The sequence below is a fragment of the Actinocrinis sp. genome, assembly GCF_035605935.1.
Taxonomy (GTDB): Bacteria; Actinomycetota; Actinomycetes; order Streptomycetales; family Catenulisporaceae; genus Actinocrinis.
Genome location: NZ_DATNGK010000277.1, coordinates 1 through 57671, shown reverse-complemented (window position 1 = coordinate 57671; position 57671 = coordinate 1). Strand labels below are relative to the sequence as shown.

The window sequence follows — 57671 nt, the reverse complement described above, 5'->3', positions numbered from 1 at the left end:
AGCGCCAGACCGACCGCTTGGGCACCGGCCTGGACACCCAAAGCGGCACGCAACCGCCCGCGCGGAGCGCTGGTCGCCACCAACGCGACGCTGTTGGCTTGCAGCGCAGCCGCGCCGATCGCCTGCACGAGCCGGAAGCCGATCAGGGCGCTGAGCGTCGGCGCCAGTCCGCAGGCCGCCGAAGCGAGCGTGAACACGAGAAAGCCGTACAGGTAGAACAGCTTGCGGCCGTGCGCGTCGGCAAGCCGCCCGGCCGGAACGAGCAGCGCTATCAGCGTCAGTAGATACCCGAGCGACACCCACTCGACGGCAGCGGCCGGAGCGTGGAACCGCTCCTCAAGCGCCGGATACGTCAGCACCGCGATCGACGCGTCGAGCTGCCCCATGAATGCGCCGAGGCACACGGCAGCGATCGCGAGCCACCACCCCCGGCGCGACTGCCGGATGCGCGCCGGGCGCGGCCGTTCGATGAGCAGCGCCATAACCTCAAGGCTACCAAGCTATTCGGTTACCGAAGTAATTTGAGGTGACGCTTCGGTGAACTGAACGGGACGCGGGAGACGGCGCAAGGGCAGGAACACGGGACGCGGGACACGACAGCGGCGGTAGAGCGGCCGACAGGACGCGGCCGCGGCCGCAGCCACAGCCACAGCCGTGGCAAATGTGACCAACCTCCGATGACCACCGTGTCCTTTTGGTGAACAACCTCTCGGCGGCTCCGCTACAATGCGATCTTCCCGCAGGTCAGCGCATAGACCGCCGCCCTGAACCGGCACCGTGGCGCATCCGCCCAAAAGTCCCGCACTGTATACCCGGCGTTCACCTTGCCCGGCTCATCGATTCACCTCACGTCCCTACGTTCGCAGACGTCAGCACGAAACAGGCTCATGACGACCGGATAGCCGCCCCCTCGGGGAGACGGATCCGGCTTCGAACGGAAGGGACTTCCCCGTGAAGCTCCAGCGGTACGTCGCCGTCGCGGGCGCCGGCCTCATCGCCACCGCCACGCTCGCCGCGTGCGGGTCCAACAACAATGGCCCGGCGGCGAGCGGCTCCTCGTCCAGCGCCGGCGCCAGCAGCTCGGCCTCGTCGGCCTCGGGCATCTCCTGCGGCAGCGGCACCCTGACGCTGGCCGGGTCGAGCGCGCAGAAGAACGCGATCGACAAGTTCACCAAGGATTACCAGGCCGCCTGCTCGGGCGCGACGATCAACTACAACCCGAGCGGTTCCGGCGCGGGCGTGACCTCCTTCGAGCAGAAGCAGGTCGACTTCGCCGGCTCCGACTTCCCGCTCTCCGGCGCCGACGTGGCCAAGGCCGACGCGCGCTGCACCGGCGGCAAGGCCGTGGACCTGCCGATGGTGCCCGGCGCCATCGCGGTCATGTACAACGTCTCCGGCGTGACCGCCCCGCTGAACCTGTCCGCGCAGACCCTGGCGAAGATCTTCACCGGCAAGATCACCACCTGGAGCGACCCGGCGATCGCCAAGGACAACTCCGGCGTGACCCTGCCGAGCACGAAGATCACCACCTTCCACCGCTCGGACAAGTCCGGCACCTCGTTCAACTTCTCCAACTACCTGAACCAGACCGACGCGGCCGACTTCCCGTCGAAGGCCAACAAGCAGTGGCCGGCCAGCAGCGGCCAGGGCCAGAACGGCTCCTCGGGCGTCGCCCAGGCGGTCAAGTCCACCTCCGGCGGCATCGGCTACGCCGAGCTGTCCTACGCCAGCGCGAACAACCTGCAGACCGCGAAGGTCGGCAACGCGCAGGGCCAGTTCGTCGAGGCCAGCACCGCCAACGCCTCCGCGTTCATCGCCAAGGCGAAGGTGAACCAGACCGGCAACGACATCCAGCTGGCCTTCGACTACACCTACTCGGACCCGAACTCGTACCCGGCCGTCCTGGTCACCTACGAGATCGCGTGCGACAAGGGCAACGACGCGACGCAGCTGCCGCTGATCAAGGGCTTCCTGAGCTACATGTCCAGCACCACCGCGCAGGCGGAGCTGCCGACGGCCGGCTACGTCAGCCTGCCGGCCAACATCCAGAGCCTGGTCGCCACCGCGGTCGGCAACCTGGGCTAGTGCCCGGCGCTGTGTCCCGCTCAGCGGGACACAGCACACTGATAAACCCGAAGGCTGCCGCCGCGACCTGCTTCCCGCGGCGGCAGCCAAGCCCCTTCCCGAGCAAGTTCCCTCTCCCGCATCGAACCGCACCGTCAGGAGAACGATGAGCGGCGAGCCGCCGGCCGTGACCGACTCCGGCCCCTCACATCTGAGCGATCAACGGCTCGGCGAGGCCGAGTACCTCTCGACCGCGCCTCCCGGCGAGCCGCGCCACTCCCGCCGCGGTCCCGGCGCCGGGCTCACCGGCCACTCCCGCCGCGGCGACGGCCTGTTCGCCGGCGGCGCACGCGGCAGCGCGTGGTTCCTGGTGGTGCTGATGGGCGCGATCGTGGCGTTCCTGATCACCCAGGCGGTTCACGCGATCAGCGCGGACTCGGTCAACTTCCTGACCGCCTTCGAGTGGAACCCGGATGACGACCCGTCGGTCTGGGGCGTGGCCCTGGTCGCCTGGGGCACCCTGATCACGTCGCTGTTCGCGCTGGCGATCGGCGGCCCGATCGCGGTCGGCACGGCGCTGTTCATCAGCCAGTACGCCCCGCGCAGGCTCTCGCAAGCACTCGGCTACGTCGTAGACCTGCTCGCCGCCGTGCCCTCGGTCGTCTATGGCCTGTGGGGCATCATCTTCCTGGTCCCGCACATGGGCGGCGTCTCGCAGATCGTCTCCGACGTGCTCGGCTGGATCCCGATCTTCCACTACGACGGGGCGCCCGCGCCGCGCTCGGTGTTCGCGGCCGGCGTGGTGCTGGCCATCATGATCCTGCCGATCGTGGCCGCGATCTCCCGCGAGGTGTTCCTGCAGACCCCGCGCGAGAACATCGAGGCCGCATACGCGCTCGGCGCGACCAAGTGGGAGATGATCCGGCTCGCCGTGCTGCCCTACGGCCGCTCCGGAGTGATCAGCGCGATCGTGCTCGGCTTCGGCCGGGCGCTGGGCGAGACCATCGCGGTGGCCATGGTGCTCTCCCAGACCAACGGCTTCTTCACCCGGTTCCTCGAGCCCGGCGGCAACACCATCGCGGCGAATATCGCGGTGCAGTTCAAGAACGCCTTCGATGTCGGCCGCGGCGCGCTGATCGCCTCCGGCCTCGTGCTGTTCGTGATGACCCTGGTGGTCAACTACCTGGCCAGGCGGATCGCGCAGCGGGGCGTCATCAAGGACGACGCCGGCGACACCGCGCCCACCGCCGCGCAGGCTCCCGAGGTCGCGGTGGCCGCGGCCGCGGCCGGGACGAACGCGAGCCCGGTGGACAACTTCCGCCGCAGCCCGTTCCACCGCACGATCGACCCGAACGACGCGCACCAGGACCCTGGATTCACGGACAGGCCGCTCAACTCCGTCGCCCCCCGCCGCCGCCTGGCTAACCTGTTCGCCAGCAGCGGGGTCACCGTCGCGTTCCTCCTCGCGGTACTGCCGCTGGCCTCGATCCTGGTGCTGGTGATCAGCAACGGCGCCAAGGACTTCGGCGGCAACTTCATCTACCACTCGATGCGCAACATCGCCGAGTCCGACTCCGGCGGCGGCGCGTACCACGCCATCCTCGGCACGCTGGAGCAGGCCGGCCTGGCCGCGCTCATCGCGGTACCGATCGGCGTGATGGTCGCGATCTACTTGGTGGAGTACGGCCGCGGGTGGCTTTCCCGGTCGGTGACCTTCATCGTGGACGTGATGATGGGCCTGCCGTCGATCGTCGCGGGCCTGTTCATCCTGTCCCTGTGGATCCTCGCCTTCGGCTTCAAGAGCTCCGGCTTCGCGGGTTCGCTGGCGCTGACGATCCTGATGCTGCCTCTGGTGATCCGCTCCAGCGAGGAAATGCTCAAGCTGGTGCCCCACTCGCTGCGTGAAGCCTCATACGCACTCGGCGTGCCCAAGTGGCGCACGGTGCTGCGAGTAGTGGTGCCGACCGCGCTACCCGGCATCGTCACCGGCATCATGCTCGGCATCGCCCGCATCATGGGCGAGACGGCGCCGGTGCTGCTGGTGGTCGGGTTCACCTCGTCGATCAACCAGAACCCGTTCAGCGGCGCGCAAGGCTCGCTGCCGGCGTTCATCTTCAACGAGGCGACTCAGCCGTACCAGCCCGCGGTCGACCGGGCCTGGGCCGGAGCGCTGACCCTGATCCTGATCATCATGATCCTCAACCTCGCCGCGCGACTGCTGGCCTGGTGGAAGAAGCCCGGGCGGGTCTGATTCCGATGACGACTCGCTCGCACACACAGACCGGCACAGCGCGCCATGACGCGCACGCGTACGCATACGTCGCGGTGAGCCCGCAGACCCTCGGGCGGCTACGGCTGCTCACGGTCGGGCCGGTCGAGCTGAACCTCGACGGCATGGCGGTGCGGGTCGCCGGGCGCAGCGTCCACATGGCGCCCAAAGAGTTCGAGCTGCTCGCCGTCCTCATGGAGAACGCCGGCCGGCTGCTGACCCGCAGGCAGCTGCTCGACACGGTCTGGGGCGAGGGCTACCCGGACCGCAACAAGACGCTCGACGTGCACATCCGGCGGCTGCGCCGGCACCTGGAGATCGACCCGGACGCCTACGCCAGGATGCGCACCGTGCGCGGCCTGGGTTACGTGTTCGACATCGCGGACTAGCGGACAGACACACCGGAACCGGAACGAGAAGGAAGAAACTCAGATGGCGAAGCGGATCGACGTCTCCGGGATGTCCGCGTACTACGGCGGGTTCAGGGCGATCGACGACATCAGCCTGACGGTCGAGCCGCGCACGGTGACCGCGTTCATCGGCCCGTCCGGCTGCGGCAAGTCGACGGTGCTGCGCACGCTGAACCGGATGCACGAGGTGATTCCGGGCGCGCGGGTCGAGGGCAAGGTGCTGCTCGACGACGTGGACCTGTACGGCCCGGCGATCGACCCGGTCGCGGTGCGCCGCACGGTCGGCATGGTGTTCCAGCGGCCGAACCCGTTCCCCACCATGTCGATCTACGACAACGTGGCGGCCGGGCTGCGTCTCAATGGCCTGAAGGCTGCGTCAAAAAAGCGGGGGGGCGACCTCGACGACCTGGTCGAGCACTCGCTGCGCGGCGCGAACCTCTGGGAAGAGGTCAAGGACCGGCTGAACAAGCCGGGTGCGGGCCTCTCCGGCGGTCAGCAGCAGCGTCTGTGCATCGCGCGGGCCATCGCGGTCTCGCCTGACGTCCTGCTGATGGACGAGCCGTGCTCCGCGCTCGACCCGATCTCAACGCTCGCGATCGAGGACCTGATCGCTCAGCTCAAGGCCGAGTTCACCATCGTGATCGTCACGCACAACATGCAGCAGGCGGCGCGGGTCTCCGACCGCACGGCCTTTTTCAACATCGCCGGGACCGGCCAGCCTGGCAAGCTGATCGAGATCGACGACACCGCGCGGATCTTCGCCAACCCGGCGCAGCGGGCCACCGAGGACTACATCACCGGCCGCTTCGGCTAAACACGACCGTCCCGAACCGGGCCCGCGCGTGCGGGCCCGCGCGGTCCGCGGTTCGGTCGGTCTACGCGGTTCGAACGACGGTACCGGTACAGTGGCTGCGTGACCGGGAGTGGCGCGGCGAAGGCCGACGAAGCAAACGCCACGGCACCCGTGTCCGAGTCGTCACCCGTCGCGTCGACATCGGTTCCTGCCGACGCCTACGCGCTCACCGACGTCGTCGCACGGCTGCGTCGGGTGCTGCGCGCCAGCATCCGCGCCGACTACCCGTGGGAGTCGCTGCCCATGGCGCAGGTCGAACTGCTCCAGTCGCTGGCCGAGTCGGCGCCGGCCCGAGTCGGTGACCTGGCCACGAGGCTGCGGCTCGCCCCCTCCACCGTCAGCGGCCTGATCAGCCAGATGATGACCGCCGGGCTGGTGGAACGCGGCACCGATCCGGCCGACCGGCGGGTCGCGGTAGTGGAGCTGAGCGAACACGGCCGCCGTCAACTGGCCGACTGGCACGCCGCGCACCGCGAGCGGATCGCGGTCGCGCTCGGCGAACTCGGCCCGCAGGAGCGCGCCGCGATCGACGCCGCACTGCCTGCCCTCTCGCAACTGGTGGACCGGCTTGCGCAGCAGCGTCGCGAGTCCCCCAGCAACGGCCGATAATCAAATCGGTTGCGGGCCTGCTTACGCTCCATCATGTGACTGATACCGCCGCGCTGCTCGCCGCATACGACGAGAACACCCGTGCCCGCATCCATGAGCCGCGCCCCGCGGGGCTCACCTTTGAGTGGGACGGCACGTTGCTGCGCACGATCGGTATGCATCGGGGCTTCGTCGAGACACCGCGGGATGCGGGTGTGCGCGGCGCCGAACTCGACGCGCTGATCGCCCGCCAGCGCGACTACTTCGCGGCGCGCGGCGAGGCCGTGGAGTGGAAGACGCGCGGGCACGACCTGCCGGAAGACCTGACCGAGCGACTGCGGGCGGCCGGCTTCGAGCCGGAAGACTCAGAGACGGTGGTGATCGGCGAGGCCGCGGCGCTCGCGACCGAGCCCGTGCTGCCCGAGGGAGTGATGCTGCGTCACGTCACCGAAGGTGAGGGCCTGGCTGACGATCTGCGCCGGATCGCGAAGACACACGGCACCGTGTGGGGCGAGGACCACGGCTACCTCATCGACGATCTGTCCCGCCGGATCACTACGGGCGGGGACGACTTCGCGGTGTTCGTCGCCGAGGCTGAGACCCCGTCTGGCCCCGAGGTGGTGTGCGCGGCGTGGCTGGCCCTACGGGAGGGCGAGGACTTCGCAGGGCTCTGGGGCGGTTCGACGCTCGCCGAGTGGCGCGGGCGCGGAATCTACCGGGCGATGGTCGCCCGCCGAGCGCAAATGGCGGCGCAGCGTGGCGTGAAGTATCTCCAAGTGGACGCGTCCGAAAACAGCCGGCCCATTCTGCAGCGACTGGGACTGCACGCAGTGACCACGACAACGCCCTACGTGTGGACGCCAGTGCGGTAAAGGGAACTGACGCCTCCTCAATTCCGGCGCGGCACCAACTACCCGCGGTGAATTCGCCGTCACATTCGTGGCCACGTGTCGTTTTTTGAGCCACATTCAGCCACCTGATCATGGCGTTCTGCGAGCAAATCGGTAGTAACGAGTCGGGAAACTCACAAAGTTGCCCGAAGGTAGTGACACGGCGCGGCGCGACCTCATATGGTCGAGCCCGTGCGCACGGCTAGCGCTGTCGAAGACGGCACCGGCGCACCCGCCGAGTCCACGCGTGACGCGGCGGACCACCTGCCCGCACGGCAGCCTTTGGACCTTTGAGGAACCGTGCCCGGGCGTATTCGTGGTCCGGCGCGTAGTGGAGCCGGGGACCCACCTGTCGTCTTAGGATGACGTCCCTGGGGTGAATCGGTGCACCGTGCTCGGTTGCCGTCGTGCGTAAGTCGCTGCGGCAATTCGTGCCCGCACCGTAGGGCGTACCACTCCCCCGCCCGAACCCGTCAGCTAACCCGGTAGGCGGCCGGAGGAGAGGCACGGCACGACTTATGGGTGCACATTTAATACCCTCGATCGCTGACCCACCTGGCGACAGCTTCCACTGACGAATATTCCAGCCGCCTTGTCGGCGGCTGTGGACGCATCGGGTTACGGCCGCGCAGGTCACCGAGCCGGTAAACGCCGCGAAACACATCCTGGCCGCTCGGTTCTCGCGCGCCCGAATTCAATCTGACGCCCTATCAAACGCTTCGGCGCACGGTCGCCGCGGCGAGTTTCCGCCTGGCCGTCGTGCGCCGCGTTGTCTACGGCGCGACTGCCAACCCTTGAAGGACAAGTTTGTGAAGAAAGCTGCCTTACTTTCGACTGTTCTCGCGTCGCTCGTCGCGGTTCTGGGATTCTTCTTAAGCTGGAACGCCTCCGCCGCGCCCAGCGCGCAGAGCCTGTGGCCAAGCAACGTCCCCGCGAACGCCGACGCGTCGGACTCCAACAGCGTCAATGTCGGCCTGAAGTTCCATTCCACGGTGCCGGGCCAGATCACCGGGGTCCGCTTCTACAAGGGCGCGACCAACACCGGCACGCACGTCGGGTCGCTGTGGTCGGCCTCGGGCAAACTGCTGGAGAGCGTGACCTTCACGAACGAGACGGCGACGGGCTGGCAGGACGCCAATTTCGCGACACCGATCAACATCAGCGCGTCCACCACCTACGACATCTCCTACCTGGCCCCGCACGGCCACTACGCCTACGACTACAACTACTTCGCAATGGCGCATCAGAACGGAGATCTGGTCGCTGAGCAGGCGCAGTCGCCGAACGGCAACGGCATTTACGCGTACTCCGCTGCGACGAGCTATCCGGCGACCGCGTCGAGCCGGTCGACCAACTACTGGGTCGATGTGCTGTTCCAGCCGTCGACCACCTCGGCTACGTCAACTCCGACGCCGGCCGTGACGTCGAGCAGCGCGGCGCCGTCGCCGAGCAACACCTCGTCGGCCGCGCCTTCCGCCAGTTCGACGACGCCCTCCGCCGTCACGAGCTCGACGCCCGCGACACGCACGACCACCTCAACCGGCGGCTACGTCCAACCTGGCAGTGTCGGCTACCTCGGGAGCACCTCCGCCCTGACGGTCTACCAGCCCGGCGGCGCGGCACCGAGCGGTTGTTCCTGGCTGTCCTACGGCCTGCGGTGCGACCAGACTGACCTGACTCTCGATCACGTGTGGATCAAGGGCAGCGTTTACTGGACCGGCACCGGCAACCTGACGATCTCTCAATCGATCGTTCAAGGCGGGACCGGCACCGCGTGGTACGCGATCCTCGGGCATCCCGCGAACTCGGGGACACTCAACTCGACGATCAAGGTGACCGACTCCACGGTGGGTTGGCTGCCCGGCAAGACAATGCCGTCCGGCGAGGATGTGGCCCCGATCTGGTCGGCCTACGGGAACCAGGCGCAGGTAGCCATCCGCGACGACCTGTCCGGCATGCCTCAGGGCATTGATCCCACCGCCAACTCGGTCATCCAGGACAACTGGATCCACGGCCTGGTGCAGACCGGAACCGCCAGCGCCCCCACGCACCTGGACGGCATCTTCAGCCAGGGTGGCGGCAACATCAAGATCGACGGCAACTACGTGGACGTCCCGGTGCGCAGCGACACCACGGCCGCGATCTTCATCCAGGACCGTGGATCCACGGACACCGGCATCTCGATCACCAACAACTACCTCAACGGCGGCGCCTTCACCTTGCGCAACCAGACCGGTATCAACGTTGACGTCGAGAACAACACGTTCGCGAGCAGCGTGTGGGGATCGGTCGGGGACCTCTCCGGCTACCCGGGTACGTACGGAACCTGGGTCGGCAATGTGGATCTCAACCGAACTCTCATCGCCAAGCCGTAGCCGGTCCGCCGGTTAGCGATATCCCTCGACGGTGATGTTCCTGGAGGCCGGTGCTTCGGTGCCGGCCTCCAGGTCATCAGCGGACGTGCAGCGCCGTCACCTGGGCCGAGGCGGCGTTCAGGAAACCGGCGACCGGCAGGGTCGCCGCGCCGCGGGCCACGGCGTCAGGACCCAGTTCGCACAGGCTCAGGTCCACGGTCGCGAACGCGTGCCGCAGCGCGTACTCACCGGCGATCTGCCGGACCCGCGGCAGCAGGCGTGCGCCGAGCAGCAGCCCAGCCCAGCCGCCAAGCGCGATTTGTTCCGGGTTGAACAGGTTGATCAAGTTCGCGACGCCCACGCCGAGGTAGACCGCGGTCTCCTCGAGGACGGCGCGGGCCGCTTCATCGCCGCGCTCGTCTGCCGCGAGGATCGCCGCGAGCGCGCTCTCCTCGCTTTCCGCGTGCTGCTGACCGTCTATCGCCGTAACCGCCGTCGCCTCTCCGGCGGCCGCTTCGCGATATCGCTCTATCACCGCCTCGGCGCCCACGTATGCCTCCAGGCAACCGCGCGCTCCGCACCGGCACGATCGGCCGCCGACCTGCACCGTCGTGTGGCCCCACTCCCCCGCGCTGCGTCCCGTCCCGCGATACGGAGATCCATCGGTGACGACGCAGGCGCCGACGCCGGACCCGATCAACGCGATGACCGCGTCTCGAGTGCCGCGCCCGGCTCCGAACCACATCTCGGCCTGCCCGAGTGTGGTCGCTCCGTTGTCGATGAACAGCGGCATGTCAGCGCGCATGGTTCCGGTTTCGCGCAGCAGCCGTTCGAGCGGAACCGCGTTCCAGCCGATCGTCTGACCGTGCACCACCACGCCATTCCGGCCGCCACTCTCCGCACCGCGGGCGACGACGCCCGGCACCCCCACCCCGACGCCGGCCACCGCCGCCTGATCGACACTGCTCTCCTTAAGCACGCCGCGCAGCCCGGCATCGATGCGTTCAACCACCGCCGTCACGTCGCCGCAGCCGTCAGGAAGCGGATATTCGGCGCGCGCGAGCACGGCGAGGTCCAGCGTGAACAGCTCGACCAGAACCCGCGTCTCCCCGACATCCACGCCGATCGCATGCCAGCGTGAGCCGTCGACGCGCAGCAGGATGCGTGGCCGACCCCCGTCCGACCCGACCGAGCCGACCTCGGCGACCAGGCCGTCGTTGATCAGATCGCCGATGACGTTGCTGACCGAGGCGGCGCTCAGCGTGGTGGTGTCGATCAGGTCCTGGCGGCTGAGCGGGCCGTCGAAGTAGAGGCGTCGCAGCAGCATTGACCGGTTCGACCGCCGTAGGTCACGCACGGTCCGCATGACGCGCTCGGCCATCCGTCGCTTCCCGCCTTTCTGCAGCCGCATCCGTTCACAGGATGCCGGGTCCCTTGACGAAATTATCGCCCACGAGTTAAATCACAGCGCGAATTAAGGGCGGCGGCTGCTCGTTCGGACGCCGTCCAGACACAACTTCACTCACCCACACCCGCACCTGCGGGCCGCCTGGCGCAGCGGCCGGAAGGCGAGAGCTCATGGCCCCACCGAACCTACCGCTCGGCCGCGCTGCCGGGCTGCGCACCCTGATCGTCGCCGGCTGCGGCGGCGCGCTCGCGGCCGGCGGACTGCTGCTGGCCACCCCGGCGCACGCCGCAGGCGAGACCGTCAACATCTGGCTGACCACGACGAACGACTCCGGCGGCCGCAACGTGGTGCGCGGCCTGCAGCAGCAGAGCCCGATCACGTTCGGCTCCGGAAACGGCGGCGGCGCGGTCACCGTCACAGTCAACGAGAACACCAAGTACCAGCAGTTCGTCGGCGCGGGCGCGTCGATGACCGACACCTCGGGCTACTTGCTCGGCAGCAGCGGCGCGCTCTCCTCCGCCACCCGCAACGCCGTGATGACCAACCTGTTCGACCCGAACAACGGCATCGGCCTGGACTTCCTGCGCAACCCGATGGGCGCTTCGGACCTGGCCCGCTATGGCTATTCGTACGATGACATGCCTGCCGGGCAGAGCGACCCCGGCCTCAGTCACTTCTCCATCTCGCACGATCTGACCGACATCCTGCCGCTGACCAAGCAGGCCGAGCAGCTGAACCCGAACCTCAAGCTCATGATGGTGCCCTGGAGCGCCCCGGCCTGGATGAAGTCGGACGACAACTTCACCAGCCACAGCTACCTGCAGTCGCAGTACTACCCCGCCTATGCGCAGTACTTCGTCAAGACTCTGCAGGCGTATCAAGCGCAGGGTGTGCACGTGGACTACGTGTCCGCGCAGAACGAACCAGGATGCTGCGACGGATCGACGTACCCGACGATGAACTGGAACGGCAACGGCCTGGACTACTTCACCTCCACCGACCTGCTGCCGGCCTTCCACGCGGCGGGCCTGACCGCCAAGGACCTCGCGCTGGACTGGAACTGGAGCAGCTACGGCGGCTACGCGCAGCAGGAAGTTGATGACGCGGCGGTGCGCAACGACCCGCTGTTCGGCGGCGTCGCCTGGCACGGCTACGACGAGGGCAGCGCCGGCGAGCAGACCACGGTGCACAATCAGTACCCGAATATCGGCCAGTTCGACACCGAGCACTCCGGCGGCACCTGGATCGCCAACCAGCAGAACGAGGACATGAACAACATCATCGACTACACCCGCAACTGGGGTCAGTCGGTGGTCAAGTGGAGCCTGGCGGTCGACCAGAACATGGGCCCGCACAACGGCGGCTGCGGCACCTGCACCGGACTGATCACGGTCCACAACGGCGACAGCCGCAGCGGGCAAGTCGACTACACGGTCGAGTACTACGACACGGGTCAGCTCACGAAGTTCGTGAAGCCTGGCGCGTACCGGATCGACTCGACGGCCAGCTCGACCGTGCCGAACGTGGCGTGGATCAACCCGGATGGCTCGAAGGCGCTGGTCGCGTACAACGGGAGCGGCAGCACCCAGCAGTTGGTGGTCAACTGGGGCAACGAGTCCTTCAGCTACTCGCTGCCGAATGCGACGTCTGCGACGTTCACCTGGAGCGGCACGCCGGGCAGCGGCACCGGCGGGGGCGGTAATGGGCCCGGCCCGGTGACCGGCTACCAGGGGCTCTGCCTGGATGTGCGCGGGGCGAACAGCGCGGACGGCACCCCAGTTCAGGTCTACACCTGCAACGGGACAGGTGCGCAGTCCTGGACGCTCACTTCCGGCAACCAGCTGCAGTCACTGGGTAAGTGCCTTGACGTGTCTAGTGGCGGGACCGCGAACGGAACGCTCGTACAGCTCTACGGCTGTAATGGGACCGGCGCGCAGGTTTGGCAGCACCAGTCCAATGGTGAGTATCTGAACCCGCAATCCGGCAAATGTCTCGACGACACCGGCTGGGGCGGGTCCGGGACACAGGCGCAGATCTGGGCCTGCGCAGGCGGCGCCAACCAGCAGTGGAGCCTGCCCTAGCGACGTGATCCCGAACGATTTATAGCGCTGCCCGGTGCGTCGTCGGGCCGAGCCCATCCGCTTGGCCCGGCGGCGCTCCGACCGGCGGCATATCAGGGCCCGATAGTAACCCTGCGTGCTCGCGACGCCACCCGGATAGCCTATTGTCGCCCCTCATGGCGGTGACAAGACTGCGTCCTGTCCATCCGCCCAAAACTCTTGCCATCCGCCCAAAACTCTTGGGAGGTGCCATGTTCGTGCGCACTGTTTACGCGGTGGGCGATCCGCAGCAGATCGACGCGGCCATTGAAGCGCTCAGCAGCGAGGGCCGCATGTTGCTGGCCGCACAGCCCGGCTACCGGGGCATGGGGCTGTTCGTGGATCGGGAGCTCGGCAAACTCTCGATCGGCACGTGGTGGGACAGCGAGAAAGCCAGGCAGGACAGCGACGCCGCGTTGCATTCGCGGCGCGCGGAACTGCTGCATCCATTCGCCTCGGCGATGACGGTAGACAACTGGGAAGTGGTCGCCGCAACGCGGCCCGAGCAGGCGCCCTCCGGCGCCTGCATGCGGCAGAGCCGCATGGAGTTCGACCCGATGGACGCCGACCTGGCCGCCGAGACCATGCGCGGCATGGTCATGGACCGGCTGAAGGCGATCCCGGGGGTGATCGGCATCGCGATGTTCATGAACCGCTCTGCGGGCCGCTCCGCGATCGGAGTGATCTACCAGGACCGGTCGGCGCTGGCCCAGTCGCGCGCCCCGGTCGCGCAGCTGCGCGACGAGGCCGTCGGCAAGGCGCACTCGACGGTTCGCAGCGTGGAAGAGTTCGAAGTGGTCCTGGTCGAATCGATAGACGAAGGCTGATTCGGCAGGGCCTCCTCGATCAGGGGGAGGCGCGAGGCCGGGCGTCCGGGTCGGGTGGAAACTAGCCACGCGATCCGGATACCCGGCCTCGTTGTGTGCTCAATCCGCGCTTACCCAATCAGCGCTTACCCCGCCAGCACTGATCACTGAGTCAACGCTGGCTCAGTCGATCTCGGCCACCGCCTGAGCGAACTGAGCGGCGTAGAGCCGCGCGTACGCGCCGTCTTTCGCCAGCAGTTCGTCGTGGGTACCGTGCTCCACGATCTGCCCCGACTCCATCACCAGGATCAGGTCGGCGTCGCGGATGGTGGAGAGCCGGTGCGCGATGACAAAGCTGGTGCGGCCCGCGCGCAGTTTGTTCATCGCGCGCTGGATCAGCACCTCGGTCCGGGTGTCGACCGAGCTGGTCGCCTCGTCCAGGATCAGGATCGCCGGCTCGGCGAGGAAGGCGCGCGCGATCGTGATCAGCTGCTTCTCGCCCGCGCTGACGTTGCCGCCCTCGTCGTCGAGCACGGTCTCGTAACCGTCCGGCAGGGTCCTGACGAAGTGGTCGACGTGCGTCGCCTGCGCAGCCTCGATGATCCGCTCCATTGACGGATTCTCCGCGCCGTAGGCGATGTTCTGCGCGATCGTGCCGCCGAACAGCCACGCGTCCTGAAGCACCATGCCGGTCTTCGAGCGCAGGTCCTCCCGCGAGACCTGCGCGATGTCCATCCCGTCGAGAGTGATCTTCCCGCCGGTCACCTCGTAGAAGCGCATCAGGAGGTTGACCAGGGTGGTCTTGCCCGCACCGGTGGGACCGACGATGGCGACCGTGTGGCCGGGCTCAACGCTCAGCGACAGGTCCTCGATGAGCGGCTTTTCCGGCTCGTACCGGAACGAGACGTTCTCGAAGCTCACCCGGCCGCTCACCTGGGCCGGCAGGCGCAGCGCCGTCGGCTCGGGGCTCTGCTCCTCGGCGTCGAGCAGCGCGAAGATCCGCTCGGCCGAGGCCACCCCGGACTGCATCAGGTTCGCCATGCTGGCCACCTGCGTCAGCGGCTGGGTGAACTGGCGCGAGTACTGGATGAACGCCTGCACGTCGCCGATGGACAGCGCGCCGGAGGCCACCCGCAGCGCGCCGACCACCGCGACCAGCACGTAGTTGATGTTGCCGATGAAGAACATCGCCGGCTGGATCAGCCCGGAGACGAACTGCGCGCGATAGCTGGACTGGAACAGTTCCTCGTTGTGCTCGCGGAAGCGCTCCTCGGCCTCGGCCCGCCGGCCGAACACCTTGACCAGCGAGTGGCCGGTGTACATCTCCTCGATGTGGCCGTTGAGTTTGCCGGTGGTCGCCCACTGCTTGATGAACTGCGGCTGCGCCCGCTTGCCGAGCTTGGCCGCGACGAAGACCGAGATCGGCACCGTGATCAGCGCGATCAGCGCCAGCAGCCAGGAGATCGAGAACATCATGACCAGCACGCCGACGATGGTGAGCAGCGAGATGATCACCTGGCTGAGCGTCTGCTGCATGCTCTGCGCGATGTTGTCGATGTCGTTGGTGACCCGGCTGAGCACCTCGCCGCGCGGCTGCCGGTCGAAGTAGCTCAGCGGCAGCCGGGCCAGCTTCGCCTCGGCCCGCTCGCGCAGCCGGTAGATCGCGCGCTGCACGATCGTGGTGGTGACCCGCCCCTGAAGCCACATCAGCAGCGAGGCGCCGACGTAGATCAGCGCGACGGTACCGAGCACCTGGCCGACGTGCGTGAAGTCGATTCCGCTGCCAGGAGTCAGATGCAGCGAGTTGATCAGGTCGGCCAGGTTGTTCTGGCCTTGGGCGCGCAGCCGGGCGACCGTCTGGGCCTGGGTGACGCCGGGCGGGATCTGCTTGCTGATCACCCCGGCGAAGATCAGGTCGGTGGCGTGGCCGAGAACCTTCGGGCCGAGCACGCTGAGCCCGACCGAGATGACGCCGACCAGCAGGCCGAGCACGATCAGCGGGCGCTCGGGCCGCATGGTGCGCAGCAGGCGCAGGCCGGAGTTCTTGAAGTCGAGCGACTTCTCGGTGGACCGGCCGCCCATGAACGCCGCGGGTCCGCCGCGAAAGCCGCCGGGCGCGGGGCCGGGACCGCGCTTGGGTACGGCGCGCTCGCCGACGCCCGCGGCCGCGCCTGGTTCGGCAGAGCCGTTTGCAGAGGCCGCGCCGTTGACTGAAGCAGCGCCGTTGACCGGACCAGGGCCGCTCAGAGTACTGGGACTCACCGGCACGCTTGAACCGTTGGTAGAACCGGGACCGCCGGCGTCGGCCGGACCACCCGGACCGTTTCCGTTTCCGCCCCCGCCGCCGGGGCGGTCAATCTCGCCGCCTCCGGCGTTATTGCCCGCTTGCCCGCTCACGCCGCGGCCTCCTGCTCGGTCAGCTGGGAGAGCACGATCTCCCGGTACGTTCCGTCCACGTCATGCATCAATTCCTGATGGGTGCCGACGCCGACCACACGGCCGTGATCGAGCACGATGATCCGGTCCGCGTGCCGGATGGTGTTGACCCGCTGCGCCACGATCACCACGGTCGCGGCCGCGGTCTCCCGGGTAAGCGCCGCGCGCAGCGCCGCGTCCGTGGCATAGTCGAGCGCTGAGAACGAGTCGTCGAACAGGTAGATGTCCGGGCGGCGCACCAGGGCGCGGGCGATCGCGAGACGCTGGCGCTGACCGCCCGAAACGTTCGTTCCGCCCTGCGCGATCGGCGCCTCAAGGCCTTCCGGCATCGCCTCGACGAAGTCCCTGGCCTGCGCGACCTCCAGCGCGTGCCAGAGTTCCGCATCGGTCGCCTCCGGCTTTCCATAGCGCAGGTTCGAGGCGACCGTGCCGCTGAACAAGTACGGCTTCTGCGGTACGAGGGCGACCGCCTCGGCGAGCGTCGCCGCGTCCAGGTCACGCACGTCGATCCCGTCGACCTGGACCGTGCCGCCGGTCGGGTCGAACAGCCGGGGGATCAGGTTGAGCAGCGTCGTCTTGCCGCTTCCGGTACCTCCGATAACCGCGGTCACCTCGCCCGGAGTGGCCGCCAGGTTAATGCCCTTGAGCACCGGCTCCTCGGCACCCGGGTAGCGGAACTCGACGTCGCGCAACTCAAGATGACCGCGCAGGACGCCGATCGGAACCGGGCTTCCGGGCAGCACCACGCTGCTCTCGGTACCCAGCACCTCGCTGATGCGTTCGGCGGAGACCTCGGCGCGCGGCACCATCATGAACATGAAGGTGGCCATCATCACCGCCATGAGGATCTGCATCAGGTAACTGAGGAAGGCGGTGAGCGCGCCGATCTGCATGCCGCCGCTGGCGACCCGGTGTCCGCCGAACCACATCACGGCGACGCTGGAGAGGTTCATCACCAGCATCACGGTCGGGAACATCATCGACATCAGCCGCCCGACGCCGAGCGAGACGTCACGCAGCTCGGTGTTGGCCTCGTCGAACCGGCCGCGTTCGGCGGTGTCGCGCACGAAGGCGCGCACCACGCGGATGCCGCTGATCTGCTCACGCAGAATGCGGTTCACGCTGTCGATCCGGGTCTGCATGGACCGGAACAGCGGCCGCATCCGGGAGATGATCAGCGAGACCGCGACCGCCAGCACCGGGACGACGACCAACAGCAGGCTGGAGAGCGGCACGTCCTGGTTCAGCGCCAGGATGATCCCGCCGACGCACATGATCGGCGCGGCGACCATCAGCGTGAACGACATCAGCGTGAGCATCTGCACCTGCTGCACGTCGTTCGTGGTGCGGGTGATCAGCGACGGGGCGCCGAACTTGCCCACCTCGCGGGCGGAGAAGTCCTGGACCCGGGTGAACACGGCGGCGCGCAGATCGCGGCCGACTGCCATCGCGGTCCTGGCGCTGAAAAACACCGCGCCGATCGAGCAGCAGATCTGGCCGAGCGCGATGGCGAGCATGATCGCACCGGTGCTCATGATGTAGCCGGTGTTCCCCTTGACCACACCGTTGTCGATGAGGTCGGCGTTCAAAGTGGGCAAGTAGAGCGTGGCGATCGTCGATGCGAGCTGAAGCACGACGATCAGCGCCAGTGGTCTTCCATAAGGGCGCAGGAAGACGCGCAGAATCTTGATCAGCACGGATAACTCTCAGTTCGTGGCGGGCACGGCGGCGACCGGTCCCGAGGGATGGTCAGGCTGCTCGGCCACCCATGGTGGCCCGCTCCGCTGACGCGCCGCTGACAGGACTGACAGCGGTCGGCTCAGGTTCCGAGGCGGGGTCGGCGGAGAAAGTCTCGACGGGAGCGGCGCGCTCCGGGGCAGAAGCCTGCGATGAAACGGCCAGTGCGCGCAACTGATTAAGCGCGTCGCACAGCAGCAGGTGGTACGGCGACGGTTGCTCGCTGCGTAGCCACTGCTGAAGGGCCGCGCGCAGAGCGCCGAACACAGCTGCCGCGGCGACCTGCGGGAGCAGGTGCCCCGGTTCCGTCCCGGTACGTTCGGCGATCGCCTCGATCAGCGGCGCCTCGGTCTCGGCAGCGGTGCGCAGGAACTCGGCGCGCAGGGACGGATTGCAGTGGATCATCAGGAACTCGGCGCGATCCGGTTCGCGCGGATGCTCGCTGACCGTGTTGATGATCGCGTCGAGCAGCGCCTCCTCGGCCGGCCGGGCGCGTACCGCCGCGGCGAGCCGTTGCATTTGGTCGACGCGCGCGGCGCAGATGGCCGCCTCGCGGCTGGAGAAGTAGTTGTTGAAGGTGCGCGGCGATACGCCGGCTGCCTGCGCGATGTCCTCGACCCGCAGGTTGTCGAAGCCATGTTCGAGAGCCAGCCGCATGGCCGCGGCGGTCAGCGCCTGCCGGGTCGCCAGCTTTTTGCGTTCGCGCAGACCGGTTTTCGCTTCCCCGTGCCAGCCCGGCGACTTATCTCGGGGCTGATCCGGCGCGCCGCCGCCCGAGCCCCCGTGATCCTCGTTCATGTATTCGACGATAACTGAAACTTGCGTGTCGCGCAATAATTCGGGTCACGCAAATTCAGCGGGGCGTGGCAGAGCCGTTGCGCCGGGTGATAGCTAGCACCGCCGGGATGACGGCGACCAGCAACAACACGAGCAGAAGGGGCAGATGGTGGCGTAGGTGACGAGCCATCAGCGGAAGCAGTCCGCGGGACTTCTTGAGGCCCGCGGGCGAGGAAGCAGGCGAGGGCGAAGTGCCGGCTGGCGTCGGCGTTGGGGCGCTGGGAGAGGCAGCGGCGGGTTCGACGTGGCCCACCGGGACCACTGCGAGGGCGGTCGGCGACGATGGTTGCGGGATGGAGCGGCTCGGGGAAGTGGCGGCCGGAGTCGATGCCGGTGGTCCGGACGCAGTGTGGCTCGGCGGGATGGCCGGGATGCTCGTCGCGGGACGCGGGCTGGCGACGCACGCGAGGCCGCCGCTGCCGCCCTCGTCGCCACCGCCGCTCCGGTTGAGATCACCATCCGCCAGCAGGCCGGGTCTAGCGGCCGCCGCACGCGCCTGAACCGTTCCCGGAAAACCGGCCGCCGCGACCGCGGTTCCCGCCGAAAGGATCCCCGGAACGACGGCGACGGCGCACACGGCTCCCGCCTTAGCCACAAAGCTCTTGCTCACGGTTCGTCCAACCGGAAGGACGCGCGCGAAGGGACTGAACCCTGCGCCGACTTCACCCGTTCGGGTCAGTGAACGGGGACTCACCAGAGGTAAACACGCTCGCGCGCACTCGCCCGGTTGAGCCGAATCATCCAATATGTAAGTCTCAGAATCACAGGCACTGTGCTGTGTCTCGATGAGCCGGGAGGGCCAGCCGTGCAGGCCGCGCAGCCTACAGAGGGCCCGGTGCTCAGCTATGCCCGGGCGCGCGAGCTGGTCAACGGTTTGCTGGCCGGCGGAATCGGCGCGGCCGCGCTGCTGCCGTCCGTCCTCGACGACTACCGCGTCACCCGCGCGATCCTCGACGGCTCGGGGGCCGGAATCGGCGTCCTCGATCCCGACCTGCGCTACCTGTACGTCAACGACGCGCTGGCCGCGCTCAACGGCGTCGCCGCTGCGGATCACCTCGGCAAGCGCGTGCCCGACGTGCTGCCCGACCTGGACTATGAGCCGCTGGAGAAGGTGCTGCGCCATGTGCTGGCCAACGGCCGCCCGCAGTTCGCCACCGCAACCGGCCGCACCCCAGCCGACCCCGCCGGGGAGACTCGCTGGTGGATAAACGCCTATCACCGGCTCGAGGACCCGTCGGGCACGGTGCTCGGCATCGTCGCGGTCATCATCGAGGTGACCGAGACCTACCGAGTGCGCCAGTTGCTGGACACGGCCCGCACCCGGCTCGCGTTGCTTGACGAGGCGGCCACCCGGATCGGCACCACCCTCGACGTCGAGCACACCTGCAAGGAACTGGCCCGGCTGTTCGTACCCCGGCTCGCTGACATCGCGGCAGTGGACGTACTCGACGTCGACGGCGCCCCCGGAGTGCTGCCGGCCCGCGGAGCACTACGGCTGCGAAGGGTCGCGCTGACCACGACGCCCAGGCTCGGAAAGGCGGCCAAGTACTTCGGCGCGGCCGGGGCCGTCATCGTTCCGCAGGCTTCATCGGCAGTCGCTCGCTGCCTTACCGAGCAACGCCCGGTGATCTCCAACCTGCCGAGCGACAGCGAACTCGCCGCCGACGCGCCCGATGCCGACCACGTGGCGCTGTACCGCAAGCTCGACATGCACTCCGCGATCTGCGTACCGCTCACCGCCCGACGCGACTTGGTCGGCGCGGTGATCCTCATCCGCGCCGGCGAATCGGCAGAGTTCTCCCAGGAGGACGTGGACCTGGTCTCGGACCTGGCTCGCCGCGCCGCGACCAGCATCAACCACGCGAAGCGTTACGCCCACGAACATCAGACCGCACTGGTCATGCAGCAAGCCCTGCTCGCCAGGCCGCGCACCCCTCACGCGGACGTGCAGTGCGCCAGCCGCTACCTGCCCACCGGCGCGGACATCGAGATCGGCGGCGACTGGTACGACACGGTCGCGCTTCCCGGCGGAAAGACGCTGCTGGTCGTCGGCGACGTCATGGGCCACGGCTTCGAGGCCGCCGCCGCGATGAGCGAGTTCCGCTCGCTGCTGCGCACCCTCGCCCTGCAAAGCGACGCGCCCGACGAAATCCTGACCGAGGCCGAGCGGATCGCGGATGGGCTCGCCTTCGACCGGGCTGCGACCTGCGTCGTCGCGGTCGTCAATCCGGTGCACCGCACATGCAGTTTCGCCAACGCCGGGCACATGCCGCCGCTGCTGATCGGGCCGGACGGGAGCAGCGCGCTCGTGCAACTGCCGGTCGATCCGCCGCTCGGCATCGGCACGGTCCTCGGCGAGCGCACCAGCTACCGCTGCTCGACCATCGAGTTCGAGCCCGGCACGACCTTGCTGTTCTATACCGATGGATTGGTCGAGCGGCGCGGCAAGGACATCGACGAGTGCATCAACGCACTGACCGCTCTCGACATCGATCCGCAGCGCCCGCTGGACATGCTGCTCGACACCGTGCTCAGTCGCTTCCTCCCGGAGGGCGCTGAGGATGACGTCGCGGTGCTCGCCGCCCGGCTGCTGCCCTTGCCTTCGCCTGCGCTGGAAGGAGCTTTGGCGCAGGAACTCGTCGCCCGGACCTGAGTCGAAGCCGGACGGAACCCCTACGTTGAATCGAAGCGTTCCGCGATGCGTTCGGCAATCATCAGAGTCGTGAGATGGATGTTCGCCGCCGGAATCACCGGCATGATCGAAGCGTCCGCGACCGTGAGCGCGTCCGTGCCGTGCACCGCTCCGTTAGCGTCAACGACCGCGCCGGCTGCGGGACTCGGCCCCATCGCGCAAGTGCCGGCCGCGTGGTGATACGTCCAGGCCGCCGCCTTGACCGCGTTCGCCAGTTCAGCGTCGTCGTCGATACCCGCTCCGGCCCATTGTTCGGGCCCTGATGCGAGAGCGGCCAGCGGCTTATGCGCACCGATCCGCCGCGCCGAACGCACGCCCTCGATCATGCGCGCCAGGTCCAGCGGATCCTGCAGCAGGTTGAGACGGATGCGCGGGGCCACGGACGGATCGGCCGACGCGAGCTTGACCGTGCCACGTGAGCGCGGCGTCATCACCGACGCGGAAACCCAGAACAGCTGCGGCGTCCCGGCCGGGACGTGCTGCATGTCGTGGTCGGCCTCTTCGTCGCTGCCGCTGCGCCATGTGGCGACGACCTGGAAACGCGGGCCGTCCGGCTGCGGCTGCCCGACCGGCCAGATCACCGAGACGCCCGGGTGCTCCTGAAGATTCGCACCGACTCCCCGCAGGTCAACGCGCACACCGATACCCAGCGCGCGCAACTCGTCCGCAGGTCCGACACCCGACCGCAGCAGGATCGCCGGAGAACCGTACGTTCCGGCCGCCAGCACAACGCGGTCCGCGCGCACGATCCGGCCGTCCGCAAGCAGCACGCCTACCGCGCGTTGGTCATGTATCAGCACTCGGTCAACGAGCGCGTCGGCGAGCAGCACCAGATTCGGCCGGCCGCGCGCCTGCGCGAGGTACGTCATCGCCGCGCTCATCCGCACGCCGCCGAACGCATTGACCGGCGCATGCCCGAGACCGGTAGTCCCCGGCCGATTGTGGTCGGCGACCTCTGGGAATCCGACTTGCGCCGCCGCCTCGTACGCCGCCGCGTTGACCGTGGTCAGTTCCTTCGCGCGGTATCGCCGGATCGGTAGCGGGCCGCCCTGGCCGTGCCAGCGGTCGACGAAGTCGTGGTCGTCCTCGAGTTTGCGGAAAGCCGGCAGCACCTCGGCGTATGACCAGCCGGGATTGCCGCGCGCCGCCCATCCGTCGAAATCGCGCACGGTGCCGCGCAACGCGATGGTCCCGTTGGTGGCTGAACAGCCGCCGACGACGCGCGCGCGGGCGACCGCTGCGCCGGTGGCCTCGTCGCGCAACGCCCAGTCGTGACTGCCCGCGGAGCGCCATCCGTCACGCAGGTCCTCCGGAAGTTGGTCAAGCGTCGGGTAATCCGGGCCTGCCTCGATCAGCACCACCCGACGCGCGGGATCCTCACTCAGCCGGGCGGCTAATACGCATCCTGCCGCTCCGGCACCGACGACCACGGTGTTCGCTTCGTGTACGACGTCGTACATGCTCGGCCCTCCTGTGCTCAGGACAGCAAAGGAGCACGGGGTGCACAAGGGCGCTCGGTTGCCCCGCGACGGGGCGCACAAAGTTGCGTATTGGACCGCCGAACCCTGCCGCCGACTCGAAGCGTCTTTTAAGACAACCGGGGTCTCAATCTTCACACGAAGGTACGAGCGTTCCGGTCGGAAAACGGCGAAACGTGTGGAGGGGGCCCGATGACGGCCGACACTCAGGCGGCGGCGCTTAGGCCGATGAGCAAGGAACAGCGAGAGCAGTTCGAGGAAGAGGGTTACCTGGTCGTTCGGGGAGCGCTCAGCGAGTCCGAGGTCGCGTACTACGAGCAGGCCATCGACCGCGTATACGCCGCGGAGCGGAAAGCCGGTCGGCTCTCCCCCGAGGGTTCGATGCACAAGCTCAGCGCCGTGGCCAGCTGCCCGGAAGCGGTCGGCCTGATCGACCACCCGAACACGTTTCCCCTGGTCTGGTCGATGCTCGGCTGGAACGTGCACATCTACCACTCGCACCTGGACGTGCATCCACCGATCCGGATCGAGAAGCCGTACCGCTTCGAGTGGCACCAGGACGGCGGCCGGCAGAACCGCGAACTGGAGACCGAGCCGCGCCCGCGGCTTTCCGTGAAGATCGCCTACTGGCTCTCCGACGTCTCCGAAACCGGGCGCGGCAACTTCAAGGTGGTACCCGGCAGCCACCTGCGCAACTGGATCGACGGCCCGCCGCGCCGAGACGTCGCGTGGCCGGAGCCGGCGGGTTCGGTCGAGGTGTGCGCGAATCCGGGCGACGCCGTGTTCTTCGACCGGCGGCTTTGGCACACCCGCACGAACAATTACTCGCAGATCACCCGCAAGGGGGTCTTCTTCGCCTACTCACACCGCTGGTCCTATGGCCGGGATGAGAACGACGCGTTGTACCAGTCGCCGCAGTTCGCGACTTTCAACCCGATCCAGCGCCAACTGCTGGGCGCGAACCTGGCCACGCCAGACCAGGTACCGGGCGATCACCAGTGGGGCCACTACCCGGAGACGACTCCGCTGCACGGGTTCCTCCAGCACAACGACCTGCTCGACCCCACGTACCCACCGCTTAAGCCCTGACGGAAGCTCAGGGAACACAGCGCTCCTGAACGGCGCGACCCCGGACTGCCCCACGTCGCCCGGGGTCGCGCCGTTCAGGAGGTCAGCCGGTGAAGCCGTGGAAGATGGAAGTGAACTGATACAGGGACTGCGAGATGCCGCTGCACGTCGGCGAGACGCCGCCGGAGCAGTTGCCGTTGTCGCGGCCCTCGGACCAGAACGCGAGCCGGCCGATGTGGTGCGACTGCGCCCAGGAGAGCAGCTGCTGCCCGTCGGCGATGGTGAAGACCGGGCCGGTGTCGTTGTCGCCGATCATCGGGGTCACGCCGAGCATCGCGTAGAGCTGCGACGAGCTCAGGTTCGGCCAGATGCTCGCCAGCTGACCCTCCGTCGACTGCGCCGCCTCGATCACCGAGGTGCCCCAGTCGCCGTCCGGGGCGAAGTCCATGGTCATCGGGTTGACGATGCCGACCTGCACGCCGTGCGAGACCGCGTTCTGCAGCACCTGCACGCCGAGGATTGGGGTGAGGCCGTAGGTGGCGGCCTGGACCTCGAGGGTATAGCTGACCACGGTGCCCGGCCGGTCGCGTTGGACCTGCGCGATGGCGGTGTTCACCATGTCGGTGTTGGTGGCGGCCTCGATGTCGAAGTCGATGTGCGTGACCTTCAGCGTGTCGATGACCTTCTCGTACGCGGCGGCGAGCTGCGAAGAGCCGGCGCAGGTGGTCTCCAGATACGGGCCCTGCGCTCCGCCGAAGGACACCGCGACGTCGCCACCGAGGGCCCGCAGCGCATTGATCTCGCCGAGGATTCGCGAGTCGGTCAGCGAGATGGTGCCGCCCCAGGACGGGTCGCAGGCCGAGCTGTCACCGAGGACAAAGGCCAGGGTGAAGGTCTTCTGGCCGGTGGCCTGCTCGATCTGGGCCAGGGTCGGGCTCGCCATGGTGATGTCGATGTATGGCGCCACGCGCCAGTTCTCGTTGGGCGGCGGGGACACCGTCCCAGTGGGGCTCGCGGAGGGGCTGCTCGATGGCGAGGAAGAGGGCGATTTTGACGGTGAGGGCGACGGGCTCGGGCTGCGCGACGGGCTGACGGACGGAGAGGAGGAGGGCGTAGGCCCGGCCGGTCCAGTCAGTGCGAGGTCGTCCGCGTAGTAGGTGGGCTGCGCGTACCAGCCGTGCACGAATACCTGCACAGACGTCTGCGACGCACCAGTGGTGAAGGACACGGACAGATTCGAGTAGCTCGACGCGGAAGGCGTCCAGGTGCTCGTACCGCCGGTCACGCCGATGTACACGTATGAGCCCTGCACGTAACCCGACAGGGTGTAGGCGGTGTTCGGCTGAACTGAGACGGTCTGCGTGCACTGCGCATCGGCAGAGCTGCTGGGCGTGCCGGCCAATGCGTGCGAACCGGAGTGCGCAGGACTGCCGACCACGGAGGCGGTGCCGGGGTCGCAGGTCCATCCGGACAGATCGCCGGTCTCGAAACCGGCATTGGTGAGCAGGTTGGTGGCGGCGGCGGTCGCGGGGGTGGCGAGGGCGACGGCGGTGGCCAGACCGGCGCTCATCAGCGTCGTGATGCCGATCGCGGACACAAGTCGTTTGCGGCGCGGCGTCATGGTCTCTCCAGGCAGGCAGCCGCGACGACGCCGCTTCGCGGGCGGTAATAGGTGACAGTAGGCAGATTGGACTAGACCACAGGAGGTGTCAAGGACGGCCGCGGCGATCGATCAGGATTCGAGAAGCGGACCCGCTCGCCGCGGATTTACGGTGAATACACGCCGGCGGGACGTCAACAGACGAAGAGTCATCAACAAGGAGATCACCGTGAGCAAGGGCATTCAGACGATCCTCTTCCCGGTCGAGGACATGGGCCGGGCGAAGGAGCAGTTCAACAAGCTGCTGGCGGCGCAGCCGATCGCCGACTCGCCGTACTACATCGGCTACAAGGTGGCCGGCCAGGACATCGGGCTGGTCCCGAAGGCCAACTCCAAGCACATGACCGGACCGCTGCCGTACGCGCACGTGGACGACATCAAGGCGAGCCTGGCCGCGCTGCTGGAGGCCGGGGCCGAGACGGTCGAGGAGGTCCGGGACGTCGGCGGCGGCCGCTTGGTCGCCAGCGTGCGGGACTCGGACGGCAACCCGATCGGGCTCGTGCAGGACGCCGGCTGACGCGGCAGGTTCAGGTCGGTTCGAGCGGCGCTCCGTGCCCGGAGGAATGTGTTCTATTCCTCGGGGGCACGGAGCGCCGATCTTTCGCCGCTGCCGGCAAGGGGCGTGGTCGGCGGCGACGTTTTGGGGTGGGTAAAGGCTGACGCCTACACGCGCCTAGTGGGCCTGCTGTTCTCGGCGGGCAAGCCAGTGCACGGTCAGCGGGCTGAGCACGCGGGCGACGGCGGCCGTCACGACCAGTCCGAGCAGCAGGCCGGCCACTACGTCATGCGGGTAGTGCTCGCCGAGGTAGACCCGTGAGAAACCCTCGATCAGCGCGAGAACCAGACCAACCAGGCCGAGCCGCCAGCTGAAGAAGAACAGCGCGGCGACGAGCGCGCCGGCGAGGGCGGTGTGGTTAGACGGGAATGAGTAGTCGGTCGGGCCGGGGCAAGCGATGACAGTGTACGCCTGCGGCAAGCTCAAGCACGGCCGCCGCTCGTGCACCAGCGCCTTGACCAGTTCGTTCGCGCCTACCGCCACCGCGACACCCACCGCGACCGCGCCGAGCCTGACCAGCGGGTTGTCCGTCTGGCCGCGGCTGCGCCACCAGGCCCAGAGCACCAGCAGCCCGAGCACGCCGATGCTGACGGTCGTATAGACGTTCATCGCACCGCTGAGCCAATGGCTGTGCTTGGCCCAGTCAGTGACGTCCAAGTACCAGCTGCCATCAACGCCTGCGCCACTCATTAGCTGTCCTCCGATGCCGCGTGCCTAGCGTGGGATACGGGCTCTGACGCGCCGGCCCGGCGGCGGCGCAGCAGCTCAATCGCGAGCGGGCTGAGCGAGACCAGGACGATGACGGCGATGATCGGCAGCAGGTACTTGTCGATGCTCGGGATGCTGGAGCCAAGCCCGTAACCGGCGAGGGTCACACCCAGCGACCAGACTAACCCGCCGACCACCTGCCACAACGTGAAGACACGAGTCGGCACTTCCAGCGCGCCGGCCATCGGATTGAGCACCGTGCGCACCACAGGAATGAACCGGGCCAGCACGATCGCCTTGCCGTATCCGTAGCGTTCGAGGATCTCCTCGGCGCGCTCGACGCCGGCGCGCAGATGCCGGTTCTTGGACCGCGCGAGCAGCACCCGTCCGCCGCGCTGGCCGAGCCAGAATCCGGTCTGCGCGCCGAGTAGCGCTCCGGCCGCCGCGGCGAGCAGTACAGCCGGAAGAGAGAGGTGCACGGCGTGGGTTCCCGCCGTGCATAGCAGGCCGGCGGTGAACAGCAGCGAGTCACCCGGCAGGAAGAAGCCGATGAGCAGGCCGGTCTCCGCGAACAGGACCAGGAACACGCCGAGGGCGCCGAGGCTGGAGAGCCACGAGGTGGAGTCCAGCGGGTTGAAGGCCAGGACCCGGCCGCCGGATTCGGCGGCATGCGATACGAAGTGCGTCGCGAGGGTGAGCAGAGCGGGGTTCGGCACGACCTCTTCTTCCTTACCGTGCGGGCGCGCATCATCTACAAAGATGTAGAACTTCTACAAGAGTGTAGATGATTGGGTGGCTCGGCGTTTGCCGGATCCGCACCCGGACTGTCAGGGTTCCGTCACAGCGACCTGGCCGGCGGTGTCCCGTTGAGCGGGACAACGGCCGCTCCGTGCACTCGAAGGCGCGATCGCGACGGCGTCAGTGATGCGGCACGTAGCTCGCGGATTCCAGGAGTTCGTGCAGATCGTGTGCGGCGTCGAGTGCGCAGAGACCGGCGATGATCGCGATCACCGCGACGGCGGCTTGCAGGATCCAGCGGCGTCCCAACGGGGGCGCGAGCAGCGCGGCGACCCGACGCGGTACCGGTCCGGCGGCGCGCACGGCGGGCCGCCGGGAGTGCTTCGGCACGAAGCGCGGCGCACCGATCCACGCGAAGACCGCGCCGAGGGCCGCGGCCGGGGCTCGGCGCGCGTCGTGGTGCTTGGCGGCGATAGCCGCGCGCGCGATCGTCTCGGCGACCAGCCGCCGGTCGCCGACCGCTTGGGCGGCGCGCTCGTCGGCCCAGCGCTCGACCGTGTATTCGACCGCGTCTGCGACCGGCCTCAGCAGCGGATTCGCGGCCGCGGCGAGGCGCGCGACGCTGGTGAAGGCGTAATGGCGACCGACGAGGTGCGCGCGCTCGTGGGCGAGCAGCGCGGCGCGGCCCGCGTCGTCCAGCGTGTCCAGCATTCCGGCCGAAACGACGATGCGACCGGGGCGGCCAGGCACCGTGTACGCGTCAGCCGTCGCATCGCGGGTGACCACGAGTTGGCCGCGCCCCGGCAGCCCGCGAGCGTGCCGGAACGCCTCGACCAGGGCTTGCCCGCGTCGCACGGCGAATCGCACCACCGCGGTGAGGGCCGTGCCCAGCAGTATCCCGGCGATGATCGCGACCACGGTGCTGGTCGGATCCCCGCGGTCGATGATGGCGGGCGACCAGCGGCCGAGCTGGGCGATGAGCGGGACCTTGATCACCGCGGCCAGCGCGACGAGGGTCAGCGCCGCGCCGCTGGTCGCGGCGAGCGCGACCGCCACCCCGGTCAGCAGCCAGGTCGCCCAACGCGGGTCGACGCGTGCCGCGATTGGGCGCGCCAGCAGCTGCGCGATCAACGGAAAGAGCAAAGTGAGGCAGAGGACGAGCGGAACGGCCACGCGGCGTCACCGCCTCGCGTCGTCGACGCTCGAGGTCGGGCCGAGCAGTCGACGCAGCAGTTCCTCGTCGCTGTCCGACAGATCGGCGACGAAGCGGGAAAGCACGGCGGCGCGGTCGGCGGAGCCGTCGAGCAGCGCGCTCAGCCGCCGGGCTTCGAGGCCTGCCGCGTCAGCCAGCGGCGCGTACTGAAAGGAACGACCCACGCGCGTGCGCGCAAGCATCTTCTTGCCGTGCAGGCGCGTGAGGATCGTGACGACCGTGCTGTAGGAAAGCGCCCGCGCTTCGGCATCGGCGCAGGTGCCGAGCAGGTCGCGCACCTCGCCGGGACTCAACGGCCCCTGCGCGCGCCACAGCACGTCCATGATCGCCGCTTCGAGCGCGCCGCGTGCCCGACGCGGTACGCCGTCCGAGCCGGCCGCCGGCAGCATCCGAAAACCTCCGAAGATTACAGCGCACGAAGACCAGAGCGTGCGATACCGGCTACAACTACACGCTTGTAGATGCAGCCTGCTCCCAGTGTGCCACGCGTACGCGTCGCCGTGGCTGGGATGCGAGGCGACTAACCCGGGCCATTGACCAACGCGTCACACGTATGTAACTTCCAGCTAGTATCTCGCAAAAACTCATCATCTACTAGTCAATCGTCCCTGCTATATCTGCAATTTACTGACTAGCGCAGTTCCACGCACCACGTCGACGAGGTCGTAAAGCGCGGACTGACGACGTCCTCGGCGCTCTCCGTCACCCACGTCCCAACGTTCCGCCAGAGGAAGAGGATGAGAACAGGACACGGATCCGCCCCGCCTCGCCGCGCCGCGAGGCTGCGCACCGCCGCGCTGGCACTCGCCGGACTCATCGTCACGGTCCTGCCCGCGTTGCACGCCGCACCCGCCGCCGCGGCCGGCACCAATCTCGCGCTGGGCAAGAACGCCACGGCCAGCAGCGTCAACGGCCAGTACGCCGCAAGCAACCTCAACGACGGCGATCAGGCCTCGTACTGGGAGAGCACCAACGGCTCAAGCGCCTTCCCGCAGTGGGCCCAGATCGACCTGGGCGCCAGCACCTCGGTCAACCAAGTCGTGCTCAAGCTGCCGACCGGCTGGGGGGCCCGTACCGAGACGTTGTCCGTGCAGGGCAGCCTGGACAACTCCAGCTTCACCACGATCGTCGCCTCGGCCGGCTACACCTTCGATCCGAACTCGGGCGACGCGGTCAGCATCAGCCTCGGCGCGACCAGCACCCGATACCTGCGGATCAACATCACCGCCAACACCGGCTGGCCCGCCGGGCAGCTCTCCGAGCTGGAGGTCTACGGGTCGACCAGCACGTCGAGCAACCTCGCACAGGGCAAGAACACCACCGCCAGCGGCTCGAGCCAGAGCTACCCGCCGAGCAACGCCACCGACGGCAATCAGTCCACTTACTGGGAGAGCACCAACAATGCCTTCCCGCAGTGGCTACAGGTCGACCTCGGCGCCTCGGTCGCGATCAACAAGGTCGTGTTGCAGACACCGGTGACCAACTGGGCCGCACGCACCGAGACGCTTTCCGTTCAAGGCAGCACTGACGGGTCAAGCTTCCGCGACATCGTGGCCTCCGCGGGCTACACCTTCGACCCGGCCAGCAGCAGCACCGTGACGATCTCGTTCAACTCGACCACGACCCGGTACGTGCGGCTGAACATCACCGCCAACACCGGCTGGCCGGCCGGGCAGATCTCCGAGTTCCAGGTCTACGGCCCGACTTCCGGCGACACCCAGCCGCCGACCGCACCGGCGAATCTGGCCTACACGCAGGCCGGCAACGGCCAGGTCACGCTCACCTGGGGAGCATCCACGGACAACGTGGGCGTGAGCAATTACGACGTATACGCGAACAACGCGCTGCTGACCAGCGTCCCCGGCAGCGTTCTGACATACACGGACAGTCCGCCGACGACCCAGACCGTCACGTACTACGTCCGTGCCCGTGACGCGGCCGGCAACCAGTCCGCCAACAGCAACAGCGTGACGCGCAACGGCCAAAGCGCGACGCCGCCAACCGCACCGGGCAATCTCCAGTACACGCAGCCGCAATCCGGGCAGATCAAGCTGACCTGGGGCGCGTCGAGCGACGCGGTCGGCGTGACCGGCTACAACGTCTACCGAAACTCGTCGAAGATCGCGTCCGTATCCGGCAGCACCCTGACATACACGGACTCGATCTCTGACACACTCACCGCCTCCTACTACGTCACGGCGACCAACGCGGCCGGACTCGAGTCCTCGCCGAGCAACACGGTCACTCGCACCGGAAGCGGTGGAAACTCCACCAATCTGGCGCTGAACAAGCCGATCGACGGAACGCCGTATACCTACACTTACGCACCGGCCAACGCCGACGACGGCGACGCGACGACGTACTTCGAGGGCTCCTCCTATCCCAGCAACCTGACTGTCCACCTCGGCGCCAACGCCGACATCACCTCCGTCGTGGTCAAGCTCAACCCAGCCGCCGCCTGGTCGGCGCGCACCCAGACCATCGCGGTGCTCGGGCGCGAACAGAGCGCGACCGCGTTCAGCACCCTGGTCTCGGCGCGCAGCTACAGCTTCGACCCGAACAGCAACCAGAACTCGGTGACCATCCCGGTGACCGCGCGCGTCGCCGACGTCGAGATATCGATCACCAGCAACAGCGGTGCGCCCGGCGGCCAGTGCGCCGAGCTCCAGGTCTTCGGCACCCCGGCGCCGAACCCGGACCTCACCGTCGCCAGCAGCTCGTGGACTCCGTCCGCGCCGGTCGAGACCGACTCGATCACCGCTTCCGCCGTGGTGCAGAACGCCGGAACCGCCGCCTCGGTGGCCACCGACGTGAATTTCTACCTCGGCTCGAACAAGATCGCCTCGACCTCGGTCGGCGCGCTCGCACCGGGAGCCACACAGACCGTCACGGCCAGCCTCGGCACGCAGAGCGCCGGCACGTACCAGCTCAAGACGACGGTCGACGAGTCGAAGAAGAACTTCGAGCTGCAGAACAACCAGAGCTACACGAACCCGACCGGCCTCGCGGTGAAGCCGGTGCAGAGCTCTGATCTGGTCGCCGCTTCGGTGAACTGGACGCCGGGCAACCCGGCCGCGGGCAACTCGGTGGACTTCACCGTGGCGCTCAAGAATCAGGGCACGATCGCGACGGACTCCGGCGCGCACAACATCACGCTCACCCTGCTCGACTCGAACGGCAATACCGTCAAGACTCTGATCGGCGCGTACAACGGCACGCTGGCCTCCGGTGCGTCCGCCAACGTCGACATGGGCACCTGGACAGCGACCAACGGCAAGTACACCGCGCACACGGTCATCGCCGTCGACGCTAACGAACTGCCGGTCAAGCAAGGCAACAACACCAGCGACACCGCGATCTTCGTCGGCCAGGGCGCGAACATGCCCTACGACATGTACGAGGCGGAGAACGGTCAGCTCGGCGGCGGCGCGACGGTGATCGGGCCGAACCGCACCATCGGTGACCTAGCTGGCGAGGCGTCGGGCCGAAAGGCCGTCACGCTGAACGGCACGGGCGACTCGATCAGCTGGACTTCACGCGAATCCACCAACACCTTCGACCTGCGCTACTCGATCCCGGACGCCTCTGCCGGCGGCGGCATCAACGCCACCCTCGACCTGTACGCGAACGGAACGCTGGTCGAACCGCTGAGCCTGACCTCGCACTACGCGTGGCTGTACGGCGCGGAGACCGGTCCCGGCGACTCGCCAGGCGCGGGCTCGCCGCGGCATATCTACGACGAATCAGGGTTCTTACTGCCGACTTCGTACCCCAAGGGCACGGTGTTCAAGCTGCAGAAGGACTCCTCGAACAGCTCCCAGTACGCGGTCGACTTCATGAACCTGGAGCAGGCGAGCCAGATAGCCAACCCGGACCCGGCGCACCTGGTCGTCCCCGCGGGCTTCACCCAGCAGGACGTGCAGAACGCGATCGACACGGTGATCCAGGACAGCACTGGCGCGCACACCGGCGTGTACCTGCCGGCCGGTCAGTACTCGCTGACCGGGCGGCTGACGGTATACGGCAAGGCGGTCAAGATCGTCGGCGCCGGCGTCTGGTACACACAGTTCGTCGCGCCGCAAAGCCAGACGAACACCGACACCGGCTGGGACGTGCAGTCCACCGCGAACGGCTCGTCCTTCAGCGGATTCGCCTGGTTCGGCAACTACACCACCCGCCAAGACGGCCCAGGGCACACCTTCCAGCTGACCAACATCTCGAATATCACGATCGACAACCTGTGGATCGAGCACAACGTGGTCGGTGTCTGGGGTCTGACAGCCGTCAAGAACTCGACCTTCACCAACCTGCGCATCCGCGACACGCTGGCGGACGGCATCAACCTCACCAACGGAAGCCAGGGCAACCTGATCTCCAACGACGAGGCCCGCACGACCGGCGACGACAGCTTCGCGCTGTTCGCCGCGCAGGACAGTTGCTCCGGATGCAAGGAGACCGGCAACACCATCCAGAACGTCACCGCGCTGACCCCGTGGCGGGCCGCGGGTGTGGCGATCTACGGCGGGTTCAACAACACGGTCCAGAACTTCTACGTGGCCGACACCTTGTGCTACCCGGGCCTGACGGTCAGTTCGCTGAACTTCGGCTTCGCGTTCGAAGGGTTCGAGGACAGCCCGCCGACCACCATCGCCAACTTCTCGCTGGCTCGGGACGGCGGCCACTTCTGGGGCAACCAGGCGTTCGGCGCGATCTGGATGTTCTCGGCGACCAACCCGTTCCAGGGCATCAGGATCAACGACTCGACCATCACCGATCCGACCTACACCGGGATCATGTTCCAGACGGACTACGTGGGCAACACCGCGCAGTATCCGTTCCAGGACACGGTCTTCACCAACACCACCATCACCGGAGCGCACGCGGACAACGACGGATTCGGCAACGGAAAGTCGGGCTTCGGCGTCTGGGCCAACCCGCTGCCCGAGGCCGGTCAGGGCCCACCGGTCGGTTCGGTGACGTTCAACCATCTGGTGGAGAGTGACAACGACGTCAACATCCAGAACACCTCGACCAGCACCTTCACCATCACCGTCAATCCCTAGCCGGCCGTTGACCGCGGCGAGGACCGCCGAGCGCCGCTGATCGCGTCGGGCCTCGGCCGACGGACACCGGGCTCCCCAGCGCCATCGGGGAGCCCGGTCGCATTCTTGTGCGTCGCCCTTTCAAACGAACACACCGGTCACAGGGTCTGGGTCTGGCGGCGGTGCTGTGAAATGATCCGGGTTGCAGGAGGGGCATGTCGAGTCAGTGTTCTCATGAGGGCGAGGAGCCGGCGGAGGTGAGCGGCGGCGACCTGGACAGCGTTCTCGACTCCGCGAGGGCCGGGGATGAGTCCGGCATGGCGGAGCTCTGGCACGCGCTGAACCCTCCGGTGCTGCGCTACCTGAGAGTCGTCGTCGGACAGGCCGCCGAAGACGTCGCCTCGGAGACCTGGCTCCAAGCGGCCCGGGACATACGGCGGTTTCGCGGCGACGCGACCGGGTTTCGGGTGTGGCTGTTTCGGGTGGCTCGCAACCGCGCGCTGGAGGAGTTGCGCCGCAGCGGACGCCGCAAGGAGGACCCGGCCGGCCTGTACGCGGCTCCGGACCGCGCCTCGCGGGACGATCCGGCACGTGAAGCGGTAGAGCACTTGGCCACGCGCCAAGCGTTGCGTCTTATCTCCGAACTGCCAGCGAACCAGGCTGAGGCCGTGATGCTTCGTGTGGTCGTCGGGCTTGACGTAACGCAGACCGCGGAGGTGCTGGGGAAGCGTCCGGGTGCCATACGCATTGCGGCGATGCGTGGACTGCGGCGTCTGGCGACGGTCATCGACGGCGATGATCTCCTGGATGTGGAGCGCGCCGGGACCGGGGCCGGGGCTGCCGTGCCGGAGGTGGCCGAATGAACGAGAGGCGCAGCCGCAATCTTGACACCGTGCTCGCCGCGGCCGCCGCGCCGCCGCTTCCGGAGGAGGAGGACGCGCGGGATCTAGCGAACGTGCTGACCATGTTCCACACCGCCGGCGTCGCGGTGGAAGCCGGGGTCGCCGCTACCGAACCGATCACCGCGCTCAGCCCGATCGAGAGCGAGGGCGCGACCCAGCCGGACGTTCGGTCCGCCGGCGGTGCCCCGCGACTGTCGTTCATGATGAAGTGCGCGGTGGCGTTCGTGTTCGTTCTCGGCATCAGCATCGCGATCTCGAGCACGGGAATGCTGCCTTCTCCGGTGCAGTCGTTCGTACATCACGTGTTCGGCGGCATCGGCGTTCCCGCGCCCTCGCAGAACGGCGGTACGCCGAGCGGCAACGGCTCCGCCCCGGCGAACCCGGCGCCAACCGTGAGCACGGGCCCTAACTCGATCGCATCGGCCTCCGCCTTGGCCTCGGCATCGAGCGTGAACAGGGCCGGCGCCCCATCGACAAGCGCTCCCGGGGCGGGGGTCTCGACAGCCTCGCCCAGCGCGACCGAAGCGTCGCTTTACACCCTGTGCACGCAGGTCAAGGGCAGCGGAAACAGCTGGAAGACGACGATGAGCGCGCAGGATCAGGCGCGATTGATCGCGGCCGCAGGCTCGGAGAACAAGGTCCACGCGTACTGCAACCAGTTGCTCAAGTCGAGCACATCGTCCTCCAACACCACGACCGTCGCCCCATCCCCGAGCGCCACCGACTGACTCCGACTCGCGCTCGCGCTGACCGCCGTTCTCGCCGGTCAGCGTGTGTGTAACGCAATGAGCGCCGGGTGTCCCTGTTAGTCCGTGAGGTGATTGCAAAGGGTGTGCCCGAACACCCCTTGGCAATCGCTTCCGCAGGGCCTGCGGCGCCGTGACCCCTTCGCTGGCAAGTGCCGCAGGCCCGCCATTTCCCTCACCCTTGACAGCCGCGCGCCGCGCGAGCACGCTGACTTTCGAGTCGCCTCGGAGAGCGCTCTCCGAACCTTCAGCTCGCAGCGAATCCCTTCACAGCGAATCGCTCATCGCCTCATCCGCGGCAGCCGACCGCCCGGCCGTGCCGCCTGAGCCGCAGAGGTCTCCCACGCCTCTGGCACGCCGCCGACCGGGCCGCCTCCCTCGCCGACGGTCCATTTGTCCTCGTCTGCGCGAAGAGAGAAGTCATGCGCTTGGTTCACCATTCCCCCGACCGGCCGCGGCGCCGGTCGCGTGTGCGCGCGCTGGTCACCGCAGCGGTGGTCGCCGTGACCACCGCCGGCCTGCTGACCGCGGTGTCGATGGAGGCGACCGCGGCGCCCACCCTGCTGTCCCAGGGCAAGCCGACCACCGCCTCATCCTTGGAAAACGCGACGTTCCCGGCATCGAACGCCACTGACGGCAACACCGGCACGCGATGGTCGTCGGCGTTCAGCGATCCGCAGTGGATCGAGGTGGACCTCGGCGCGTCGGCCGGCATCACGCAGGTGGTGCTGCAATGGGAGGCCGCCTACGCGAGCGGATTCCAGATCCAGACCTCGAATGACAACGCGAACTGGACCTCGATCTACTCGACCACGACCGGCACCGGCGGAACGCAGACCCTTAACATCACCGGCACCGGCCGCTACGTGCGCATGTACGGCACGACGCGGGCGACACCGTACGGCTACTCCCTTTGGGAGTTCCAGGTGTACGGCAGCCTCGGCGCTGGAGGCGGCTGCGGAACGACTAACGCAGCGCTCGGGCATACGGCCACGGCATCTTCGCTTGAGAACGCGACCTTCCCGGCCGCCAACGCCGTCGACGGCAACACCGGCACCCGCTGGTCCTCCGGGTTCAGCGACCCGCAGTGGCTCCAGCTCGATCTCGGCAGCGCGCAGTCCATCTGCGGCGTGACGCTGGATTGGGAAGCCGCATACGGCAAGGCGTTCCAGATTCAGACCTCGAACGATGCGGCCAACTGGACCTCGATCTACTCGACCACGACCGGGATCGGCGGAACGCAGAACCTGACCGTTTCTGGATCAGGCCGCTACATCCGCATGTACGGCACTGCGCGGGGCACCCAGTACGGCTACTCGCTTTGGGAGTTCCAGGTCTTCACCAGCGGCGGCACCGGCAGCCCCTCGCCCTCACCCAGCCCGACAGGCTCCAGCGGAGGCGGTGGCAGCGGCAGCGGTGCTCCGCCAGCCTCGTTCTGGGGCGACACCGGCAGCATCCCGGCGGCCACGCACGTACTGGAAGTCAAGATCACCAACCAGACGAACGGCCAATACCCGGACAGTCAGGTCTACTGGAGCTTCAACGGCCAGACCGCGTCGATCGCGCAGCAGCCGTACATCGACATGCCCGCGAACTCGGCCGGCCGGATGTACTTCTACCTGGGCCAGCCCAACGGTCAGTACTACGACTTCATCGAGTTCACGGTCGGATCCACGTTCATCAACGTGGACACCACGCGGGTCGACCGATTCGGCCTGAAGCTCGCGCTGCTCGTGCACAGCCACGACGGCTCGCAGCAGGAGGTCGGCGAGAACTACGCCACCTTCCAGGAGAGCCGCAGCGCCACCTTCGCCCGGTTCCAGAGCTCGGTGCCGACCGAGTTCAAGGAGCTGGCGACTGACCAGGCGCCGTACGGAATCCCCTCGCCCGGCAACGATCCGGCTTTCCAGCCCGCAGGCGCGTACGCGAACTACCTGACCGGTTACGCGGCGGCGAACGGCGACTCCAGCGACAGCACGGCGCAGATCTTCGGCTGCGGCGGAACGCTGTCCGCCAACCCGACGCTGTGCGCGGGCCTGAACCGGCACGTCGCACAGTTGCCGGCGTCGCAGCAGTCCATCCCGAGCAACTTCTACCAAGCCGCCCCGGCGAACTACTACGCACAGTTCTGGCACCTGAACGCCATCAACGGCCTGCAATATGGCTTCCCCTACGACGACGATGCGGGTCAGTCCTCTGACATTTCGGTGAACAACCCGCAGTACATGGTCGTAGCTGTCGGCTGGTAACTCAGGGATCGAGGGAAGACGCACGCGGCGGCCGTTCGCAGCGGCCGCCGCGTGTTTCAAGCTGTCACGCCGCCGCGTTACGGCAGGGTCCACGCCTGGTTCGTGCCTCCGGTGCACGACCAGATCTGCACCTGTGTTCCGGAACCGCCGAATCCTGTGTCGTCGAGGCACTTGCCGGACTGCGGGTTGAGCAGCGCGCCGGTGGACTGCGGCTGCCATACCTGCGCGCCGGTACCATTACACGTGTACAGCTGAACCTTGGTGCCGTTGGCCGTCCCGCCGCCGCTCACGTCGAGGCACTTCCCGAGCGCCTGCAACGTGCTGTTCGATGCGACTGTCCACTGTTGCGCGTTGGTGCCGTTGCACGTGTAGACCTGAACCGGGGTGCCGTCCGCGCTGTTAGCGGCGCGCACGTCCAGGCAAAGACCCTGATACCCGGTCACTTGTCCGGTTCCGCCGTTGCCGCTCGACCCGGCCGGCGCGACCGTCCAGATGAAGCTGACGCTCGCGACCGCGCCGGAACCGTCCTTCGCGGTGACCGTGACAGTGCTCGTCCCCGCGGCGGTCGGCGTGCCGGTGATCGCGCCGGTGCCCGAGTTGATCGAGGTACCGGCAGGCAGGCCGGCGGCCGAATAGCTAAGCGTCTGGCCGCTGGTGCTGTCGCTGGCCGAGATCGGCACGCTGACCGCGTTCCCGGCGATGCCTTCCTGCGGGCCCGGGTTCGTCACGGTGACCGGCTGCCCGATCTGCGCGGAGGTCACCGACAAGGTGCCAGTCAGCGGCAGATTCCGGTCCGAGTCGCCGACCGAGATCGTGTAGTTGCCGGCGCTCACCGCCCAGGCGCTCGTCGAGGCGTTCCAGTACTGGAGGTTGGCCTGGCTCAGCGGAAAGGTGACCGTGCTGCTCTGGCCGGGCTGGAGATCGACGCGGGCGAAGCCTTCGAGCCGCTTTGGCGGCTCGCCGGACGCGGCCGGGTCGGTGACGTACAGCTGCGCGACTTCGGCGCCCTCGCGTGAGCCGGTGTTGGTCACCGTGGCAGTGACGGTCGCGGCTCCGCCTCGTGGCAGGCTGCTGATACTTAGGTTACTGAAGGAGAAGCTGGTGTAGGAGAGACCGAACCCGAACGGGAACAGCGGCGTAAGGTTGTTGGCATCGTAGTAGCGGTAGCCGACGTTCAGGCCTTCGGAGTACTGCACCTGACCGTTGGTGCCTGGCCACTGCGCGACGGTGTTCGCAGGAACCTGCGACAGCGAGGCCGGAAAGGTGACCGGCAGCTTTCCGGACGGATTCACGTCACCGAACAGCAGCGCGGCGATGGCGTTGCCGTCCTCCTGGCCCGGGTACCAGGCCTCGAATACGCCGGCGACCGAGCCGAGCCACGGCATGGTGACCGCGGAGCCGGTGTTGAGCACCACGACCGTGTGCGGGTTCGCGGCGGCGACCGCGGAGATCAGCGAGTTCTGCGCGCTGGTCAGATCGATGGTGCCCAGGTCGCTGCCCTCGGACTCGCCCTTGTTGACGAAGACCACGGCGACGGAGGACGAGGCCGCCAGCGACGCGGCGGAACTGCTGTTGGAACCGTCGTTGTAGCTGACCTTGATCCCACTGCCGGCCCGCGAGGTAATGCCTTGCAGCGGGGTGACCGTGCCGCTGGAGTTGACCCCGGCGCTGCCGCCGCCGTCGGTCATCGGGCTGCTCGACGCGTCCGTGCCGATGACCGCGATCGACGAGGTACTGGAGCCGAATGGCAGCGTGCGGCCGCTGTTCTTCAGCAGCACCGTGCCTTCCTCAGAGAGCTGGCGTGCGGAGACCACGTGCGCGGCGCTGGTCGCGGTCTGTCCGGGCGAGCCGGCGGGCGCCTTGTCGAAGAGGCCGAACCCGAACATCTCGGTGAGCACCTGCGAGGTCAGCGCGTCCAGCGTCGACTTCGAGACGGAGCCGCTCGATACCGCGTTCGTCAGGGTGCTGCCGTAGTAGCCGTCGTTTCCGGGCATGTCCTGATTCAGGCCCGCGTTCGCCGACGCCGAGGTCGCATGCGTCGCCCCCCAGTCCGAGGTGACGAAGCCGGTGAAGCCGAACTGCTGGCGCAGCGCGGTGGTGAGCAGATACGGGTTCTGGCAGGCATAGGTGCCGTTGATGGTGCTGTAGGAGCACATCACCGACGATGCGGCACCCTGCGAGACCGAGTCGTGGAACGCCGGGAGGTAGATCTCCTGGAGAGTCCGGGTGCTGATGATCGCGTTGTCGGACGGCGTGTTGCGGTTGGTCTCCTGGTTGTATACGGCCAAGTGCTTCACCTGGGCGAGGTCACCCGTGGACTGCACGCCCTCGATGTCCGCGGCGCCGAGCGTGCCGTTGAGGTATGGGTCTTCGCCAACGGATTCGAAGGCGCGGCCCCAGCGCGGGTCACGCACGATGTTGATGGTCGGCCCCAGGTCTATCGTCGTTCCCTTAGATACCTGTTCGGCGCCGATCACCTGGCCGTAGCGCTGTTCCGCGGCGGTGTCCCAGCTCGCGGCGACGTCGACCGGGGCGGGCAGCTGGGTGACTGCGGTCATGCCGTCGCCGACGCCTGCCGGGCCGTCCTCCAGGTTCAGCGCCGGGATGCAGAGCGAGCCGATGGCGGGCGTGAATCCGACGTAACTGGACCCCGAGGCGCCGGTCAGTAGCGTGACCTCCTGCGCGGTGGTCATCTTGGCCAGCAACTGGCTGACCCGCTGCGAGATCGGCGCCGTGGAACCGACCCACGGGCAGGCACTCGACGCCGCCGCGGCATGCGGCGCGCCGGCGTAGGACGCGAATAGTGATGCGGACACGGTGACCAGGGCGAGGGCCGCCGTCCGGGTGCGATGAAGCGTTGCGGGTTTGTGCACGATGCCTCCTGACATCTGCGAACCGACGCGCAGGCATGCTTGGCGGGCAGCATTGTTGGGTGGGACAACAATCGGCGTCGGTAACGGTGATGAAACACGCGGACGCAGGACGCTGTCAATGGTCTTAACCGACTCTTCCGAGGTCGCTCGTTGGGAGCCGCAACCAATAGCGGCCGGTTCGACGAGCTCCAATGGCGCAATGCCGCCGAGCAGGAAGGGCGCGAAACTGGAAGGCTGGGGCCGTGGAGCCACAAATCAACGAGTCGTCAGAATCCGAAGGACGCTCCGAACTGCGCGAGGAGGGGACGACGGCCCGTGCGCAACTGCTGGTCTCCGTCGTCCTCGGCATCGGCGGCGGCGTGCTGGCAGGCGTGCTCGGGGCCGGCCGGATGGCGCCGCTGATCGGCTGGGACGTGATGGCGCTGGCGTTCTGCGTTTGGGTCTGGATCGGCGTCTGGGGCCTGGACGCTTATGGAACCCAGCAACACGCGCGCCGCGAAGACCCCGGTCGCGAACTGACCGACCTCCTGTTGCTCGGCGCCGCGCTGGCCAGCCTCGTCGCGGTCGGCGCGGTGCTGTTCGGCGTCGGACACGCCTCGGGTAACGCCAAGTACTACGAGGCTGGGCTGGCACTGGGCTCGGTCTTCGTGTCGTGGGCGCTGGTGCATACCGTCTTCATGCTTAAGTACGCGCGGCTCTACTACACCGATCCGGTCGGCGGGATCGACTTCAAGCAGCGGGCGGAGGCGCGCTACAGCGACTTCGCGTACGTCGCGTTCACGGTCGGCATGACGTTCCAGGTCTCGGACACAGACATCAGGGACGGGGACGTCCGGCGTGCGGTGCTGCGTCAGGCGCTGTTGTCGTTTCCACTCGGCACCGTGATCATCGCAGCGGCGATCAACCTGGTCGCCGGGCTGGCGAAATAGCCCGGCGACGCTGTGTCAGTACGAGGGCGCCAGATCACGCACCGTCAGATCAGGCACCGCCAATCGAGCAGCGTCAGGTCAGCCGGGTCAGCACGTAGATGAGCAGGCCGGCGAGCGCTCCGACGACCGTGCCGTTGATCCGGATGAACTGCAGGTCCCGGCCGACCTGGATCTCCACCTTGCGTGAGGTCTCCTCGGCATCCCAGGCGCCGACGGTGTCCGTGATCAGCGAGGTGATCTCCGCGCGATATGTGACGACGACATGCACCGCCGCGCCCTCAACCCACGAGTCCACCTTGTCACGCAACCGGTCGTCAGAGGCCAGGCGACGCCCGAACGCGGCGATCGCGTCGCGCGCCCGCAGCCGCAGTTCGCTTTGCTCGTCCTCGGCCGCCGAGACGATCATCGAGCGCAGCGCCTGCCAGGAGGACCCGACCAGCCGCTGCACCTCGCGATGATTGATCAATTCCTGCTTGAACCGCTCGGCCTGCGCCAGCGTCACCGGGTCCGAGGACAGCTGCTGCGCGAAGTCGGTGAGGAAGTCGTCGATCGCGGCCCGCGCCTGGTGGTGCGGCTCGTCACGCACCGCGGCCGCGAACTTCACCAGCTCCTTGTGGATGCGGCGGGCGACGCGCTCGTCGACGAATCGGGGCGTCCACAGCGGCGCCTCGCCGGTGACCGTGCGCTCGATCGCGTCGGGATGCTGCTCAAGCCACTCTACGGCGCGCCGCGTGAGCAGGTCGATCAGCGGCCGGTGGCCGTCGTCGGCGACGAACTTGCCGAGCACGCGGCCGGCGACCGGGCCGATCGGCTGCTCGTTGAGCCAGCGGTTCACGGTGCGGCTGAGCACCGCCTGCAGATCGTCGTCGCGCAGGACGGCGAGCACTCCGCGCAGCAGACCCGCGGCCTCCTGGGTGACCCGCTCGGCGTGTTTGTCATCGGCGAGCCAGCCGCCGAGCCGAGCGGACAGGCCGATCGCGCGCAGCCGGCCGCGGATGACCTGCTCGGACAGGAAGTTCTCGCCGACGAAGTCGCCGAGGCTGCGGCCGAGCGCCTCCTTGCGGTGCGGGATGATCGCGGTGTGCGGGATCGGCAGGCCGAGCGGGTGGCGGAACAGGGCGGTGACCGCGAACCAGTCGGCCAGCGCGCCGACCATCGCGGCCTGCGCGGCGGCGCCGAGGTACTGCGCCCAGGTCGCGCCGCGCCCCTCCTGCCAGCGGGCCAGCACGTAGAGCCCGATCGCGGCCAGCAGGAAGCCGCTGGCGACCGCCTTCATCCGCCGGACGCCGCGTCGCTTGGCCACTTCGGCGGGTGAGAGTTGTCGCACGTCGCCATTGTGACAAGATCGGCGCCCGGCTGGTGTGGATCACCGAAAGTGGGCTCGGATGACTCGGTGGCTCCCGGAGATTGCGGCGATCCGGCTCAGGTGGCGATATCCGGATACGGCAGGCTCATGTGAGCCAGGCGGCGGGCGTACTCAAGCTGGAAGCCGAGTGGTTCGTAGTCGCGTTCGAACATGGCGATGAAGAGGGTGAGCGTGAGGAAGGGATGCGCGCCGAGCTCGAACAGCTTGGGGTAGTCGTGCGTCGCCAGGGCCTCGCGCTCGACGTCGTCGAAGCTCAGCCAGGTAGAGGATTCGCAGGAGTGGCAGCCCAGGATGCGGTTGGCGTGCTCGGCCTCCCACGCCGTCACCGTTGCGCGCGGGTCGGCGCGATAGCGCTCGACCAGCTCCGCGTCGCGGTCGACGGTGAACAGGAACTTGTTCAACAGGTACTTGCTCACGGCCGGGCTCCCTTCGCGTTCGGGTACCAGGTGAAGTAGGCCTCCATGGTGTGGAAGAGGTCGTAGGTGTCGACGTAGTCGGCCTTCGCACCCTCGCCGGCGACGCCCATCATCAGCATGAAGTCCATGAAGCCGTGGGTCGCGTTGCCGGGCAGGTGCAGGCTGTCCAGGGTGACCTCGGCGAGGCAGCCCTCGAGGTCGCCGGTGGCGATCCACTCGACGGCCTTGCGGTCGAACTCGGGGTCGGGCCCGGTGGGGCCGAACTGGCGCGGGCCGCCGAGTTCCAGGGACAGATGTCCGGTGCCGATCACCGCGACGCGCTGGTCGGACGGCCAGGACTCGACCAGCTCACGGATGGTGCGGCCGAGCTGCACGAAGCGATTCGGGCGGGGCAGCGGCGGGGCGAAGATGTTGGTGTAGATCGGCACGATCGGCAGATCGGCCTGCGGGCGCAGGGTGGTGATCGGGCAGGTGATCGAGTGGTCGATGCGCAGCTCGTTGGAGAAGGCGAGGTCGAAGCCGGCATCGAGCCCTTCACGCAGCAGGTGCGTGGAGAGGTCCTCGTGGCCGGTGAGCAGCATCCGCGGCAGGCCGAATTCGCGTTCTTCGTTGTAGAAGTTCGCGTCGTAGTAGGGCGCCTTTCCGATGAGGAACTGCGGCATGTTGTCCAGCCACAGTTGATGGAAGTGGTCTGATCCGACCATGACGAGCACGTCGGGGCGTGCCTTGGTCAGCGTCTCGCGGAAGGCCTCGACCTTGCGCACCCACTCGTCGGCGAACGGCGGGCGGTCCGCGCCGGTGGCGGTGCTCGCGCGGTAATAGAACGGGTGATGCGTGGACGCGATCACCGCGACGAGTTCAGCCATGCGGGCCTCCGTTGGCGGCGGGCTGGTAGGGCTCCGGGGGGACCGGCCGGTTGTTGAGGTCCACGGAAAGGAAGATCTGGTTGGCGACGGGTCGGCGCAGTTCCTCGGCGAGCTGGCCGATCAGTCCGGCGGTACGGGCGAGCAGGGCGAAGCCGCGCAGCAGTTCGAGCGGCAGGCCGAGATCGGCGAGGGCCGCGCCGCAGACCCCGGCGCCGTTGAGCGGCAGGGTTCGGTTGAGCACGGTCGGGTGCACGCGGCCGATCGCGGCGAAAAGGGAGAGATGCGGACCGTAAAGCCCTTCCTCAGCGGCGATTTGGAAGAGCCGGGGCGTGCGCGGGTCGCCTTGCTTGTGCACGTGATGACCCAGGCCCGGGATGCGAAGTCCGGCGGCGCGGGCGTTTCGCAGGGTTTTAAGGGCGAGTGTGTCCCAGCCGTCGTCGTCGGCCGGCAGTGGGCCGGTTTGGGCGGCGATGACCTCGTGCAGGAAGTGTCCGCAGTCCTCGGTGACGCCGAGGAAGCGCGAGCCGCCACCGAGCAGCCCGGCGGCGAGTGCGCCTTGGACCGAGTCGGGGGCGGAGAGGTAGGTCAGCCGAGTGACGATCGCGGTCGGCGTAAAGCCGTGGTCGGCGAGCGCGGCGAGCACCGCCTCGAAGACGCGGGTCTCGCCGCGGGCCGGGCGGCGCTGGGTGGCGAGCCAGAAGGCGAGTTCGCCGAAGCCGACCTGGCCCATGACGTCGCGCGCCAGGTCCCGGCCGAGCAGGGTGATGCTGTCGAGCGAGGAGGCGCCTAGTGCGGTGGGGTATTGGGCGATCGGGTACTGAGCAGTCGCGTACTGGGCAGTCGGAGACTCAATGCCCTGGTTCTCTGGGATCTCAGTCATCGTCACTCACCGCGGCGGAAAGCCAGGCGCGAAGTTCGGCGCCGTGTTCGTCGAGATCCGGTGGCGGAAGGCGGTAAGCCGGCGGGGTTTCGGAGAGCCGGATCGGGTTGCGGGTCGTCGGCATCGCGCGCTCGCCCGCACCCACCTCGATGATCGGGTCCAGGCCGAAGCGTTCGGCCATCGCGAAGCCGCCTTGAATGGTGTTGATCGGCCCGCTCGGCACGCCGGCCGCCACCAGCAGGTCGAACCATTCGTTCGCGCCGCGCTTCTTGAGCTGTTCGACCAGCAGCGGTCGCAGTTCCTCGCGGCGCTCGGTCCGGTCCGCGTTGCGGGCGAAGCGTGCGTCATCGGCGAGTTCGGGAACGCCGAGCACGTCGCAGAGCTTGCGGAACTGGCTGTCGTTGGCCGCGGCGACGATCAGATCGTTGTCGGCGGTCGGCAGCGGTTCGTAGGGGAAGACACTCGGATGCGCGTTACCCATGCGGAATGGGACCACTCCCCCGGCGGCGTAGGCCGAGCTGTGATTGACCAGGCCGGAGAGCGCGGATGAAAGCAAGTTGATCTCGATCAGCTGGCCGCGTCCGGTGGCGTCGCGATGGCGCAGCGCGGCGAGGATCCCGATGACCGCGTGATTGCCGGCCATGACATCGAATACTGAGATTCCGGCCCGGTACGGCGGCCCGGCCGGGTCTCCAGTGAGGCTCATCAGTCCTGACACGGCTTGGACCATGAGGTCGTAGCCGGGTACGTCGCGGCCGGGACCGGTGCCGAAGCCGCTGATCGACGTGTATACGAGGCCAGGGTTGTCAGCGCGCACCGACTCGTAGTCGAGTCCGTACTTGGTCAGGCCGCCGGGTTTGAAGTTCTCGATGAACACATCGGCGCGGCGAACCAGTTCGCGGGCGAGCGCGGCGTCCTTCTGGTCGCGCAGATCGAGGGCGATTGAGCGCTTGCCCCGGTTGATGCCGAGATAGTAGGTCGACACGCCGTCGCGGACCGGCGGCATCCAGGATCGGGTGTCGTCGCCCTTCGGTCCTTCGACCTTGATCACCTCTGCGCCGAGATCGGCCAGCAGCATCGTGGCGTAGGGGCCGGCCAGGATGCGGGAGAAGTCCGCGACGAGCAAGCCGGTGAGTGGGCCCGGCAGCGGGTTCGCCTGGTTGCCTTCTTCGACCGCCAACTCTCCTCCTTGTCCGACACTCGGACAGTCGTCCGTTCAGCGATTCTCGCATGATCGGACGAGGCGTCAAGGCCTGTCTCAAGCCGAGGCGGCGCGCGTTACGTGCGGCACCGCTTCGAGGCGGGCGAAGTCGGCGCTGATCTCGCCGGCCGCGTGCTGGAGTAGCGGCAGGTGATGGTCGACGAGGCGTTCGAGGGGCGTCTCGGCGGCGTGCGTGTTCACGTTCAGGGCCGCGATGACTTCGCCGGAGCCATTGCGCAGCGGCGCCGCCGCCGAGCGGATGCCGCGGGTGAGCTGCTCGTCCGTGAGCGCCCAACCGCGCGCTCTGACCTGGCGAAGCTCGGTTCTGCGCTCGGCCGGGTCGGGCTGCCAGAGCGGGGTGAGACCGGAGCGACTCGGTTCGCAGAGCACGGCTTCGACCTCGGCGTCGGTGAGGGCGGCGAGCAGTACCTTGCCGAGGGAGGTCTGCAGCGCGGGAAACCGGGTGCCGATCTGCACCGTGAGCGAGACGATCTTCGGGACCGCGACGCGCGCGACGTACACGATGTCCGAACCGTCGAGTTGCGCGATCGAACAGGATTCGCCGGTGCGCGCGGACAGGATCTCCATGTGCGGCCTGGCGATCTCCCACAGGTCCATCGAGCGGACGTAGGCGGTGCCGAGGTCGAGAACCCGCGGTGTGAGCGCGAACCCTGATCCGCGAGCCCGCACGTAGCCGAGTTCCTGGAGGGTGAGCAGGATCCGGCGTGCGGTCGGCCGGGCCAGGCCGGTGGCCGCGGCGACTTCGCTCAGGGTCATCGCCGGGTGGCCTGGTTCGAAGGCGGTGATCACGTCGAGGCCGCGCGCCAGCGCCTCGATGAAATCCGGTCCGGCGCCTTCACGGGCCATGAGTTCTCTCCTCGTCGTATGACTGTCCGCTTGACGGACAGAGTTTGGGCACGCCACAAGTAGAGCACAGCGGCCGACCGGGCCCAAGAGTCGCCATGCGGACGCTTCCAGCCCGATGACTTCGCTGGTCGCAGCCCCAGATGGGGTTGACAGGGCGAGATGCGGGTCGGAGAGTAACGACAGCCGCGCCGCCCGCAGGGCGGACACTGGTCCGAAGGAGTCGCCGTGAGTGAGCCAGCCGCCGCGGAGGCATCAGCGCTCGATTTCGCGCCGGGGCGTCCGGTGCTGCTGCGCGGCGGCACGGTGCTGCCGATGGACGCGCGACGTCAGGTGCTCGCGAATACCGACGTGCTGACGATCGGGCACCGGATCGAAGCCGTGGGTCAGAACCTTGACGCGCCGGATGATGCCCTCGTCATCGACGCGAGCGACGGAATCGTGATGCCGGGGATGATCGACACGCACCGGCACATGTGGCAAACCGCGATGCGTGGCTACGGCGCCGACTGGACCCTGACGCAGTATTTCGTCTGGTACTACTTGGAATCCGGGAAGCTGTTTCGTCCCGAGGACATTCACGCCGGCAATCTGCTGGCCGCGATCGAGGCGCTCGACGCCGGGGTGACGACGGTCCTGGACTGGTCGCACGGCCTGCAAACGGTGGACCACGCGGAGGCCGCGGTCGACGCGTTGCAGTCGGTGCCGGGCCGATACGTGCTCGCCTACGGCAACATCCAGCAGCCACCGGCGCAGTGGACCGCGGCGGCGCAGTTCCGCGATTTCGTGCGCCGCCGGATCACCGGCGACGACATGCTGGGTTTCCAGCTGGCTTTCGACGTGACCGGCGACCCGTCGTTCCCCGAGGCGCCGGCTTTTGAGGTCGCTCGCGAGCTTGGCGTCGGCGTGACCACGCATGCCGGCGTGTGGGGCGCGACCAGCGATGAGAGCATCCGGCTCATGTTCGAGGGCGGATTCATGACGCCGCAGACCACGTACGTGCACGCGGCGTCGCTGTCCGCTGATTCGTACCAGCGGATCGCGGCGACCGGCGGCTCCATCTCGGTGGCGACGGAGAGCGAGCAGAGCGCGGGACAGGGGTATCCGCCCACCTGGGCCATCCGCGCGCACGGCATCCCGGTTTCGCTCTCGATGGACACCAGCGTGTGGTGGAGCGGCGACCTGTTCTCGGCGATGCGGACCACGCTCGGCGCCGACCGCGCCCGCGAACATTTCGAGGCCCATCTGAAGGGCGAGACGATCACGCATTGCAGCCTGCGCGCGGAACACGTCGTCGAGTGGGCGACCCGCGGCGGCGCGCAGACGCTGGGCAGGGACCACGATCTCGGCAGCCTTGAGGTGGGGAAGAAGGCGGACGTCGTGCTGATCAAGAACGAGCGGTCTCCGGTTTCCTTCCCGCTGCTGAACCCGTACGGACACGTCGCTTTCCAGGCGCAGCGCGGCGATGTGCACACGGTGCTGGTCAACGGTCGCGTGGTGAAGCACGAGCACCAGCTGGTGGGCATCGATCTGGCGGCGGTGCGGCGCGAGGCGGAGGCGACGGCCGAGTATCTGCGCTCGACACTGGGCGACGAGGCCTGGTTCAAAGGAATGAACCCTGACATCCCCGAGTCGAAGGTGCTCGATAACCCATACACGTACACCGATTACCGAAGCGAGGCAACGCGCAGCACCCGGCCAGAGGTGTGACGCGGATGTAGGCCCAGTCTTCAAACGTTCGCCCAGTGAAGACAAGGCCTAGCGCGCCGGCGGCATCGCTGCCCACCGACGCGCTACGCCTGCCACCATCCGCTCGGCTCCGCTCAGCTGAAGTCGGAGTTGAACGCCGACTCGATGCCGCTGATCACCCCGGAGTCGCTGAGGATCAGCCCGAGCTCGCGGTTGTGGTTGAGCGAGTTATCGGAGAAGTTCTCAGAGCCCTGGAACACCTTCGCGGTCGAGGTGCCGTAGTCGGCGACGATCGCCTTGGCGTGAATGTAGTAGCCGGTGCTCGACGTGTACGTCTTGACCTCGCCGCCGGCCGCGATCACCTTGTTCAGCTGGCTGGTATAGGTGCCGCTCTCGTTCTCGGCCACCACGCGGACGGCCACGCCACGCTGCGCGTCCGCGACGACCGCGTTGACCAACGCCGTGTCTCCGAACTCCTCCTCCTCGACGTCGAGGCTGCGCTGCGCGCCGTTGATCAGGCTCAGCAACCGGGACTGCGAGTCGGTCGGCGACCAGACCAGGTCGGCGCCGTCGGAGGGGGTGATCGAGGTCTTTGCGAAGTCCGCGGCGAACACCGCCTCGACTGCGCTCACGTCGGAGGCGTTGGTGTCGAAGACCCCGTAGTCGCGCGAGGTCGAGTAGTACTTGCTGTCGAGGTTCCCGGTGCTGATGTACGACTCGGCGCCGTCGACGGTGATGGTCTTCTGGTGGGTGTAGACGAAAGCCGTGGAGGAGTATTCGACGCTGACCGCGCCGGATCGCAGCGCGCTGTAGGCGGCGCTGTTGACCGAGGTCTGCTTGCCGTCGAGGATCACCCGGACTTTGACGCCGGCCTTCTCCCGGTTGACCAGATCGGCGGTGACCGTGGTGTCGCGCAGCTCGTACATCGTGACGTCGATGCTGGTCTTCGCGGAGTTGATGAAGTTGTAGATCGCTGATTCCCCCTGATCGGGCAGGACGAGCAGGGAGTAGCCGCCGGTGGCGTGGGCCGGCTGCGGCACGGTCGCTGCCGCGATCATGGTGACCGACGCGGCGAACGCGAGTGTGACGCGACGCCCGATGGCGCGATGCATTCATGCCTCCTGGTGGGTGGCAGGTGGGTGGTTTCTGTTCGCGTTGGAGCGTCCCCGAGCGATGCAGAATGCTCATGACACGGGCGCGTTACTCGCGTGGCCGCTCGGTGAACGGCTGGACGATGGCCGCGAGTAGTCCAACGGCCGCCCGAGATCGACTCAGGGTCTTGATCTTGAGCTGACGGCTTTGATCGTTATGGCGCCGTGGCGAGGTTCCCTCTTGACAGGGCGGATCTTTCGCAGTGTGCTGCATCCACCGCTCCATGACAACGTTGTCAGAGCAGAAGGACGAATGATGCGCCAACCCACGGTTCCACCTGCCCACATCCGTATTCGCAGATCGTTGACCTGCCTGGCCGTCACCGGCGCGACGGCCCTGGCCGGATCGGTCGCACCCAGCGCGGCCGCGGTGACCCACACCGCCGCGGCGCTGGTGAGCGATCCCGCCGCTTCGGTCAACACGTTCATCGGCACCGCGAACAACGCGAACGACTTCCCCGGCGCGGACTCGCCGTTCGGCATGGTCCAGTGGTCGCCGGACACCCCCTCGCACCCCGACGGCGGCGGCTACCTGTACAGCGACTCCTCGATCACCGGCTTCGGCCTGACCCACGTATCAGGGCCCGGATGCGGAGCAGGCGGGGACATCCCGGTTCTGCCGACCGTCGGCTCGATCAACACCTCGGCGACCGACGGCTTCTCGCACGCGAACGAGTCCGCGAGCCCCGGCTACTACTCGGTGACCACGAGCAACGGGGTTAAGACCGAGCTGACCACGACGACCCGCACGGGTATGGCCAGGTTCACCTTCCCGGCCACCAGCCAGGCCAACCTGATCTTCAAGCTGACCGGCAGCCAGAACGGCGACAGCAACACGCAGTTCAACGTCGTCAGCGGCACCGAGGTCTCCGGCCAGGTCACCACCGGTCACTTCTGCGGCGCGAGCGCCACATACACGCTGTACTTCGACATGGTCTTCGACCGCTCGTTCAGCAGCAACGGAACGGCGGCGGCCACGGCCAATCTGAGCAGCCCGACGGTCATCGGCAAGACCGCCTCGCCGAACGCCGCCGAGCAGGCCAACCACCCGACGCTGCACGGCACTGTGCCGTCGAACAACGCGACATCGAACAACGCGGCTGCGAAGTCAAACGCGGTGACGCCGCAGGCGAGCGCCAACAACGGATACGTCACCTTCGACACCACGAGCAACCAGGTCGTACAGGCGAAGGTCGGCATCTCGTTCGTCTCGATCGCCAACGCCCGCGGGAACATCACCGCGGAGAACCCGAACTTCAACTTCTCCGCGACCCAAACCGCCGCGCACAGCGCGTGGAGTTCACTGCTCGGCCGGATCGGCATCGCCGGCGGCACCTCGGCGCAGCAGACCGTCTTCTACACCGCGCTCTACCACGCGCTGCTGCACCCGAATGTGATCAGCGACTCGAACGGCCAGTACATCGGCGTCAACGGCGCGGTGCACACAGTCGGCTCGGGCCACTTCGCCGAGTACTCCAACTTCTCCGGCTGGGACATCTACCGCGCTCAAGCTCAGCTGTCAGCGTTCGTTGATCCGTCAGCGGCCTCTGACATAGCGCAGTCGATGGTCGACGACTACGCGGCCGGCGGCATGCTGCCGAAGTGGATGCTCAACAATGGCGAGACCTACGTGATGGTCGGCGACCCGGCCGACCCGATCATCGCCGACTACTACGCGTTCGGCGCACGCAACTTCGACACCGCGTCCGCGCTGCACGACATGGTGACCGAGGCAGACAGCACCGACAACATCCGGCCTGGAAACAACTACCTGGCGAACCTCGGATATCTGCCCTCTGACGGTTCGTACGGCTGCTGCAACTTCTACGGCCCGGCCTCCACCACGCTCGAGTACAACAGCGCCGACTTCGCGATCTCCGCCTTCGCCGGCGCACTCGGCGACAGCGCCGACCAGAGCGCATTGGCGAACCGCGCGCAGAACTGGCGCAACCTGTTCAACACCGCCAGCGGATTCATCCAGCCACGCGACCGCAGCGGCACCTTCACCGGCTCGTTCAGCGCCACCAGCGGCTCGAATTTCGTCGAGGGCGACTCGTGGCAGTACACGCCGATGGTGCCGTTCAACGTGGCCGGGCTGGCCGCCGCCGAGGGCGGCAACGCGGCGATGAACTCCTTCCTGAACACCGACCTGTCCTCGCTGACCGGCGGCAACGGTTACACCGACCTGACCAACGAGCCCAGTCTCAACATCCCCTGGGAGTACGACTACACCGGTCAGCCGTACAACACGCAGAAGGTGGTGCGGCAGGTCCAGGACCAGATCTGGACCGACGCGCCCGGCGGACTCGCCGGAAACGACGACCTCGGCACGATGAGCGCCTGGTACGTATGGTCCGCGATCGGCATGTACCCGGAGACCCCGGGCACCGCCGACTTGGCCCTCGGCTCGCCGCTATTCACCCAGGTCGTCATCACGCTGCCCTCCGGCAATACCCTGACGATCAACGGCAACGGAGCCGCTGACAACGCGCCCTACGTGCAGTCCGCGACGTGGAACGGCTCGGCATGGAATAACGCTTATATGCCCACCTCCGCGATCACGTCCGGTGGCACGCTCAGCTTCACGCTCGGCACATCCGCCAACACGAGCTGGGCGTCGAGCGCGAGTGCCGCGCCGCCGTCGTATGGCGGCTCGGGTCCGCAGTACACGGACGTCGGGGTCTCCAGCGACTCGGCCACGACCGGCGCGGACCTCGACGGCGTCGGGTATTCGTACTCGGCGAATGCCCTGTCCAGCGCAGGAGTGAATCCGGGCTCGACGGTCACAGCGGCGGGTTCCACCTTCACCTGGCCGAATGTCGCTCCAGCGGCGGTGTACAGCGCGAAGCCGGACAACTACGTGGCGGTCGGCCAGACCGTCCCGGCGTCCGGTTCCGGCTCCATCGCCTTCCTCGGCTCGGCGACGAACGGTCCGTCCAGCGGAACGGCGACCGTCACGTACACCGATGGAACGACTCAGGCTGTCTCGCTGAGCTTCTCCGATTGGACGCTCAACGGCGGCAGCGCATCGGTGCAGTCGGGCAACACGATCGCGGTGACCACCTCGTACCGCAACAGCCAGAGCGGAACGGCCGACCAGGTGAAGTCGTACCTGTTCGCCACGACGCCGGTCTCTCTCGCCGCCGGAAAGACGGTCGCGAGCGTGAAGCTGCCGAGTTCCGCTAACCAGGGCGCGCTGCACGTGTTCAGCATCGCGTTCGGCGGCTCGGGCGGGACCACCGCGCCGACCGGGCCGATCGTGTCAGGGGTCTCCTCCGGCCTGTGCGTGGACGACTCCAACAGCAGCACGACCAACGGCAGCCACGTCCAGATCTGGACCTGCAACGGCACCGGCGCCCAGAACTGGACCATCGCGGCGAACGGCACCATCCAGGTCCTCGGCGGCTGCATGGACGTCAATGGCGCCGGCACCACGGCGGGCACGATCGTGCAGTACTGGCAGTGCAATGGCACCGTCGCGCAGCAATGGCAGGCTCGCTCAGACGGCTCGCTGTACAACCCGAACTCCGGGATGTGCCTTGACGATCCGAACGCCTCGACCACCACAGGCACGCAGTTGCAGATCTGGACCTGCAACGGCAGCAACGCCCAGAAGTGGACGATTCCGTGATGACGATTCGCTAAGGATCCAGGAACCTGACAAGCCGGATGGCCGGCGCGGGATTCGGGGCCCCGCGCCGGCCATCCTGTGGTGCCGGTCGCCCGCAGCGGACATCAGGACACTGTGTCCCGCTCAACTGGACAGCGGGTCGGTGCCATCAGCGCTCGGTCCAGTTCTCGCTGGGGCTGCCGTTGCATGCGTAGATATCCGCGGCAGCGCCGTCAGCTGTGGAGGCGCCGAGCACGCTGAGACACTTGCCGGACTGTGCACCGACGACTGTTCCGCCGCTGTGCACCGCCCACTGCTGATTGGCGGCGCCAGTGCAAGTGCCGATGTCGACGGCGGCGCGGTCCGCCGTGGAACCGTTCGTGACTTCGAGGCACTTGCCGGACAAGCCGCCGACGATCGTGCCGTTCGCGTTGAGTGTCCAGTTCTGGCTCGCGCTGCCGTCGCAGGTGTTGATGTCCGCGGTCGCACCGGCTGCCGTCGAGCCACCGGTCACGCTAAGGCATTTGCCGGAAAGGCCGCCGACCAGCGTCGTGGTGGTGCCTCCGCCGGAGCTCTGAGCGCTCAGCGTGATGAGCGCGGCGCTGCCCGCTGGAATCGAGACAGTCAGGGTGCTGCCGCTCACGGTGATGGGAGTCTTAGTCGGCGCGGGGAGGGAGCCATTCGACTGAACCGTCTGGCCGCCAAGGGTGATGCCGGTCTTGGCCGTAAGTGCGCTCGCGGTGAGATCGATGCGGCTGCCGGAGGCGAAGGTCGCTCCGAGGTTCAGCTGGAGCGTCGTCGGGCCGGTAGTCGCCGGGTCGGTCACGTTGTCGAGGACGACAGTCATCGTGCCGTCCGTGTGCTTGACCGCGTAGGCACGCACAGAAGCCCAGGCTGGGTTGGTGACGTTGAGGAAGTCGCCGGTGCCGGTCTCGTGTACGGCAGCAAGGCCGTAGTACTCAGGTTGCGCGGCAAGAGTTCCGGTGCTCGCGTCGGCGGCGGTCGGTGCGCATAGCGGCGTGTAGTACATGAACAGCGGCTTGCCGGTGTCGCACTGCAGGACGGTGCCGTGCATGTAGTCCCCTGAAACTCCTTCGCGCGCGAAGGCAAGCTGTTCGTCGATTTCCCACAGCGCGGAGGCGTACACGTCGCTCACGCCTGGCATGCCTTCGCAGACCACGGAGTTGCCTTCGTCGAACACGGCCGGCAGGCCGAGCTTCTTCGCCTGGCTCGCCGCGCCGTCGGCGGCTGTTGTCTCGCTGTTGCGAACCGTGGTGCCGAGCAGTTGAGCGATGGTCGGGTTGCTGGAACTGCTGCAATCGCTCAGCGGATAGTAGTGGCCGGTCAACTCGACGATGTTCGGATGCGGCAAGCCGCTTTCCGCGCTGACGAAGGCGGTCTGGAACGAGCCGGTCGGCGAACCCGCGGCGTCGGAGCCCTCGATGTGGACGCCCGGCACGGCCTTCGTGATCGCCGAGACGTAAGCCTGGAAGTCGGTGAAGTACTTGGCGGTGTCGCTCTTGTACTGCGAATACAGGTCGGGCTCGTTGCCGATCTCGACCGCCTGCAAGGAGGAGCCGAGCGCGGCGGCCGCGTGAGTCGCTTCGTCGGCGGCGCGCGCCGGGTCGTAATGCTTCATGTTGACGCCGAGGATCACCTTCCAACCGCTGGCCTTGGCGAGGGTGTTGAGCGCGGTCAGATCGGCGGGGGTGATGGTGGCGATGGACCACGAGGGCGCGGTCTCGCCGGTCGAGGTCCAGAACGTCTGGTCGACCGTGTTGCCGCCGATCCGCATCACCGAGGAACCCAGGGTCTTGAGATAGCTCGCCAGGTTCCCGGAGGTGAAGGCGGGCAGCGCTAGATCTGATGCCTCGTAGGAGACGCCGAGCGATCCAGCGCTCAGCGTGGCGCCGGTCGGCGTCTGGGAGATGGTGACCACGGCGGGGGACGCGGCCAACGCCGCGGGCATGGGGACCACGGCGGCCGCCGCGACGACTGTCGCTGCGAGCAGACCGACCGTGCGGTGGTGCACTTGCCGTCTGGGCATGGCGAAACCTCGACCCTGGCAGCCGATTCACGGATGTGAATTCTGATTAGGCTGGTGAACGGCGGTCACGATATGGGCCTTCGCAGGGGCCGTCAATGGGGCAGCTGGACGGGACTGAGGCCAGATGTCGGGAGTGCGCCATTGTCACTGGGTCCGTCAGCGCTCGGTGGCCTCGGTGACCTTCCGGCGCCGCTCCCCGCAGCGCGCCGTTGAGCTGCTGGAGCGAGCCGGAAAGTTGCGAGAAGACTGCGCAGGCGATCGTGCTCGCGCGCAGGGAGTCTCAGTCAGCCGCTGCTGCGAGCTCGCCAACTTCGCAATGAGCTGATACCGCCGCGTTGCCGAAGCAAGCGCGCGGCAGCCAGGACGAGCAGCAGAACGGTCGCCACCTCTGCCAGAACACTGAGCAACGCCTGGGGCGCCGGCTGGAAGCCGCGTTCGGTGAATCCGAACACACCGACGGTGCGGGAGGCCGCGAAACCGCCGAGCGCCCCGAGAGCTGCGCCGGCCGCAACGAGCTGGATCAGCGCCGGAGCGGGCAGGAGCGAAGCGGCCAGAAGCAAGGTGGCGACGGCGAACGAGGCCGCCGCCTGGATGAGGAACATGACCCCGATCGCGTGGATGAAGCGGTAGCCGTCGAGGTAGAGCTGCGCGTGGATGTAACCGCTGAGCGCGAGTGTGACGGCCGCTGACGCGTGCAGGACGCGCGTCGGTATATCGGCCGTGGCGCGCGATGCGGATTTGATCACGTCGGTTGTCACGTCGGTCATGCGAGCCTCTGATCGGTGATTGCAAGGCTCGTATCACCCTGCCGGTACTTGACTGTGCGAATCCCCAACGCATCCTGCAATTGCCCGGCGGGCAACACCTGCGGAGTGGGCGCGGGCGCCTTGCCCGGCTTCGGCAGGGGGTACGCGGTCGTGGTCGCCGAGTGGAACGTCACGTTGCCTTCCACGCGGGTAAACAGCTGGTGCACGTGTCCGTTGAGCGCCGTCACCGAGGCGAAGCGCTTCAGCAGACTGAGAACCTGAAGCGCGTCATCGGTGCTCCATCCCCACTGCGGATACATGGCGAACAGCGGGATGTGGCTGAACAACACGATGGGCGTGTCCGAGGAAAGACCGGCGACGTCCTTGCGCACGAAGTCGATCTGGTCCGGCCCGAGGTGGCCAAGCTTCTCTAGACTCAGGGTGTTGACAAGTGCGATGAAGTGCACGCCGTGCGTGTCAAAGCTGTACCAGCCGTCGCCAAGCGTGCCGCCGCCGAACGCCTGGCGGTAGGCGCGGCCATGGTCGTCGACCGAGTCGTGCTCGCCGGGGACGGTGAACACCCGCTCGGTGCGCATGCCGCTCATCATCTGCCGGACTTGGTCGAACTGAGCCGGCGTGGACAGGTGCGTCAGATCGCCGGTGTGCATCACGAAGTGCGGCCGGAAACCCAGCGTATTGATCTGGTCGATGGCCCGGTCGAAGGACCCTGTCACGTTGGTGTTGGCCGGTCCGGCGAATCCGATATGGCTGTCCGAGACCTGAACGAAGCGCAACGCGTTGGCGTCGGCGGCGCTGGCAGCCGCTGCCGCGCTGTCCCGGTCGTGGGCGATGTGGCTGATCACCTCGCCGCCGCTGACGCTGAGCACGACCGCCGCGCCGAACCAGCCGGCGTGCCGGGCGAGTTGGCGGCGGGTCATACCCGCGGGGTCGGAGGTCACTGGGTCGGAAGTCGCTGGGTCGGGAGTTCCCGGATCACGCGAAGCGGTGCCGGAAGTCGACTGCGCGCTCATGGCGTCACCGTCACAGTCGCGGTCATGAACGGATGGATGGTGCACAGGTAGCTGTACGTGCCGGGTTTGGTGAAGGTATACGAGTACGACTGGCCGGTGTTCAGCGCCGTCGAGCCGAGCGGGCCGCTGTCGTGCTGGCTGGTCACCGTGTGCGCGTCCGAGTCCTGATTCGTCCAGGTCACCGTGGTGCCGGCCTTGA

General features: G+C 67.7%; 43 protein-coding genes, 1 pseudogene and 1 riboswitch (1 of these 45 running past the window's edge). Of the genes and pseudogenes, 20 read left to right on the top strand and 24 right to left on the bottom strand.

The features are described 5' to 3' along the window. Positions 1-482: the start of an MFS transporter gene (locus VN779_RS22535; RefSeq protein ID WP_325726605.1), read on the bottom strand. 934 nt of this gene lie to the left of the window's left edge; only the first 482 of its 1416 coding nucleotides appear in the window; it begins with the start codon at positions 480-482; the stop codon falls past the left edge of the window. A 469-nt stretch (positions 483-951) separates the two neighbouring features. On the opposite strand from VN779_RS22535, the gene pstS reads away from it, so the two are divergent. From pstS to VN779_RS22500, 8 genes and pseudogenes are all read left to right on the top strand, one after another. Beyond that, on the top strand, positions 952-2085 hold the full coding sequence (gene pstS, locus VN779_RS22530) for a phosphate ABC transporter substrate-binding protein PstS (protein ID WP_325726603.1): 1134 nt from the start codon (positions 952-954) through the stop codon (positions 2083-2085). 190 nt (positions 2086-2275) lie between these two features. Next, positions 2276-3271 (top strand): annotated as a pseudogene (gene pstC, locus VN779_RS26715) (phosphate ABC transporter permease subunit PstC); the annotation flags it as partial. A 63-nt stretch (positions 3272-3334) separates the two neighbouring features. Further along, positions 3335-4315 (top strand): phosphate ABC transporter permease PstA, encoded by a 981-nt coding sequence (pstA, locus tag VN779_RS26710; protein ID WP_414639738.1) that lies wholly within the window; start codon positions 3335-3337, stop codon positions 4313-4315. Between the two features lie 5 nt (positions 4316-4320). Further along, a complete protein-coding gene (locus tag VN779_RS22520) occupies positions 4321-4722 on the top strand; it encodes a response regulator transcription factor (protein ID WP_325726598.1) in 402 nt (133 codons plus the stop codon). 43 nt (positions 4723-4765) lie between these two features. Then, positions 4766-5557 (top strand): phosphate ABC transporter ATP-binding protein PstB, encoded by a 792-nt coding sequence (gene pstB, locus VN779_RS22515; protein WP_325726596.1) that lies wholly within the window; start codon positions 4766-4768, stop codon positions 5555-5557. 99 nt (positions 5558-5656) lie between these two features. Then, positions 5657-6205 (top strand): MarR family winged helix-turn-helix transcriptional regulator, encoded by a 549-nt coding sequence (locus VN779_RS22510; RefSeq protein ID WP_325726593.1) that lies wholly within the window; start codon positions 5657-5659, stop codon positions 6203-6205. 35 nt (positions 6206-6240) lie between these two features. After that, a complete protein-coding gene (locus VN779_RS22505) occupies positions 6241-7056 on the top strand; it encodes a GNAT family N-acetyltransferase (RefSeq protein ID WP_325726591.1) in 816 nt (271 codons plus the stop codon). A 330-nt stretch (positions 7057-7386) separates the two neighbouring features. Then, a riboswitch (cyclic di-AMP (ydaO/yuaA leader) is annotated at positions 7387-7581 on the top strand. A gap of 302 nt (positions 7582-7883) precedes the next feature. Beyond that, positions 7884-9449 carry a DUF4082 domain-containing protein gene (locus VN779_RS22500; RefSeq protein WP_325726589.1) on the top strand — a complete coding sequence of 522 codons (1566 nt, stop codon included), beginning with the start codon at positions 7884-7886 and terminating at the stop codon, positions 9447-9449. Positions 9450-9525: 76 nt separating this feature from the next. Here the strand turns inward: VN779_RS22500 and VN779_RS22495 are convergent, their stop codons facing one another. After that, entirely contained in the window at positions 9526-10809 is a 1284-nt protein-coding gene (locus VN779_RS22495; protein ID WP_325726587.1) for an ROK family transcriptional regulator, read from the bottom strand. Positions 10810-11006: 197 nt separating this feature from the next. Here VN779_RS22495 and VN779_RS22490 point away from each other — a divergent pair, with 197 nt between their 5' ends. Beyond that, complete coding sequence (locus tag VN779_RS22490; RefSeq protein WP_325726584.1) at positions 11007-12917, top strand: ricin-type beta-trefoil lectin domain protein; 1911 nt, start codon at positions 11007-11009, stop codon at positions 12915-12917. 230 nt (positions 12918-13147) lie between these two features. After that, positions 13148-13762 (top strand): hypothetical protein, encoded by a 615-nt coding sequence (locus tag VN779_RS22485; RefSeq protein ID WP_325726581.1) that lies wholly within the window; start codon positions 13148-13150, stop codon positions 13760-13762. 162 nt (positions 13763-13924) lie between these two features. Here the strand turns inward: VN779_RS22485 and VN779_RS22480 are convergent, their stop codons facing one another. From VN779_RS22480 to VN779_RS22465, 4 genes are all read right to left on the bottom strand, one after another. Continuing rightward, positions 13925-15823 (bottom strand): ABC transporter ATP-binding protein, encoded by a 1899-nt coding sequence (locus tag VN779_RS22480; RefSeq protein WP_349260897.1) that lies wholly within the window; start codon positions 15821-15823, stop codon positions 13925-13927. Between the two features lie 311 nt (positions 15824-16134). After that, positions 16135-17874 carry an ABC transporter ATP-binding protein gene (locus VN779_RS22475; protein WP_325726577.1) on the bottom strand — a complete coding sequence of 580 codons (1740 nt, stop codon included), beginning with the start codon at positions 17872-17874 and terminating at the stop codon, positions 16135-16137. A 52-nt stretch (positions 17875-17926) separates the two neighbouring features. Further along, positions 17927-18712, bottom strand: a complete 786-nt coding sequence (locus VN779_RS22470; protein ID WP_325726575.1) for a TetR family transcriptional regulator — start codon at positions 18710-18712, stop codon at positions 17927-17929. Between the two features lie 55 nt (positions 18713-18767). Continuing rightward, complete coding sequence (locus VN779_RS22465) at positions 18768-19361, bottom strand: hypothetical protein (RefSeq protein WP_325726573.1); 594 nt, start codon at positions 19359-19361, stop codon at positions 18768-18770. A 195-nt stretch (positions 19362-19556) separates the two neighbouring features. Between VN779_RS22465 and VN779_RS22460 the strand changes: the two genes are divergently transcribed. Then, the gene (locus VN779_RS22460; RefSeq protein ID WP_325726571.1) at positions 19557-21404 is read left to right on the top strand and encodes a SpoIIE family protein phosphatase; all 1848 of its coding nucleotides are present in this window, start codon (positions 19557-19559) and stop codon (positions 21402-21404) included. 20 nt (positions 21405-21424) lie between these two features. On the opposite strand, the gene VN779_RS22455 is transcribed toward VN779_RS22460, so the two are convergent. Then, positions 21425-22903 (bottom strand): GMC family oxidoreductase, encoded by a 1479-nt coding sequence (locus VN779_RS22455; RefSeq protein ID WP_325726569.1) that lies wholly within the window; start codon positions 22901-22903, stop codon positions 21425-21427. Positions 22904-23113: 210 nt separating this feature from the next. Between VN779_RS22455 and VN779_RS22450 the strand changes: the two genes are divergently transcribed. Further along, positions 23114-24010: a phytanoyl-CoA dioxygenase family protein gene (locus VN779_RS22450; RefSeq protein ID WP_325726567.1), complete on the top strand. Its 897-nt coding sequence runs from the start codon at positions 23114-23116 to the stop codon at positions 24008-24010. 82 nt (positions 24011-24092) lie between these two features. Here the strand turns inward: VN779_RS22450 and VN779_RS22445 are convergent, their stop codons facing one another. Beyond that, positions 24093-25610, bottom strand: coding sequence for a carbohydrate binding domain-containing protein (locus tag VN779_RS22445; protein WP_325726565.1), 1518 nt, complete (start codon positions 25608-25610; stop codon positions 24093-24095). A 208-nt stretch (positions 25611-25818) separates the two neighbouring features. On the opposite strand from VN779_RS22445, the gene VN779_RS22440 reads away from it, so the two are divergent. Beyond that, positions 25819-26166, top strand: coding sequence for a VOC family protein (locus VN779_RS22440; RefSeq protein WP_325726563.1), 348 nt, complete (start codon positions 25819-25821; stop codon positions 26164-26166). Positions 26167-26322: 156 nt separating this feature from the next. On the opposite strand, the gene VN779_RS22435 is transcribed toward VN779_RS22440, so the two are convergent. From VN779_RS22435 to VN779_RS22420, 4 genes are all read right to left on the bottom strand, one after another. Beyond that, entirely contained in the window at positions 26323-26895 is a 573-nt protein-coding gene (locus VN779_RS22435) for a phosphatase PAP2 family protein (protein WP_325726561.1), read from the bottom strand. Further along, on the bottom strand, positions 26895-27557 hold the full coding sequence (locus VN779_RS22430) for a DedA family protein (protein ID WP_349260896.1): 663 nt from the start codon (positions 27555-27557) through the stop codon (positions 26895-26897). The genes VN779_RS22435 and VN779_RS22430 overlap by 1 nt, the downstream gene beginning before the upstream one ends. A gap of 274 nt (positions 27558-27831) precedes the next feature. Further along, positions 27832-28824 carry a M56 family metallopeptidase gene (locus tag VN779_RS22425; protein ID WP_325726557.1) on the bottom strand — a complete coding sequence of 331 codons (993 nt, stop codon included), beginning with the start codon at positions 28822-28824 and terminating at the stop codon, positions 27832-27834. Between the two features lie 6 nt (positions 28825-28830). After that, on the bottom strand, positions 28831-29253 hold the full coding sequence (locus VN779_RS22420; protein WP_325726555.1) for a BlaI/MecI/CopY family transcriptional regulator: 423 nt from the start codon (positions 29251-29253) through the stop codon (positions 28831-28833). Between the two features lie 348 nt (positions 29254-29601). Here VN779_RS22420 and VN779_RS22415 point away from each other — a divergent pair, with 348 nt between their 5' ends. From VN779_RS22415 to VN779_RS22400, 4 genes are all read left to right on the top strand, one after another. Further along, complete coding sequence (locus tag VN779_RS22415; protein WP_325726553.1) at positions 29602-33927, top strand: discoidin domain-containing protein; 4326 nt, start codon at positions 29602-29604, stop codon at positions 33925-33927. 236 nt (positions 33928-34163) lie between these two features. Continuing rightward, a complete protein-coding gene (locus VN779_RS22410) occupies positions 34164-34769 on the top strand; it encodes an RNA polymerase sigma factor (RefSeq protein ID WP_325726551.1) in 606 nt (201 codons plus the stop codon). Beyond that, a complete protein-coding gene (locus tag VN779_RS22405; protein ID WP_325726549.1) occupies positions 34766-35536 on the top strand; it encodes a hypothetical protein in 771 nt (256 codons plus the stop codon). Before VN779_RS22410 ends, VN779_RS22405 begins: the two co-directional genes overlap by 4 nt. A gap of 440 nt (positions 35537-35976) precedes the next feature. After that, positions 35977-37803, top strand: coding sequence for a discoidin domain-containing protein (locus VN779_RS22400; protein ID WP_325726547.1), 1827 nt, complete (start codon positions 35977-35979; stop codon positions 37801-37803). A 77-nt stretch (positions 37804-37880) separates the two neighbouring features. Here the strand turns inward: VN779_RS22400 and VN779_RS22395 are convergent, their stop codons facing one another. Continuing rightward, positions 37881-40676, bottom strand: coding sequence for a glycoside hydrolase family 3 C-terminal domain-containing protein (locus VN779_RS22395; protein ID WP_325726545.1), 2796 nt, complete (start codon positions 40674-40676; stop codon positions 37881-37883). A 242-nt stretch (positions 40677-40918) separates the two neighbouring features. Here VN779_RS22395 and VN779_RS22390 point away from each other — a divergent pair, with 242 nt between their 5' ends. Further along, a complete protein-coding gene (locus tag VN779_RS22390; protein WP_325726543.1) occupies positions 40919-41605 on the top strand; it encodes a DUF1345 domain-containing protein in 687 nt (228 codons plus the stop codon). 73 nt (positions 41606-41678) lie between these two features. On the opposite strand, the gene VN779_RS22385 is transcribed toward VN779_RS22390, so the two are convergent. The 6 genes from VN779_RS22385 to VN779_RS22360 all read right to left on the bottom strand — a co-directional run bounded on the left by VN779_RS22385 (position 41679) and on the right by VN779_RS22360 (position 47201). Continuing rightward, positions 41679-42932, bottom strand: a complete 1254-nt coding sequence (locus tag VN779_RS22385) for a DUF445 domain-containing protein (protein WP_325726541.1) — start codon at positions 42930-42932, stop codon at positions 41679-41681. Between the two features lie 95 nt (positions 42933-43027). After that, positions 43028-43387: a hypothetical protein gene (locus VN779_RS22380; RefSeq protein ID WP_325726539.1), complete on the bottom strand. Its 360-nt coding sequence runs from the start codon at positions 43385-43387 to the stop codon at positions 43028-43030. Beyond that, positions 43384-44253 (bottom strand): hypothetical protein, encoded by an 870-nt coding sequence (locus VN779_RS22375; protein ID WP_325726537.1) that lies wholly within the window; start codon positions 44251-44253, stop codon positions 43384-43386. The genes VN779_RS22380 and VN779_RS22375 overlap by 4 nt, the downstream gene beginning before the upstream one ends. Then, on the bottom strand, positions 44246-45133 hold the full coding sequence (locus VN779_RS22370) for a citryl-CoA lyase (RefSeq protein ID WP_325726535.1): 888 nt from the start codon (positions 45131-45133) through the stop codon (positions 44246-44248). Before VN779_RS22370 ends, VN779_RS22375 begins: the two co-directional genes overlap by 8 nt. Continuing rightward, positions 45126-46313, bottom strand: a complete 1188-nt coding sequence (locus tag VN779_RS22365) for a CaiB/BaiF CoA-transferase family protein (protein WP_325726533.1) — start codon at positions 46311-46313, stop codon at positions 45126-45128. Before VN779_RS22365 ends, VN779_RS22370 begins: the two co-directional genes overlap by 8 nt. Positions 46314-46391: 78 nt before the next feature. Further along, positions 46392-47201 (bottom strand): IclR family transcriptional regulator domain-containing protein, encoded by an 810-nt coding sequence (locus tag VN779_RS22360; protein WP_325726531.1) that lies wholly within the window; start codon positions 47199-47201, stop codon positions 46392-46394. A 312-nt stretch (positions 47202-47513) separates the two neighbouring features. Here VN779_RS22360 and VN779_RS22355 point away from each other — a divergent pair, with 312 nt between their 5' ends. Next, a complete protein-coding gene (locus tag VN779_RS22355; RefSeq protein ID WP_349260895.1) occupies positions 47514-48908 on the top strand; it encodes an amidohydrolase family protein in 1395 nt (464 codons plus the stop codon). Positions 48909-49021: 113 nt separating this feature from the next. Here VN779_RS22355 and VN779_RS22350 read toward each other — a convergent pair whose 3' ends face one another. Then, positions 49022-49999 carry a phospholipase D-like domain-containing protein gene (locus tag VN779_RS22350; protein WP_325726527.1) on the bottom strand — a complete coding sequence of 326 codons (978 nt, stop codon included), beginning with the start codon at positions 49997-49999 and terminating at the stop codon, positions 49022-49024. Positions 50000-50294: 295 nt separating this feature from the next. Here VN779_RS22350 and VN779_RS22345 point away from each other — a divergent pair, with 295 nt between their 5' ends. After that, entirely contained in the window at positions 50295-53669 is a 3375-nt protein-coding gene (locus VN779_RS22345; RefSeq protein WP_325726525.1) for a lectin, read from the top strand. A gap of 148 nt (positions 53670-53817) precedes the next feature. On the opposite strand, the gene VN779_RS22340 is transcribed toward VN779_RS22345, so the two are convergent. The 4 genes from VN779_RS22340 to VN779_RS22325 form a co-directional block, all read right to left on the bottom strand. Next, on the bottom strand, positions 53818-55695 hold the full coding sequence (locus VN779_RS22340) for a glycosyl hydrolase family protein (RefSeq protein ID WP_325726523.1): 1878 nt from the start codon (positions 55693-55695) through the stop codon (positions 53818-53820). Between the two features lie 284 nt (positions 55696-55979). Then, on the bottom strand, positions 55980-56462 hold the full coding sequence (locus VN779_RS22335) for a hypothetical protein (protein ID WP_325726521.1): 483 nt from the start codon (positions 56460-56462) through the stop codon (positions 55980-55982). After that, positions 56459-57379: a metallophosphoesterase family protein gene (locus VN779_RS22330; RefSeq protein WP_349260894.1), complete on the bottom strand. Its 921-nt coding sequence runs from the start codon at positions 57377-57379 to the stop codon at positions 56459-56461. The genes VN779_RS22335 and VN779_RS22330 overlap by 4 nt, the downstream gene beginning before the upstream one ends. A gap of 89 nt (positions 57380-57468) precedes the next feature. Further along, positions 57469-57671: cupredoxin domain-containing protein (locus tag VN779_RS22325; protein ID WP_325726517.1), on the bottom strand; the 203-nt coding region annotated here is incomplete at its 5' end.

Coding starts and splice junctions, on each gene's coding strand:
- VN779_RS22520 (WP_325726598.1), top strand. CDS start 4,321: ATGACGACTCGCTCGCACACACAGACCGGCACAGCGCGCCATGACGCG.
- pstB (WP_325726596.1), top strand. CDS start 4,766: ATGGCGAAGCGGATCGACGTCTCCGGGATGTCCGCGTACTACGGCGGG.
- VN779_RS22495 (WP_325726587.1), bottom strand. CDS start 10,809: ATGGCCGAGCGCGTCATGCGGACCGTGCGTGACCTACGGCGGTCGAAC.
- VN779_RS22490 (WP_325726584.1), top strand. CDS start 11,007: ATGGCCCCACCGAACCTACCGCTCGGCCGCGCTGCCGGGCTGCGCACC.
- VN779_RS22485 (WP_325726581.1), top strand. CDS start 13,148: ATGTTCGTGCGCACTGTTTACGCGGTGGGCGATCCGCAGCAGATCGAC.
- VN779_RS22480 (WP_349260897.1), bottom strand. CDS start 15,823: ATGGGCGGCCGGTCCACCGAGAAGTCGCTCGACTTCAAGAACTCCGGC.
- VN779_RS22470 (WP_325726575.1), bottom strand. CDS start 18,712: ATGAACGAGGATCACGGGGGCTCGGGCGGCGGCGCGCCGGATCAGCCC.
- VN779_RS22455 (WP_325726569.1), bottom strand. CDS start 22,903: ATGTACGACGTCGTACACGAAGCGAACACCGTGGTCGTCGGTGCCGGA.
- VN779_RS22450 (WP_325726567.1), top strand. CDS start 23,114: ATGACGGCCGACACTCAGGCGGCGGCGCTTAGGCCGATGAGCAAGGAA.
- VN779_RS22445 (WP_325726565.1), bottom strand. CDS start 25,610: ATGACGCCGCGCCGCAAACGACTTGTGTCCGCGATCGGCATCACGACG.
- VN779_RS22435 (WP_325726561.1), bottom strand. CDS start 26,895: ATGAGTGGCGCAGGCGTTGATGGCAGCTGGTACTTGGACGTCACTGAC.
- VN779_RS22420 (WP_325726555.1), bottom strand. CDS start 29,253: ATGCTGCCGGCGGCCGGCTCGGACGGCGTACCGCGTCGGGCACGCGGC.
- VN779_RS22415 (WP_325726553.1), top strand. CDS start 29,602: ATGAGAACAGGACACGGATCCGCCCCGCCTCGCCGCGCCGCGAGGCTG.
- VN779_RS22405 (WP_325726549.1), top strand. CDS start 34,766: ATGAACGAGAGGCGCAGCCGCAATCTTGACACCGTGCTCGCCGCGGCC.
- VN779_RS22400 (WP_325726547.1), top strand. CDS start 35,977: ATGCGCTTGGTTCACCATTCCCCCGACCGGCCGCGGCGCCGGTCGCGT.
- VN779_RS22375 (WP_325726537.1), bottom strand. CDS start 44,253: ATGGCTGAACTCGTCGCGGTGATCGCGTCCACGCATCACCCGTTCTAT.
- VN779_RS22370 (WP_325726535.1), bottom strand. CDS start 45,133: ATGACTGAGATCCCAGAGAACCAGGGCATTGAGTCTCCGACTGCCCAG.
- VN779_RS22360 (WP_325726531.1), bottom strand. CDS start 47,201: ATGGCCCGTGAAGGCGCCGGACCGGATTTCATCGAGGCGCTGGCGCGC.
- VN779_RS22355 (WP_349260895.1), top strand. CDS start 47,514: ATGGACGCGCGACGTCAGGTGCTCGCGAATACCGACGTGCTGACGATC.
- VN779_RS22350 (WP_325726527.1), bottom strand. CDS start 49,999: ATGCATCGCGCCATCGGGCGTCGCGTCACACTCGCGTTCGCCGCGTCG.
- VN779_RS22345 (WP_325726525.1), top strand. CDS start 50,295: ATGCGCCAACCCACGGTTCCACCTGCCCACATCCGTATTCGCAGATCG.
- VN779_RS22340 (WP_325726523.1), bottom strand. CDS start 55,695: ATGCCCAGACGGCAAGTGCACCACCGCACGGTCGGTCTGCTCGCAGCG.
- VN779_RS22335 (WP_325726521.1), bottom strand. CDS start 56,462: ATGACCGACGTGACAACCGACGTGATCAAATCCGCATCGCGCGCCACG.
- VN779_RS22330 (WP_349260894.1), bottom strand. CDS start 57,379: ATGACCCGCCGCCAACTCGCCCGGCACGCCGGCTGGTTCGGCGCGGCG.